General features: G+C 57.9%; 50 protein-coding genes (2 of these 50 cut by a window edge). 33 read left to right on the forward strand and 17 right to left on the reverse strand.

The genetic code is table 11. The features are described 5' to 3' along the window. Positions 1 to 1315: the 5' portion of an MATE family efflux transporter gene (locus B3Z17_RS17505; RefSeq protein WP_286831018.1), read on the reverse strand. The gene continues 107 nt to the left of window position 1, outside the view; the window shows 1315 of its 1422 coding nt (coding positions 1–1315); its start codon is at positions 1313 to 1315; the stop codon falls past the left edge of the window. A gap of 229 nt (positions 1316 to 1544) precedes the next feature. On the opposite strand from B3Z17_RS17505, the gene B3Z17_RS17510 reads away from it, so the two are divergent. The 15 genes from B3Z17_RS17510 to B3Z17_RS17580 all read left to right on the forward strand — a co-directional run bounded on the left by B3Z17_RS17510 (position 1545) and on the right by B3Z17_RS17580 (position 19581). After that, positions 1545 to 2714, forward strand: a complete 1170-nt coding sequence (locus B3Z17_RS17510; protein ID WP_286831020.1) for an acyl-CoA dehydrogenase family protein — start codon at positions 1545 to 1547, stop codon at positions 2712 to 2714. 14 nt (positions 2715 to 2728) lie between these two features. Beyond that, on the forward strand, positions 2729 to 3847 hold the full coding sequence (locus B3Z17_RS17515; RefSeq protein ID WP_286831022.1) for an acyl-CoA dehydrogenase family protein: 1119 nt from the start codon (positions 2729 to 2731) through the stop codon (positions 3845 to 3847). Positions 3848 to 3864: 17 nt separating this feature from the next. After that, positions 3865 to 5589 (forward strand): class I adenylate-forming enzyme family protein, encoded by a 1725-nt coding sequence (locus tag B3Z17_RS17520; RefSeq protein WP_286831024.1) that lies wholly within the window; start codon positions 3865 to 3867, stop codon positions 5587 to 5589. Positions 5590 to 5619: 30 nt separating this feature from the next. Then, positions 5620 to 6858 (forward strand): acyl-CoA dehydrogenase family protein, encoded by a 1239-nt coding sequence (locus B3Z17_RS17525; RefSeq protein WP_286831025.1) that lies wholly within the window; start codon positions 5620 to 5622, stop codon positions 6856 to 6858. A 21-nt stretch (positions 6859 to 6879) separates the two neighbouring features. Further along, positions 6880 to 7668 carry an SDR family oxidoreductase gene (locus tag B3Z17_RS17530; protein ID WP_068306777.1) on the forward strand — a complete coding sequence of 263 codons (789 nt, stop codon included), beginning with the start codon at positions 6880 to 6882 and terminating at the stop codon, positions 7666 to 7668. A gap of 141 nt (positions 7669 to 7809) precedes the next feature. Further along, positions 7810 to 8274, forward strand: coding sequence for a MaoC family dehydratase (locus B3Z17_RS17535; protein WP_068306775.1), 465 nt, complete (start codon positions 7810 to 7812; stop codon positions 8272 to 8274). Between the two features lie 21 nt (positions 8275 to 8295). After that, the gene (locus B3Z17_RS17540) at positions 8296 to 9213 is read left to right on the forward strand and encodes an SDR family NAD(P)-dependent oxidoreductase (RefSeq protein WP_068306774.1); all 918 of its coding nucleotides are present in this window, start codon (positions 8296 to 8298) and stop codon (positions 9211 to 9213) included. Between the two features lie 36 nt (positions 9214 to 9249). Further along, positions 9250 to 10431 (forward strand): acetyl-CoA C-acyltransferase, encoded by a 1182-nt coding sequence (locus tag B3Z17_RS17545; RefSeq protein WP_068306772.1) that lies wholly within the window; start codon positions 9250 to 9252, stop codon positions 10429 to 10431. A 68-nt stretch (positions 10432 to 10499) separates the two neighbouring features. Beyond that, entirely contained in the window at positions 10500 to 11474 is a 975-nt protein-coding gene (locus B3Z17_RS17550; RefSeq protein WP_286831028.1) for an NADPH:quinone oxidoreductase family protein, read from the forward strand. Positions 11475 to 11590: 116 nt separating this feature from the next. Then, positions 11591 to 12667 (forward strand): glycosyltransferase family 2 protein, encoded by a 1077-nt coding sequence (locus B3Z17_RS17555; RefSeq protein ID WP_286831030.1) that lies wholly within the window; start codon positions 11591 to 11593, stop codon positions 12665 to 12667. Further along, positions 12664 to 13977 (forward strand): NDP-hexose 2,3-dehydratase family protein, encoded by a 1314-nt coding sequence (locus B3Z17_RS17560; RefSeq protein WP_286831032.1) that lies wholly within the window; start codon positions 12664 to 12666, stop codon positions 13975 to 13977. Before B3Z17_RS17555 ends, B3Z17_RS17560 begins: the two co-directional genes overlap by 4 nt. Positions 13978 to 14097: 120 nt before the next feature. Further along, on the forward strand, positions 14098 to 15165 hold the full coding sequence (locus B3Z17_RS17565; protein ID WP_286831033.1) for a hypothetical protein: 1068 nt from the start codon (positions 14098 to 14100) through the stop codon (positions 15163 to 15165). A 29-nt stretch (positions 15166 to 15194) separates the two neighbouring features. Beyond that, positions 15195 to 16889 (forward strand): AMP-binding protein, encoded by a 1695-nt coding sequence (locus B3Z17_RS17570; protein WP_286831035.1) that lies wholly within the window; start codon positions 15195 to 15197, stop codon positions 16887 to 16889. 25 nt (positions 16890 to 16914) lie between these two features. Then, on the forward strand, positions 16915 to 17673 hold the full coding sequence (locus B3Z17_RS17575; protein WP_068306760.1) for an SDR family NAD(P)-dependent oxidoreductase: 759 nt from the start codon (positions 16915 to 16917) through the stop codon (positions 17671 to 17673). Between the two features lie 96 nt (positions 17674 to 17769). Next, positions 17770 to 19581: an ATP-binding protein gene (locus B3Z17_RS17580; RefSeq protein WP_286831037.1), complete on the forward strand. Its 1812-nt coding sequence runs from the start codon at positions 17770 to 17772 to the stop codon at positions 19579 to 19581. 3 nt (positions 19582 to 19584) lie between these two features. On the opposite strand, the gene B3Z17_RS17585 is transcribed toward B3Z17_RS17580, so the two are convergent. After that, positions 19585 to 20640 (reverse strand): isoaspartyl peptidase/L-asparaginase family protein, encoded by a 1056-nt coding sequence (locus B3Z17_RS17585; protein ID WP_286831038.1) that lies wholly within the window; start codon positions 20638 to 20640, stop codon positions 19585 to 19587. A gap of 119 nt (positions 20641 to 20759) precedes the next feature. Here B3Z17_RS17585 and B3Z17_RS17590 point away from each other — a divergent pair, with 119 nt between their 5' ends. The 4 genes from B3Z17_RS17590 to B3Z17_RS17605 all read left to right on the forward strand — a co-directional run bounded on the left by B3Z17_RS17590 (position 20760) and on the right by B3Z17_RS17605 (position 24675). Continuing rightward, entirely contained in the window at positions 20760 to 22541 is a 1782-nt protein-coding gene (locus tag B3Z17_RS17590) for a DUF885 domain-containing protein (RefSeq protein WP_286831040.1), read from the forward strand. Then, the gene (locus B3Z17_RS17595; protein ID WP_286831041.1) at positions 22538 to 23059 is read left to right on the forward strand and encodes a hypothetical protein; all 522 of its coding nucleotides are present in this window, start codon (positions 22538 to 22540) and stop codon (positions 23057 to 23059) included. Before B3Z17_RS17590 ends, B3Z17_RS17595 begins: the two co-directional genes overlap by 4 nt. Positions 23060 to 23152: 93 nt before the next feature. Next, positions 23153 to 24151, forward strand: coding sequence for a cysteine synthase A (locus B3Z17_RS17600; protein ID WP_286831043.1), 999 nt, complete (start codon positions 23153 to 23155; stop codon positions 24149 to 24151). A 110-nt stretch (positions 24152 to 24261) separates the two neighbouring features. Beyond that, entirely contained in the window at positions 24262 to 24675 is a 414-nt protein-coding gene (locus B3Z17_RS17605; protein WP_286831045.1) for a disulfide bond formation protein B, read from the forward strand. 5 nt (positions 24676 to 24680) lie between these two features. Here the strand turns inward: B3Z17_RS17605 and B3Z17_RS17610 are convergent, their stop codons facing one another. Beyond that, positions 24681 to 25154 (reverse strand): Lrp/AsnC family transcriptional regulator, encoded by a 474-nt coding sequence (locus B3Z17_RS17610; RefSeq protein ID WP_068306753.1) that lies wholly within the window; start codon positions 25152 to 25154, stop codon positions 24681 to 24683. A 200-nt stretch (positions 25155 to 25354) separates the two neighbouring features. Here B3Z17_RS17610 and ald point away from each other — a divergent pair, with 200 nt between their 5' ends. Genes ald through B3Z17_RS17625 form a run of 3 tightly spaced genes read left to right on the forward strand, consistent with a single transcriptional unit; the run spans position 25355 to position 28563 of the window. After that, entirely contained in the window at positions 25355 to 26473 is a 1119-nt protein-coding gene (ald, locus tag B3Z17_RS17615; protein ID WP_068306751.1) for an alanine dehydrogenase, read from the forward strand. Positions 26474 to 26497: 24 nt separating this feature from the next. After that, on the forward strand, positions 26498 to 27469 hold the full coding sequence (locus tag B3Z17_RS17620) for an asparaginase (RefSeq protein WP_286831046.1): 972 nt from the start codon (positions 26498 to 26500) through the stop codon (positions 27467 to 27469). A gap of 50 nt (positions 27470 to 27519) precedes the next feature. Continuing rightward, positions 27520 to 28563, forward strand: coding sequence for an EAL domain-containing protein (locus B3Z17_RS17625; protein ID WP_139167639.1), 1044 nt, complete (start codon positions 27520 to 27522; stop codon positions 28561 to 28563). Here the strand turns inward: B3Z17_RS17625 and B3Z17_RS17630 are convergent. After that, entirely contained in the window at positions 28560 to 29012 is a 453-nt protein-coding gene (locus B3Z17_RS17630) for a MarR family winged helix-turn-helix transcriptional regulator (protein ID WP_286831048.1), read from the reverse strand. The genes B3Z17_RS17625 and B3Z17_RS17630 overlap by 4 nt on opposite strands. A gap of 153 nt (positions 29013 to 29165) precedes the next feature. Here B3Z17_RS17630 and hppD point away from each other — a divergent pair, with 153 nt between their 5' ends. From hppD to phhA, 5 genes are all read left to right on the forward strand, one after another. Then, entirely contained in the window at positions 29166 to 30254 is a 1089-nt protein-coding gene (gene hppD / locus B3Z17_RS17635) for a 4-hydroxyphenylpyruvate dioxygenase (protein WP_068306741.1), read from the forward strand. 70 nt (positions 30255 to 30324) lie between these two features. After that, entirely contained in the window at positions 30325 to 30873 is a 549-nt protein-coding gene (locus tag B3Z17_RS17640; protein WP_286831049.1) for a VOC family protein, read from the forward strand. A gap of 71 nt (positions 30874 to 30944) precedes the next feature. Next, positions 30945 to 31952: a fumarylacetoacetate hydrolase family protein gene (locus tag B3Z17_RS17645; protein ID WP_068306736.1), complete on the forward strand. Its 1008-nt coding sequence runs from the start codon at positions 30945 to 30947 to the stop codon at positions 31950 to 31952. A 13-nt stretch (positions 31953 to 31965) separates the two neighbouring features. Next, complete coding sequence (gene maiA / locus B3Z17_RS17650) at positions 31966 to 32619, forward strand: maleylacetoacetate isomerase (RefSeq protein ID WP_082714639.1); 654 nt, start codon at positions 31966 to 31968, stop codon at positions 32617 to 32619. Positions 32620 to 32641: 22 nt separating this feature from the next. Beyond that, the gene (gene phhA / locus B3Z17_RS17655) at positions 32642 to 33523 is read left to right on the forward strand and encodes a phenylalanine 4-monooxygenase (RefSeq protein WP_286831052.1); all 882 of its coding nucleotides are present in this window, start codon (positions 32642 to 32644) and stop codon (positions 33521 to 33523) included. A gap of 188 nt (positions 33524 to 33711) precedes the next feature. Here phhA and B3Z17_RS17660 read toward each other — a convergent pair whose 3' ends face one another. Next, positions 33712 to 34836, reverse strand: a complete 1125-nt coding sequence (locus tag B3Z17_RS17660) for a Leu/Phe/Val dehydrogenase (protein WP_068306730.1) — start codon at positions 34834 to 34836, stop codon at positions 33712 to 33714. A 366-nt stretch (positions 34837 to 35202) separates the two neighbouring features. Between B3Z17_RS17660 and B3Z17_RS17665 the strand changes: the two genes are divergently transcribed. Continuing rightward, on the forward strand, positions 35203 to 36273 hold the full coding sequence (locus B3Z17_RS17665; protein WP_286831053.1) for a hypothetical protein: 1071 nt from the start codon (positions 35203 to 35205) through the stop codon (positions 36271 to 36273). A gap of 57 nt (positions 36274 to 36330) precedes the next feature. Here the strand turns inward: B3Z17_RS17665 and lpdA are convergent, their stop codons facing one another. The 4 genes from lpdA to B3Z17_RS17685 are packed head-to-tail and all read right to left on the reverse strand — an operon-like array spanning position 36331 to position 41294. Continuing rightward, positions 36331 to 37725, reverse strand: a complete 1395-nt coding sequence (lpdA, locus tag B3Z17_RS17670) for a dihydrolipoyl dehydrogenase (RefSeq protein ID WP_286831054.1) — start codon at positions 37723 to 37725, stop codon at positions 36331 to 36333. After that, on the reverse strand, positions 37726 to 39048 hold the full coding sequence (locus tag B3Z17_RS17675; protein ID WP_286831055.1) for a dihydrolipoamide acetyltransferase family protein: 1323 nt from the start codon (positions 39046 to 39048) through the stop codon (positions 37726 to 37728). It lies immediately after the preceding gene. After that, complete coding sequence (locus B3Z17_RS17680; RefSeq protein ID WP_068306724.1) at positions 39048 to 40064, reverse strand: alpha-ketoacid dehydrogenase subunit beta; 1017 nt, start codon at positions 40062 to 40064, stop codon at positions 39048 to 39050. Before B3Z17_RS17680 ends, B3Z17_RS17675 begins: the two co-directional genes overlap by 1 nt. A 3-nt stretch (positions 40065 to 40067) precedes the next feature. Then, positions 40068 to 41294, reverse strand: a complete 1227-nt coding sequence (locus B3Z17_RS17685; RefSeq protein ID WP_286831056.1) for a 3-methyl-2-oxobutanoate dehydrogenase (2-methylpropanoyl-transferring) subunit alpha — start codon at positions 41292 to 41294, stop codon at positions 40068 to 40070. 245 nt (positions 41295 to 41539) lie between these two features. On the opposite strand from B3Z17_RS17685, the gene B3Z17_RS17690 reads away from it, so the two are divergent. Next, positions 41540 to 42568 (forward strand): FAD:protein FMN transferase, encoded by a 1029-nt coding sequence (locus B3Z17_RS17690; RefSeq protein WP_286831058.1) that lies wholly within the window; start codon positions 41540 to 41542, stop codon positions 42566 to 42568. A 4-nt stretch (positions 42569 to 42572) separates the two neighbouring features. Here the strand turns inward: B3Z17_RS17690 and B3Z17_RS17695 are convergent, their stop codons facing one another. From B3Z17_RS17695 to B3Z17_RS17730, 8 genes are all read right to left on the reverse strand, one after another. Then, the gene (locus tag B3Z17_RS17695) at positions 42573 to 43400 is read right to left on the reverse strand and encodes a PepSY-associated TM helix domain-containing protein (RefSeq protein WP_286831059.1); all 828 of its coding nucleotides are present in this window, start codon (positions 43398 to 43400) and stop codon (positions 42573 to 42575) included. Further along, a complete protein-coding gene (locus B3Z17_RS17700; RefSeq protein WP_286831060.1) occupies positions 43397 to 43897 on the reverse strand; it encodes an FMN-binding protein in 501 nt (166 codons plus the stop codon). Before B3Z17_RS17700 ends, B3Z17_RS17695 begins: the two co-directional genes overlap by 4 nt. Positions 43898 to 44030: 133 nt before the next feature. Further along, positions 44031 to 45380, reverse strand: coding sequence for an autotransporter outer membrane beta-barrel domain-containing protein (locus B3Z17_RS17705; protein ID WP_286831062.1), 1350 nt, complete (start codon positions 45378 to 45380; stop codon positions 44031 to 44033). Between the two features lie 296 nt (positions 45381 to 45676). Continuing rightward, on the reverse strand, positions 45677 to 46111 hold the full coding sequence (locus tag B3Z17_RS17710) for an acyl-CoA thioesterase (protein WP_286831064.1): 435 nt from the start codon (positions 46109 to 46111) through the stop codon (positions 45677 to 45679). A 2-nt stretch (positions 46112 to 46113) separates the two neighbouring features. Further along, entirely contained in the window at positions 46114 to 47280 is a 1167-nt protein-coding gene (locus B3Z17_RS17715) for an isovaleryl-CoA dehydrogenase (RefSeq protein ID WP_286831065.1), read from the reverse strand. 24 nt (positions 47281 to 47304) lie between these two features. After that, positions 47305 to 49311, reverse strand: coding sequence for an acetyl/propionyl/methylcrotonyl-CoA carboxylase subunit alpha (locus B3Z17_RS17720; protein ID WP_286831066.1), 2007 nt, complete (start codon positions 49309 to 49311; stop codon positions 47305 to 47307). Beyond that, positions 49308 to 50108: an enoyl-CoA hydratase/isomerase family protein gene (locus B3Z17_RS17725; protein WP_068306708.1), complete on the reverse strand. Its 801-nt coding sequence runs from the start codon at positions 50106 to 50108 to the stop codon at positions 49308 to 49310. Before B3Z17_RS17725 ends, B3Z17_RS17720 begins: the two co-directional genes overlap by 4 nt. 12 nt (positions 50109 to 50120) lie before the next feature. Next, positions 50121 to 51728 carry a carboxyl transferase domain-containing protein gene (locus tag B3Z17_RS17730; RefSeq protein ID WP_286831067.1) on the reverse strand — a complete coding sequence of 536 codons (1608 nt, stop codon included), beginning with the start codon at positions 51726 to 51728 and terminating at the stop codon, positions 50121 to 50123. Positions 51729 to 51854: 126 nt separating this feature from the next. Between B3Z17_RS17730 and B3Z17_RS17735 the strand changes: the two genes are divergently transcribed. From B3Z17_RS17735 to B3Z17_RS17750, 4 genes are all read left to right on the forward strand, one after another. Beyond that, complete coding sequence (locus tag B3Z17_RS17735; RefSeq protein ID WP_286831068.1) at positions 51855 to 52724, forward strand: LysR family transcriptional regulator; 870 nt, start codon at positions 51855 to 51857, stop codon at positions 52722 to 52724. 218 nt (positions 52725 to 52942) lie between these two features. Further along, positions 52943 to 54016 (forward strand): efflux RND transporter periplasmic adaptor subunit, encoded by a 1074-nt coding sequence (locus B3Z17_RS17740; protein ID WP_286831070.1) that lies wholly within the window; start codon positions 52943 to 52945, stop codon positions 54014 to 54016. After that, positions 54013 to 57114 (forward strand): efflux RND transporter permease subunit, encoded by a 3102-nt coding sequence (locus B3Z17_RS17745; RefSeq protein ID WP_286831071.1) that lies wholly within the window; start codon positions 54013 to 54015, stop codon positions 57112 to 57114. The genes B3Z17_RS17740 and B3Z17_RS17745 overlap by 4 nt, the downstream gene beginning before the upstream one ends. 11 nt (positions 57115 to 57125) lie before the next feature. Further along, positions 57126 to 57671, forward strand: the 5' portion of a protein-coding gene (locus tag B3Z17_RS17750; protein WP_286831554.1) for an alpha/beta hydrolase. 234 nt of this gene lie beyond the right edge of the window; 546 of the gene's 780 nt are visible here — the first part of the coding sequence; it begins with the start codon at positions 57126 to 57128; its stop codon lies beyond the right edge, outside the window.

Consider the following 57671-nt stretch of genomic DNA (forward strand, 5'->3'; position numbering starts at 1 on the left):
CCATCTCCGTCCAGTCGACCCTGCGGTACCGGCGCACCAAAAGGGCTGCCTTGATGGCATAGTCACCCACGATCACGCTATACATGGCCTCAACCGGGCCGCCCAGGGCCAGCACAGCGAACCCGACCGAAAGGCGCCCGACAATCATGCCGCAGAATGTCACAAACAGCGGGTAGCGCGTATCGCCCGCGCCCCTTAGTGCACCACCAATGGCAAATTCGATTGCCATCAGCGGCTGGATCAGCGCCAGGATCAGGATGAAGAATTCCGTGTCTGCCCGCACGACAGGGTCTGCGGACAAGATATTGGCCAGGGGTGTTTTGAAGGCGTAGGTGACGACCGCGAGCGCGCACATGCCCACCATGGCAAGGCGCATGGCGGCCCAGCCACTGGCGACGGCTGCGTCGTGCTTTTCAGCGCCGATCAACTGGCCCGAAAGTGTCGCGCTGGCGGTGCCGAAGCCCAGGCCCACCACGATGGTGATGCTGAGGATGGTGATGCCGATGCCGTAGGCGGCAAAGGCCGCGGTGCCGTAGCTGCTGATCAACATCATGAACAGAAGGAAGCTCATCTGGATCAACACCTGCTCGATCGCGGCAGGCGCCCCGATCTTGACCAGTTGCCCGATCCGGCGTTTTCTGAGCGCCCCTTGAAGGTGAGGGCGGAATACATATCGCCCGCGCAGCCAGTTGACGAGGAACCAAAGGACAATCAGGGATTGCCCAGCAGCGGTTCCCCAGGGAATGCCGGCAATGCCGACAGCAGGCGCCCCAAAAGCGCCGCGCACCAACGCATAGGATAGGATTATCGCTGCGGCCGCCCCGACCGCCATATAACGCAGCGGCCTGATCACATCGCCAATGGCCCGGAAGGCTGTGGCGATTGTCAGCATCAGGGCGAAGACGATATTGAGGAGCGCCGCCGGCTGGATATAGGCCACCGCAAGCGCGGCGGTCCTGCCGTCCAGGCTGAACATTTTCACGAGAATAGGCGCTGCAAAATAGGTGGTGATACCCAGCACGATTGAAATCATGATCGCGAGCGCGAGCGAACTGGCGGTGGAGGCCGACGTCTCATGCGTGTCATCCGCGCCCCAGGCACGGGCCACTACAGCAGTTGTGGCAACCGATAGCGCCATGGCGGCGGCCATCAATAGAAAATGCACCCGCCCTCCGGCGACAACGGCGGCGCTCATTTCCGGCCCCAGAGGCGCCACGATCCAGAGATGCGCGAAGGAGATGGAGACCATCAGGATATTGCTGACAATATTCGGCCCAGCGAGCCGCCATACAGTTTGATAGGAAAATCCAGCCATAAGCCTCATTCTTGCGCGCGCTGCCGGTCTCTAACGACAGGATAGACGGACAGTTAGATAGGATTGTTTTCAGCTTAGGCCAGCCGATCAGAAGTTTTTTTGACGTTACGGCCAGTTCGGCCAGAAACTTTCGCTCCACGCCTTGCCGTGGGGCAAAACCGCCTTACTCCTTACCCCTGAGACTTGTATTGCCGCCCGGGAAGGGGCGACGTCTGGGGAGACTGGTATAATGAGTGATCTTGAGGCATTCCGCGCCGAGACGCGGGCCTGGCTGGAAGAAAATTGCCCTGCATCGATGCGCACGCCTGCGCAAGGCGAAAAGGACATCTGCTGGGGCGGTCGTAATTTTGTGTTCCAAAGCGAAGACCAGAAGCTGTGGCTTGAGCGCATGGGCGCGCGCGGCTGGACGGTCCCGACCTGGCCAAAGGAATATGGCGGTGGCGGCCTTAGTAAAGACGAAGCCAAAATCCTGGCGGAAGAGATGAAGCGCATCAAGGCTCGCTCGCCGCTGACCAGCTTCGGTATCTGGATGCTTGGCCCGGCGCTTTTGAAGTTTGGCACACACGAGCAGAAGCTTGAGCACCTGCCGTCCATCGCGCGCGGTGAGATCCGCTGGTGTCAGGGCTATTCCGAACCCAACGCGGGGTCTGACCTTGCCGCTCTCGCCACCAAGGCTGAAGACAAGGGTGACCACTATATTATCAACGGCCAGAAAATCTGGACGTCCTATGCTGACAAGTCGGATTGGATTTTCTGCCTGATCCGCACGGATGCAACAGACAAGCATAACGGCATCAGCTTCATCCTGTTCGATATGGCGTCCGAGGGCGTGTCGACGAAGCCGATCCAGCTGATTTCCGGTTATTCGCCCTTCTGCGAAACCTTCTTTGACGATGTGAAGGCATTTAAGAAGAACCTTGTGGGCGAAGTGAACAAGGGCTGGACGGTTGCGAAATACCTGCTGACGCACGAACGCACGGGCATTTCCGAAATGGGCCTGCCGGTGCCGCTCAACCGCCTCGCGGTCGACAAGCTGGGTACCAATGACGCCGGTGAGCTGCCGGAAACCATGCTCCGCCACCAGATTGCCGAGCATGAGATTGACGCTATGGCTTTCATGTTCACCATGGAGCGCGCCAAGGACGAGGCCAAGGCCGGCAACGAGATGGGCGCTTATTCGTCCTTCCTCAAGGCTTACGGCACGGAACTCAACAAGGATCGCCACGAACTGATCGTCAAGATCAACGGCTCTGACGCGTTTGAGTGGGAAGGCCAGTTCTCGAACAACGGCGAAATCCCGCGCACCTGGCTCCGGACCAAAGCCAACTCCATTGAGGGTGGCACCACCGAAATTCAACACAACATCATTGCCAAGCGTGTGCTTGGCCTGCCGAGTTAAGGGGGAGTTTCACCATGGCAATGGTATTGAATGAAGAACAGCAGCTTCTGAAAGAATCCGCAGAGGGCTTCTTCGCAGAAAAAGCACCGATCACCCAGCTCAGGAAGCTGCGTGATGACAAGGATGAGACCGGTTATTCCGCTGACCTGTGGCAGGAAATGTCCGAGATGGGATTTGCCGGCCTGATGGTGGATGAAGACCACGGCGGCACCGGCTTCGGCTGTGTCGGCGCGGGTATTGTGGCGGAAGCCATGGGCAAAACGCTGTCGGCCTCGCCTTTTCTGGCTTCGAGCGTGGTGGGCGCATCGGTTATTGCGGCTGCTGCAAGCGAGGAACAGAAGGCAGCGCTGCTGCCTGCCATCGCATCCGGCGAGCTGATCGTGACGCTGGCGATTGACGAGACCAGCAAGCATGACCCTGAAGGAACGGCACTCAAGGCCGCTGGCGGCAAGCTGAACGGCCTCAAGACTTTCGTGCCGGACGGGCATGTGGCTGACAAGGTCATCGTGCTGGCCCGCACCTCGGGCGAGCCGGGTGACCGGGACGGCCTGAGCCTCTATCTGGTGGACAAGGGCGCATCCGGCCTGATCGTCGACCGTGTGATCTCCATGGATAGCCGTAATTGGGCCAAGCTGACCTTCGAAGGTGTCGAAGCCGCTGAGCCTCTAGGTGCTGAAGGCAAGGCCATGGATGTGCTTGAGCCCGCGCTGGACCGGTGCCGGATCATCGTGGCGGCGGAACTGCTGGGCATCGCGCAGCAGACGTTCGAGGTCACCATGGAATATATCAAGGAACGCAAGCAATTCGGCGTGCCGATTGGCTCCTTCCAGGCGCTTCAACACCGGGCCGCTGAATGGTTTGGCGAGATTGAAGTGACACGGTCAGCCGTCTTGAAGGCGCTGCAGATGGCGGACGCGGGCGGCGATATCCGCTGGTTCGCAAGTCTTGCCAAGGCGAAAGCCAGCAAAACGGCGGAGCTTGCGACCAAGGAAGCGATCCAGATGCATGGCGGCATGGGCGTGACCGATGAGTTCGACCTCGGGTTCTTCATCAAGCGCGCGCGGGTGCTTCAGCATCTGTTCGGCGATTATAATTATCACGCAGACAGGTTTGCAGCCTGCTCAGGCTATTGAGCCGGAGGGGGTAGAGAATGAGTGCATTTGATAATCTGAACCTGCCAAGCGTCGACCCATCGACGCCGTCCGATCAGGTGATTGGCATGCTGACCCGCGAGGGCATGCCGTTCGAGACGACGGAACAGGAAATTAATGGCGTAACACACACAGTGTTCGCCAACCAGCCGCCCAGCCTGCGGGAAGCCTTCATGATGTTCCTGGGGCACGGCGACAAGGAATTCTTGGTCTATGACGATGAGCGCCTGACCTTCAAGGATACCGTTGCCCGTGCTTCCATGTTTGCACAGGCGTTGGTTGACGATTTCGGCGTCAAGAAGGGCGACCGGGTCGCACTTTCCATGCGCAACTATCCGGAATGGCCGATCGCCTATATGGGAATCATCGCAGCCGGCGGTATTGCTGTGGTGATGAACGCATGGTGGACAGAAGAAGAGATCACCTGGGGCATCAAGGACAGCGGCGCCAAAGTTGCCGTGACCGACGGTGAGCGGGCGCTCAGGTTCATGACACAGGCCGATATGCAGATCATTGTCGCGCGCGATGCCGCGCCGGAAGCTGCCAATGTGACGGCCATGGCTACCACGCTTGAAGGCAAGAAGCCGTTTGTGTGGCCAACGGTGGACCTAGGGCCAGAAGATCTGGCCATGATCATGTACACCAGTGGGTCATCCGGCTTCCCGAAAGGGGCACTTTCCACACACCGGGCGGTGGTCAGCCTTTTGATGAACTGGGTGTGTATTGCCCTGTCGCTCAAGATGTTGGGGCGCCTGAACCCGGACCCGGATTTCCAGCCTGTGATGCTGGTGGCCGTGCCGTTTTTCCATATCACAGGGCTTTTGCCGGTCCTGTTTGTGTCAGCCACCATTGGGCGCAAGCTTGTGATGATGTACAAGTGGGACGTGGAAGAAGCCTTTCGCCTGATCGAGAAGGAGGGGGTGACCACCTTCACCGGTGTACCCACCATGTCTTACGAGATGGCGGCCTCGGACCTTCGCGGCAAATATGACCTCTCAACGCTCACAGACATCGGTGGTGGTGGCGCCGCGCGCCCGCCCGAGCATGTCAAACTGATCAAAAAGTCTTTCCCGAACGCCAACCCTGGTATCGGCTATGGCCTGACAGAAACCAACAGTCTGACCGCCGTGCTGTCGGCGGACGAATATGTCGACCGGCCCACCAGCACGGGTAAACCGACGCCGCCGCTGATCCATGTGCGGATCACCGACCCGGCGACCGGCAAGGAACTGCCGGCGGGTGAGCCCGGCGAAGTGTGTATCAAGAGCGTGGTCAACATCCGTGAATATTGGAATAACCCTGAAGCTACGGCGCGGGCTTTCAAGAACGGTTGGTTCCATTCCGGCGATGTCGGGTATCTGGACGACGAGGGGTATCTCTATATCGTTGACCGCCTGAAGGACATCATCATCCGCGGCGGCGAAAACATCAGTTCGCTTGAGGTTGAGGGCGTGCTGCACGCGCATGATGCAGTCGATGACGTGATGGTCTTCAGCCTGCCGGATGAACGCCTTGGCGAACTTGTAGGCGCTGTTGTGTCCGTCAACCGGGATATCAGCGAGGCTGACCTGAAGGCCGAGGTGGCCAAACACCTGGCCGCCTTCAAGGTGCCTGAGAAAATCTGGATCACGCATGAGCCACTGCCGATCATTGCCTCGGGCAAGATCGACCGCAAGGGCATCAAGGAACAATACCGCGGCCTTTGGGCGGCAGCGGCAGCATAACAATAGAGTTAAGAGAAGAAGGAATTAGTCATGTCTATGGATTTGGGGCTTAGCAAACGCGGCCAGGAACTGAGAGAAAGAGTTCGCACCTTCATCGATGAGCACGTTGTGCCAGTTGAAGATGAATATCATCACGAAGTGGGTGGTACGGGCGACCGGTTCGAATTCACGCCGCGCATGACGGAAATCCTTGAGGACCTCAAGGCCAAGGCGAAAGAGGCTGGTCTGTGGAATTTCTGGCTGACAGGCAGCAAGGAAGGCTATGGCCTGACCACTGTCGAGTATGCCTATCTGGCGGAAGAAATGGGCCGGTCTCACCTGGCAGCGGAAAGCTTCAACTGTTCCGCGCCCGACACCGGCAACATGGAAGTGATCGAGCGCTACGGCACGGATGAGCACAAGGAAAAATGGCTTAAGCCGCTCCTGGAAGGTAAAATCCGCTCGGCTTACCTGATGACGGAACCAGACGTAGCCTCGTCTGACGCCACCAACATTGCCATGACGGCCGAACTGGACGGCGACGAATATGTCCTGAACGGCGAGAAATACTGGGCGTCTGGCGCCGGTGACCCGCGCTGCGCGGTCTATGTGACCATGGTGAAAACCGCAGGCGACGAAGCGCCGCGCAAAAGCCAGCACAGCATGATCCTGGTGGAAGCCGGCATCCCTGGCATAGAAATCCTGCGCCCGATGATGGTGTTCGGCCATGATGATGCGCCGCACGGCCACATGCATATTCGCTTTACCAACGTGCGCGTGCCGAAGGAAAACCTGGTTCTCGGCGAAGGCCGTGGCTTTGAGGTTTCCCAAGGCCGCTTGGGCCCAGGCCGTATCCACCACTGCATGCGCTCCATCGGCGCGGCGGAACGCGCACTTGAATTGCTGATCAAACGCTCGTTGTCGAAGGAAGCCTTCGGCAAGACGCTTGTGAAGCTAGGTGCCAACTATGACATCATCGCCGAATGCCGGATTGAGATCGAGATGGCGCGTCTTCTCTGCCTCAAGGCTGCACACATGATGGACACCATCGGTACGCAGGCCGCACAGCCTTATATCAGCCAGATCAAGGTGGTGGCACCGCGCATGGCGCTGAAGGTGATCGACGAAAGCATGCAGATGCATGGCGGGCAGGGCATCAGCCAGGACTTCCCGCTGGCGGCTATGTGGCACGGTCAGCGGACGCTTCGTTTCGCCGACGGCCCGGATGCGGTGCACCGCATGGTGATCGCCCGGACTGAGTTGAAGAAATACCGCTCAAACAGCGTTTAAGCGGGCTTGAAGGATAAAGGCATGGAGATTTCCAACCTTTTCAGCATCGAAGGCAAAGTGGCGCTGGTGACGGGCGGAGGCTCGGGCATCGGCACCATGGCCACAGAGGCGCTCGTGCGCGCCGGATGCAAAGTCTATATTGCATCCCGGCGGCTGGAGAGCTGCGAGGCCGTTGCTGCTGAGCTGAATGCCGTCGGCCCGGGTAAGGTGATTGCGCTGCAGGCCGACCTGAAGACAGAAGAGGGCACGGCCCATCTGGCGAAGGCCATGGCGGCGCATGAGGACAAGCTGGATATTCTGGTGAACAATTCCGGGATGACATGGGGTGCCCCGTTCGAGGAGTTTCCCCGGTCCAAATGGGATGAGGTCTTTACCCTGAATGTCACGGCGGTTGCCGACCTGACGCGTCGCCTTTTGCCGATGCTCAGGAAGTCAGCAACAGCGTCAGACCCGGCCCGGATTGTTAATCTGGGCTCCGTTGTGGGTACGCGGCCTGTGTCGAACACGGCCTACAGCTATGGTGCCTCCAAGGCGGCGGTGCATCACCTGACGCGCATGCTGTCGAACGAGCTTGGCAGCGACAACATTACCGTGAACGCCATTGCACCGGGGCCTTTCCCCAGCCGCATGATGGCCCATATAACGAGTGACGAAGCGCGCCGCAAGGCGATGGAAGAAGGTGTACCTCTACGCCGCTGTGGCACGCCAGAAGACATCGCGGGCGTGCTTCTGATGCTGACGTCAAAGGCAGGCAGTTACATTACAGGTGGCATTATCCCACTGGATGGGGGTCTGTCGGCGCTGCCGTGACGAAGGACAAAACGACGCAGAAACGAATCGGATGAAGTAGACTGATTCGAATCGTAAAAAATGAGTCGGAACAGATACTTGTTCTGCATTGTTGAATCAAAGCTCCAAAGTGGAGTTTTCAAGGATTGAGAGGGGGCCGAAATGGCAGAAATGGTCGCAAAGGAAGACCTTCAGAATTACATCGGCAAGGAGACAGGTGTCTCTGACTGGATGAAAATTGATCAGGACCGCATCAATAAGTTCGCGGACGTGACAGACGATCACCAGTTCATTCATATCGACCCAGAGGCCGCCGCCAAGACACCGTTCGGCACCACCATCGCGCATGGCTTCCTGACGCTGTCGCTGCTGACGCCGCTTTCATCCGGCGCATCGCTCCGGGTGAAGGATACGGTGATGGGCATCAACTATGGCTGCGACAAGGTTCGCTTCATGAGCCCCGTGAAGGTGAACAGCGAAATCCGTGCGCGGGTCAAGCTGGCCAGTGTGGACGAAAAGCCCGGCAACCGGCTGCTGCTGAAAAACGAGATTACCATCGAGATCAAAGGCGAAGACCGCCCGGCGCTGATCGCCGAGTGGCTGACCATGATCGTGGTGGGCGAATAGATTTAGGTTAGGAGACATTTCATGAGTATCAGTTTCGAAGGCCAGGTGGCGATTGTAACCGGCGCGGGTGGCGGCCTTGGCCGGACCCACGCACTTGAGTTGGCGCGCAGGGGTGCCAAGGTGGTTGTGAATGACCTGGGCGGCGATGTGCACGGTCAGGGCGGCTCATCTGCGGCGGCTGAAGCCGTTGTGAAGGAAATCACCGATGCGGGGGGTGAAGCCATCGCCCACGGCGCCAACGTGTGTGACGCCGAGCAGGTCGCCGACATGGTGAGTAAAACCATGGACAAATGGGGCCGCATCGATGTGCTGATCAACAACGCCGGCGTGCTGCGCGACAAGACGTTCGCCAAGATGACCCTTGAGGATTTCGAATTCGTCATGAAGGTTCACGTGATGGGCTCGGTTACCTGCACCAAGGCAGTGTGGGAGATCATGCGCGAACAGGCCTATGGTCGTATCGTCATGACCACGTCGTCTTCGGGCCTCTACGGCAACTTCGGGCAATCCAACTATGGCGCGGCCAAAATGGCGCTGGTGGGCTTCATGAACACGCTGTGCCTTGAAGGCGGCAAGTATGACATCCGTGTCAACTGTCTGGCGCCGATGGCCGCCACGCGCATGACAGAAGGCCTGCTGCCGCAAGCGGCGCTAGACCTTTCGACACCTGAGTCCGTGACGGCCGGCCTGATCACCCTGTGTGACCGGGACGCACCAAACCGCACCATTCTGGCGGCGGGTGCAGGTGGTTACGCCAAGGCTGTGGTGTATGAAACCGACGGCATCTACCTGAAGCCTGAAGACCAGACGCCGGAGAATGTCCGTGCCCAGTTCGACGACTTGTCCAACCCGGAAGGCCAGCAGGAGCTGGTGCAGGGCGGACAGCAATCCATGAAGTTTATCGGAAAAGCCGCGAAAACACTCGGCGTGAAAATGTAACGCGCCTGGCGCTTAGACCAAACAAGGAGAACTCCCATGCGGGAAGCAGTAATCGTATCAACCGCCCGGACGCCGATCGGCAAAGCCTATCGCGGGGCCCTGAATGCCACTCTCGGACCAACCCTCGGCGCGCACTCAATTGCTCACGCGGTGAAGCGTGCTGGCCTTGAAGGCGGCGAAATCGAAGACGTGGTATGGGGCAGCGCCCTGACCCAAGGCTCCCAAGGGGCCAACATTGGCCGTTTGGCAGCGCTGCGCGCGGGCCTGCCGGTTACCGTATCGGGCATGACCATGGACCGTCAGTGCTCATCTGGCATGATGGCGATCGCGACGGCGGCCAAGCAGATCATTTCTGACGGCATGGACATCGCCATTGGTGGTGGCCAGGACAGCATCTCAGTGGTGCAGAACGAGCATATGAACCGCTGGCAGGCCGTGGACAAGTCGCTCGTGGAAATGCACCCACACACCTATATGCCGATGCTGCAGACGGCGGAAATTGTGGCGGAACGCTATGGTATTGGCCGTGACGCCATGGACGAATATGGCCTGCAGAGCCAGCAGCGCACGGCTGCGGCGCAACAGGCTGGCAAGTTCGACGACGAAATCGTGCCGATTTCTACCAAGATGGTGCAGGTGAACAAAGAAACCAAGGAAATGACCTTCCACGATGTGACGCTCGACAAGGACGAAGGCAACCGGCCTGAGACCACGCTTGATGGCCTGAATGGCCTCAAGACCGTGATTGAAGGCGGTACCATCACGGCAGGTAACGCCAGCCAGCTGTCTGACGGCTCGTCTGCATCCGTTCTGATGGAAGCCAAGGAAGCCGAAAAGCGCGGCCTGAACCCGCTTGGCATCTATCGCGGCATTGCGGTTGCTGGCCTTGAGCCGGATGAGATGGGCATTGGCCCTGTGTATGCCATTCCAAAGCTTCTTGAGAAGAACGGCCTGAAGATGGATGACATCGGCCTGTGGGAGCTGAATGAAGCCTTCGCTGTGCAGGTGCTTTATTGCCGTGACAAGCTGGGCATCCCGAATGAGCTTCTGAATGTCAACGGTGGTGCCATTTCCATCGGCCACCCATATGGCATGTCAGGTGCGCGCATGGTTGGTCACGCGCTGATCGAAGGCAAGCGCCGCGGTGCCAAATATGTTGTCTGCACCATGTGTGTGGGCGGCGGTATGGGCGCAGCCGGCCTCTTTGAGGTGGCATAAGCCAATATCTGATGTAATACAGGGCGGGCCTCAAGGGGCCTGCCTTTTGTTTCCGGGAGAGAGAGATTATGAAAGCGGTTCGCTGCCACGCGCTGGGCCACGCCAGCAATCTGAAAGTTGAAGAGATCGAAGATCCAACCCCAGGCAAGGGCGAGGTGCTGATCGACGTTAAAGCAGGGGGGCTGAATTTCCCTGACGTTTTGATGGTGGCGGGCAAATACCAGTTCCAGCCAGACCTGCCGTTCACGCCGGGCGGCGAGGGCGCGGGCGTCGTTGCCGAACTGGGCGAGGGTGTCACCAATGTGAAGGTCGGTGACCGGGTGATTTTCTTCAACCAGCAGGGCGCGTTTGCCGAAAAAGCCGTGGCGCCTGCCATGACTTTGGTGCCAATGCCCGACAGCATGCCCTTTGAAGTGGCTGCCGGTTTCACCATCACCTATGCCACCAGCTATCACGCGCTGAAGCAGCGCGCGGATATCCAACCGGGCGAAACGCTGCTGGTTCTGGGGGCCGCGGGCGGTGTGGGCCTCGCAACCGTTGAACTGGGCAAGGCCATGGGCGCGACCGTGATCGCGGCGGCCAGCACAGACGAAAAGCTTGAATTCTGCAAGAACGCGGGCGCTGATCACCTGATCAACTATTCCAAGGAAGAGCTGAAGGACCGGGTCAAGGAAATCACCGGCGGTAAGGGCGTGGATGTGATCTACGATCCCGTGGGCGGCGATTATACCGAAGCCGCGCTCAGGACCATGGCGCCAGGTGGGCGTCATCTGGTGATCGGTTTTGCCGCAGGTGATATCCCGCGTCCGCCGCTCAATCTATGCCTGCTTAAACAGTGCTCCATCGTTGGCGTCTTCTGGGGCAATTTCGCCCGCGCTAACCCGAAGGTGCAGATGCAGAATATGATCGATATGTTCGGCATGTTCGAAAAAGGCACCATCAAGCCGCTGGTGAACGATGTGTTTGCCCTGGACGATGTGGTGGATGCCTTCGCATGCCTTTCCGAACGTCGGGCAAAGGGCAAAGTGATCCTGAAGCCATAAGCTTATTGCATGCCTGAATGTGGAGGCCGCGGCAGTCATGTCGCGGCCTTTGTTTTTGACAATTGTTTTTTCTGGAGCGTCATGGCAAAAGGCACGCGACTGATGTGAGGGGAACCATGGCGCGTGTAACCGTCGTTATTGCAACACATAACCGACCGGCGCTGCTGCGCAGGACGATCCAGTCTGTCCTGAACCAAACGGTCAAGGACTGGGTTTTGCTGGTGGTTGGTGATTGCTGTGGTCCTGAAACCGGCGAGGTTATTAGTGCCTTCGACGATGAACGCATCTTCTATGTCAATCTGGAAGAACGCTGCGGAGAACAAGGCGGCCCGAACACAGCTGGCATGTATGCGGCCCAAACAGAATATGTTGCCCTGGCCAACCATGATGACATCTGGTTGCCTGATCATCTCGAAATTGCGCTGAAGCGGCTGGAAAAAGAGGGCGCTGACTTTCTTTGCAGTGCCGCAGCGATTTCTGTGGAAGCGCTTGATGCGTCTACCGGTAAAATGAGGTTTGGATTCCGGGGACGAAGCCCGGAAGGGCGCAGTTTCAAAGAAGGCTTTGCAATGGGGCCGGTTTATTTTGAGCCGGTTTCCTGCTGGGTTTTCCGGTCTGACCTGTTGCATCGGGTAGGAGCCTGGCGGCCTGCTACAAATATTTATCGCACGCCGCTTGAAGACTGGATACTGCGCGCCTGGCGCGCAGATGCCGCTATAGTTTTTGAAGACACAGTGACGGCAATATACTGTTTTGCTGAAAAGACCTTCAAGCAGGGCAAGCTCGATAAGACGGATACCTATCTACAGGAAAGCACCGAGCAGGAATATTGGCTTGATCTGTTAGCGAATGAAGACCTCGCTGTTTTTCGGCGACGTGTTGACCGCGATGTATCGATTTTGCGGCAAAGTGCCGATCTTTTTTCCCACACTTTCGAAAAGCAGGATGACTTCTGGATTTTCGAAGCGCTTCAAAATGATCAGACAACCCGCTTATACAAGGAAAAGGGTTGGGACGGATTTGCTGCGGCCTGCAACATCATTGGGCTTAAGCCCGGGTTTCGGATCAAGAGACTGTTGCAACATAGGACTGGCGAAACACTTCCGGTTAGGAAAGATTGGAAATCGGTTGCTCATTTTGTGAAAGATGCGTTGGCGACCGATGCCCGTTGGAACAAGGGCCTGAGCGAATGATCCCCTGGTTGCGTTTCCTGCGCGAGAATAGCCGTCATAGCCATACGCGAATCGCCTTTGCCGACAGCAAGGAATGGCAGATGAATGAGGGGCGACTTGTTCATAAAACCGGTGGGTTCTTCTCGGTTGAGGGGATGCGCACTACAGCTGCGCTTGATGCGCTGAACGGATGCACCCAGCCGATCATCAACCAACCTGAAATAGGCATTCTTGGTTTTGTGGTTCATATTGAGGAGGGCGAGGCCCTATGGTTGCTGCAGGCGAAAGGAGAGCCGGGAAACACAAACAGCATCCAGCTTGCGCCCACTGTTCAAGCCACTTTCAGCAATTATATGCGCCGACATGGCGGGGCGCCAACCCTGTATCTGGATCACTTTGTCGGCGAGGGCGACTATCTGAGCGATAGCCTTCAGTCAGAACAGGGCACGCGGTTTCTTCGCAAGTTCAACCGCAACATCATGGTGCAGGCGTCCGACCGACTGCCGATCGAAAGTGATGCGTTCGGATGGTGTTCAAGTCAGGACCTCAGCGAAGTGCTGCTGGCTGACTATGCCATCAATACTGATGCACGGTCAGTGATCACCACGGGCCCCTGGTCTGTCGTGGGGGCTGGGCGGGATATGTTCAGAAGCAATAAGGCCCGGTCCCTTTTTGGTGAAGCGCTTGCCGTGTCATACGACCAGAAATGCCGGGACGGGTTAGCCACTGACCTGCAGGTCCTAGTCGAGAGCATTCGGCATGAGGTGTCCTTGGTTGTTCACGCATGTCCGCTGGATGCGCTTGAAGGCTGGATCATGACAGAAAAACACATCTCATGTGCGCATCAGCATCGCGAGTTGGTGGTGGAGCATTTTGAGGTCTTTGCGCCTGGCCGCGAGCGCAGCCAGTGGGACCAGCCCTTGTTCCGGTCAACGGGCGTGGATGAGGTCATCCTTTTCTGTCAGAAGCGTGATGGCCTGCTAAAGTTTCTGTTGCGCCCCACTCTTGAGCCCGGACTGACCGGCGGCGTGGAAATCGGGCCCAGCTTTAAACGGGAAAGCGCAAAGCATTTGCCCACCTGGTTGCAAGACCTGGCCGCAAACCCTTCGGGTGGTGCTTCTATCGAAGTGGCGCAATCGGATGAAGGCGGACGCTTCATGGAAAGTCGATGCCGATATCGGGTTGAAGAGCTGGCCACCGGCAAAGCCGTTCCTGAAGATCCCTGGAACGTGTGGGTCAGCCTTTCGGAGTTGGAACTATTATGTCGGACGCCGAAATTGCTGACCAACGAAGCGCGCTCCGTGGTATCCATCCTTCTTGGTCTGGCTTAGTAGCTTTTCCTTCGGCAGTTTTTTAAATTTCTGGACTGGTTAGTCTTGAAAAAGATCGCGAGGGCTGTATCTTCCTTTCCGTGAACGTAAACCACGGGCACAAACAGGAATGGGGAGTGTATGCAGGCCTTACGTCTGATCGCAGGAAAAGAAGCGCGCCGCCGCATAGAGGAAAAGGGGCTGACCCCGGACCTGGTGCGGCTTGTTGTTGGCGCCTCGGGCGGCCCCAAGTGGCTGATCCTGCGCGGGCTGGACCAATTTGTGTTTGGTGACTGGCTGAAGGATGCCAAAGGCCCGATCGACATGGTGGGCTCCTCCATCGGCGCCTGGCGCATGACGCTGGCGTCCCACCCGGATGCTGGGGCCATGTTCAACGCCTTTGAGGATGCCTATTTCAGCTACCGCAAGGAAGACGGCGCCACACCCGAAGCCGTGACCAAGGCATCCTACCGCATTCTGAACCAGATTATGGGCGCGGATGTGCGGGACGCCATCATCGCCAACAAAGCGCGGAACCTGAATATCGTTGCAGTACGCTGTTTGGGCGCAACCGGCAGCCAATCGCGTTTCCTTGAGGGCGCTGGGCTTCTGGGCGCTTTCGCCGCCAACAGCATCAGCCGGCCGCTTCTGGGGAACTTCTTCCAGCGCGCCGTGTTCCATTCGGGCGACCGTGTGGCTTGCTCAGGCGCCTGGGCAGATTTCGGCCGGATCGATGTGAAGCTGCAGGCTGACGCGATCCACGATGCGCTGATGGCCTCAGGCTCCATTCCTTTCGTGGTGGAGGCTGTGCGTGATATCATGGGGGCGCCCAAGGGCGTATACCGGGATGGCGGGGTGATTGACTATCACTTCGAAATCCCGTGGCAGTATGACGACGGCATTGTGCTTTATCCGCATTTCTACGGCCATCTGGTGCCGGGCTGGTTCGACAAGGCGCGCGAGAGGCGGCGGGTGACAGGCGACATGCTGGACCAGCAGCTGATCCTGGCGCCAACAGACGAGTTTGTTGCCAGCCTGCCAAACGGCCGAATACCGGACCGCAAGAATTTTACCGATATGGAAGACAGTGAGCGCCTGCCTTATTGGCGCCAGGTGGTGGATATGAGCTACCGCATGGCAGACGAGTTTGGGGAACTTTGCCAAAATCAGGACGCGCTGATGAATAGACTTGAAGCCGCCCCCGACTAGTGGGCTATTATTAGGGAAGTGGGAGTAACATGGAGGGAACGTTGATGGACGAGGTGCCGTTTACTGAAAAGGACCTGCTTGCGGGGCACCTTGGCGAGATGGTGGACAACTGTGTGCGCGCCCACGGGGGCAAGTCTGCTTTCAGTTGTGTGCTGCCCACAGGCCACTCCCACACCATGACCTACACGGAACTTGGGGAATATTCCGACGCTGTCGCCGCCTACCTGCGCGAAGACCTGGGGCTGAAGCCAGGCGACGTGGTAGCGATCCAGTCTCCCAATACGCTGGCCTATCCGGTGTTAGCTTTCGGCATCATGAAGGCGGGGCTGATTATCACCAATGTGAATCCGCTCTATACGCCGGACGAGACCAACCACCAGCTGAAAGACAGCGGCGCCAAGGTCTGGTTTGTGATTGATGTTTTCGGTGACCGGGTGCAGGAGTCCATCAAGGACACGGACGTCAGCCGCATTTACCCCATTTCGCTGGTTGATTTCTTCCCCGGTATGAAACGCCACCTGCTTGGGTTTGCGCTGAAGTATATCAAAAAGGCCGTGCCTGATTTTGGCGCGGAAAAGGCCGGTTCGATCCACGGTATCATCCGTAAGGGGCGCAAGCATCTGGCGACCGGCGTCAACATTCAGGCTTACCGCGAAGGCGCGACCCTCGATGATGTGGCGATCTTCCAATATACCGGTGGCACAACAGGCCGCAGCAAGGGCGCGGAGCTGACCCACCGCAATGTCGTGGGCAATATTTCGCAGGCCAATCACCGGGAGGGAGCCTTTTCGGCGCAGCCTGATGACGCGCTGATGCTGATCTTGCCGCTTTATCACGTTTATGCACTGGCTGTTGGCGCCATCAACAGCATGCATCTGGGCATCCATGTGGTGCTGGTGCCGGTTCCCAGGCCGCTTTCAAATCTGAAGCCGGTGTTCGAGAATTTCGATATCACCATCATGCCGGGCGTGAACACGCTGTATCTGGGCCTGATGCAGGAAAAATGGTTTACATCCAATCCACCAACATCGCTCAGGCTTTGCATGTCTGGTGCGGCGCCCCTGCAGCCTGCAACAGCTGACGCCTGGGAGGACATCACTGGTGCGCCTATTTATGAAGGTTACGGCCTGACGGAAGGGACCTGCATTGTCGCGTCCATGCCGCTGGATCAGCCGCCCAGGCGGGGGACTTGCGGTCGCCCGATCCCGGGCACTGAAGTGCGGATCGTGGGCGAGGACGGCAAGGATCGTCCGCGCGGCGAACCGGGTGAGCTTTGGTTGAGGGGCCCACAAATCATGAAGGGCTACCTGAATAATGCCGAGGCCACCGATGAAGCCATCAATGATGGCTGGCTCAGGACCGGCGACGTGGCGATCTTTGACGAAGAAGGCTACCTTTCCATCGTGGACCGTATGAAGGACATGGTGATCGTATCGGGCTTCAACGTATTCCCAACTGACATTGAAGACGTGCTGACACGGTTCGACCGGGTCGCGGAAGCCGCAGTTGTCGGGGCACCGGACGGTGAGACCGGTGAAAAAGTCGTGGCCTATATTGTCAAGGCAGATCAAGACCTTACAGATGACGAAGTGATCCGTCACTGCAGAGAACACTTGACCGGATACAAGGTTCCGAAGACTGTATGCTTTGTGAACGAGCTTCCCAAGTCACCTGTTGGCAAGGTGCTGCGCCGCGAACTGCGGGATTTGGCAGCATCGCTTTAGGGGAAGCCTCAACAAGGGGCTGATTATGGATCTGGGTCTTAAAGGCAAACGCGTCATCATCACAGGTGCCACGCGCGGTATCGGTCTGGCCATTGCCCAGACCTTCCTGGCGGAGGGCGCCAAGGTGGCTTTCTGTGCCCGAAATAAAGATGAAGTGGCTGCCCGGCTGAAAGACTGGACCGACGCCGGTCATGACGTCTGGGGTAGCGCCGTGGACGTCCGGCAGCCTGAGGCCTATCTGGCGTGGCTTGAAGAAGCCGCGAAAGCGATGGGCGGTGTTGATATTTTCGTGCCCAATGTATCTGGAGGCGCCGGGCAGGGGGAAGAAGGCTGGCGTACGGCTTTTGAGGTGGACATGTTGGCCACTGTCCGGGGCTGCGAAAGCCTGTTGCCGCAACTGGTACAGGGCAGTGACGGGGCAATTGTCATTATTGCCAGTATCGCAGGCGTTGAAGCCATGGGCGCCCCTGCGCCCTACAACACCGCCAAGGCCGCCCTTATATCCTATTCTAGCCAGCTCGGTGACCTGGCGGCCCAGCACGGGGTCAGGGTGAATGCTGTGTCTCCCGGCCCGGTTCATGTTGACGATGGTTTCTGGGGGCAGGTGAAGGCCGCCCAGCAGGAAGCCTATGACGGTGTCGTGGCCAGGCACCCTTTTGGGCGGCTTGGCACAACACAGGAAGTCGCAAACTGTGTGGCGTTTCTGGCCAGCCCGGCGGCTTCCTGGGTAACCCGGACAAACCTGGTGGTTGACGGTGGATTTACCCGTCGAATCCAGTTCTAAATACCCGATCTGGTTACATATATTGCGATTTTGGCTTCGACGCATTAGTCTGGCAAAAACAACCACCGCTTTTATGGCTCAACGCATATGACCCGAATGGTCAAAGTCATCCCCTGGATAGCAGCGATATCCGCAGTTGTGGCTGCGGGGCCTATTTACCTGTTCGCCACCGAAGCGGTTCCGCCGGTTTGGCCGCTGGTGGCGACCGCCGTGATTGGCGGCATCGCCGGGTTTGCGCTACGCCAATATATCGAGGCCAATATGATTGAGCCCGAGGGAGACTTCCTCAAGCACCTGCATAGCTGGGTGGCGGGCGATAAAATACAGTATGCCGAGGCATCGGAAGAGCTGATCAACCGGCCGGATCTGCAGCAAGCCCTGGATACGGTACGCACGACGGCGGAAAAAGCCCGGGCCCGATTGATCGAGTTTTCCGAGGTGGAATATAACCTGCAGCAAGTGGTGCAGGATAAGCGCCGCAACGAGGCGGTGCTGAAGGAACAGCGCGAGGCCTTCGCCAAGCTCGCGAATGAACTTTCGAAAGCGCGTGATGCCGCCGAGGCGGCCAACGTTGCCAAATCCGAGTTCCTGGCCACTATGAGCCATGAAATCCGGACGCCGCTTAACGGTGTTATTGGCATGATCGATCTGTTGATGGACACGCAGCTGGATGAAAGCCAGATCTATTTCGCCCAGACGCTGCAGCAATCCGCCCAGACACTGCTGACTGTCATCAACGATATTCTGGATATTTCGAAACTCGAAGCCGGGAAAGTGGAACTGGATTTTCACGCTGCCAAAATCGAGAAAGTGATTTCCGACACCATCCATTTCCTGGAGCCCAAGGCCAAGGAAAAGGGCCTGGACGTTACCTGGGAATGCGGGGAAGACGTGCCAGAAGTGGTTATCACGGACCCCACGCGCCTGAGGCAGATCCTGTTCAACCTGGTGGGTAATGCCCTCAAGTTTACGGAAGTCGGTGGTGTGACCATCCATGCGTCACGCGATTATGGCTCTGGCGGTGACCTGGGAATCAAGATTGTGGTCACCGATACAGGCATTGGTATCAGCAAGGAAGCACAGCGGCGCTTGTTCCAGAAGTTCACCCAGGCCGATGCGTCCACGACGCGGCGTTTTGGTGGTACCGGGCTTGGGCTTGCCATCTGTCGGCAATTGACGGTGCTTCTGGGCGGCGAGATTGGTGTCGAAAGCGAAGAGGGCGAGGGCAGCAGCTTCTGGTTCACCTTTCAGTGCCGTGAGGGCAGTGAAGAGGATCTGGTTGATGACTTTGGCTATGACTCGTCCGATATGGCGGTGCTCGAAGCCTCTGCCAGCCGCAAGCTGCGTATCCTGGTGGCCGATGACAATCTGATCAACCAGCGCATCATCGACAATATGCTGGGCAAGCTTGGCCATGAGCTGGTGGCAGTGGAAAACGGCGCGCAGGCCTGTGGGCTGGCGGAAGAACAGGATTTCGATCTGATCCTTATGGATATTCAGATGCCGGTTCTTGGCGGCATTGATGCCACAAAATGGATTCGCGCCATGGACGGTGACAAGGCCAGGGTGCCGATTGTGGGGTGCACGGCGGACGCGTTCCCTGAACAGATCGAACGGTTTCGGCAGGCCGGCATGGAGGATGTGGTGACCAAACCCATCAACCGCAAACGGCTTTTGATGGTGATCAACCAGGTGCTGGGCGAAGAAATCCACGCCATCGTCAAGGAAGGCGTTGCCACAGACATTCCTGCAGCCTTGCCTGAAGCGCCGCCCAAGGCGACGAAAAACGGCGCGCCTGAAGGCAAAAAGGCACCAGTCCGCAAGGGCAGCATCAATGAGCCTGCCAGCGCGCCAGACAAAAGTGGCGTAGACGCCCTTGATGGTCTTCTGGATGAACTCGGGGGTTAGCCCCTAATCCTTATAAATTGCGACGCCGGCTTCCGTTTTGCTGCTGACGGTGCCGCGGAACATGCCCAATGTGTTGAAGGTCATGGACATATTCCCGTCCTTGTCCACTGCAATAATGCCGCCGTCACCGCCCATTTTCACAAGCTGGTCCATCACCACACGGTCGGCGGCCTGCTGCAGGCTGAGATCTGCATATTCCATGAGCGCGCAGATGTTGCGGGCAACAGTCGCGCGGATGAAGAATTCGCCGTGGCCGGTCGCTGATACAGCACAGCTTTCGTTGTTTGCGTATGTGCCTGCACCGATGATCGGGCTGTCGCCCACCCGGCCGTGCATCTTGTAGGTCATGCCGCCTGTTGACGTACCGGCCGCCAGGTTGCCGTCTCTGTCCAGTGCGACAGCCCCTACGGTGCCGAACTTATAGTCGCCATTCAGGCCATCGTCTGCGCTGCTTGTCGCATCGGCTCCTTCAGCAGGCTTGCCGTCATGATCCAGCATGGGGCCGGCCTTTTTGGCTTTGGCGTCTTCATATTGGCTCCAGCGGTGATCAGTGTGGAAATAGGTGTCGTCCGCTGTTTCTATGCCTTGCGTCGCGGCAAAGGCTTCGGCGCCGTGCGCCTGCATCATCACATGGGGCGATTTTTCCATCACTGCCCGCGCCAGCAGGATGGGGTTCCTGATGTTCCGGACACCAGATACCGCACCGGCATCCAGCGTGCGGCCGTCCATGATCGAACTGTCCATCTCGTTCTTGCCTTCGGCGGTAAACACGGCCCCCCGACCAGCGTTGAAATGGGGTGAATTCTCCATGACCTGGATGGCGGCTGTTACGGCGTCTAACGCTTCACCACCATCCTTGAGAACGGCTTCCCCGGCTGCCAGGGCTGCCATCAGGTCAGCACGGATTTCGGCCTCCAGCTCCGGCGTCAGCTTGTCTGGCGTGATCGTCCCGGCACCGCCATGGATCACAAGTGCATACTCAGGCTTTTCCGGTGTTTCACTCATGCATGCCCCCAGTGTCACAATCGCCACTGCTGCGGCGACTTTTTTATACCACATGTTTCGCTCCCATTTGACAGACGCTGGATTGTTTCGCATGAAGGAAACAACATCAAGTCTTTGCTGCTGAACGAAAGTTATAAGGCGGCAATCGGCGCAAATCGGGAAGGGGACGATCCATGGGAGTATGGTTTAAAACTGGGGTGCTGGCATCAGCGATAATGCTGACAAGTGTGACGGCTTCGGGCATGGAGCGACGCGAAAGCGCCGAAGAAAAGTTTCAGCTGCTGATGCAGGATGAGCGCGCCTTCTATTACCAGGAAAACCCAGGGACTGGCCCGCGCGGCAAGCCGCGTCCTGTTGCAGACCGATTTCGCTCCCTTGCGCTTGAGGATCAAATGCGCCGGGCAGAAAAGAACCGGGAGTTCCTTGCGCGCCTGGACGACATAAAACGCAAGCGGCTGGATGAAGAAGGCCAGCTGAACTATGACATGTTCCGCTACATGATCGACAGCCGCCTCTTGAATTCCAAACACCGTACATGGCGCCAGCCGCTCTTTAGCGACAGCGGCTTCCACACTTATCCAACGCGTGCCTGGCAATCCATCAACTTCCGGACAGTGGCGGACTATCAGGCCTATATCCGCTGGATGAGGGACCTGCCGCGTTACCTGGCAGAAAACACGGCTCACATGCGCACGGGCCTGCAGGAAGGCTTCACCATGCCCAAGGTGGTGCTCAAGGGCCTGATGCCAAGCTTTGACGTGCTGGCCAAAGGCGCACCGGAGGACAGTTCCTTCTATGGGGCCTTTGTCAATATGGCAGCAAGCCTGACGGATGAGCAGAAAGAAGCGTTGCGGGCAGAGGCGCGGGCGGTCATCAAGGACGATGTCCTGCCAGCCTATGCCACACTCGCCAGCTTTATGCATGACGTTTATTACCCTGCTGCACGGGAAAGCCTGGGCATCAGCGAAGTCCCGGGTGGGGCGGCCTACTATGAGGATATGGTGCGCTACTATACCACCATTGATATTTTCCCCGATGAAGTGCACCAGATTGGCCTGAGCGAGGTTGCGCGTATCCGGGCAGCCATGGAAGCCATTATCGAAGAAGTTGGCTTTGAAGGCAGTTTTGCGGAATTCCTGACCTTCCTGCGCACCGACCCGCAGTTTTATGCCAAGACAGAAAAAGAACTGCTGATGGTCGCCAGCTATCTGGCCAAAAAGGCTGACGGCAAGCTACCAGCGCTGTTTGGCAAGCTGCCGCGCCAGCCGTACGGGGTGGAACCAGTGCCCGCCGTTCTGGCACCAAATTACACCACCGGCCGCTATTCGGGTGCGCCCTTGGATGCGCCGCGGGGTGGGGAATATTGGGTGAATACCTATGCGCTCGACAAACGGCCGCTTTATACGCTACCAGCGCTGACGCTCCATGAAGCAGTGCCGGGGCACCACCTGCAGATCGCGCTGTCGCAGGAGCTTGAAAACGTCCCTGAATTCCGCCTGGGCCAATATCCGCATGCATTCGGCGAGGGCTGGGGCCTCTATTCCGAACGGCTCGGCGAAGAAATGGGCCTGTATGAGACGCCCTATGAGCGCTTTGGCCGCCTGACCTACGAGATGTGGCGCGCCTGCCGCCTGGTGATCGACACCGGCATCCATTCAAAAGGCTGGACGCGGGAAGCGGCCATCCAGCTGCTTACGGAAAATTCAGCTTTGTCCGAGCATAATATTCGCACGGAAGTAGACCGCTATATTGCCTGGCCGGGCCAGGCGCTGGCCTACAAGATGGGAGAGTTGAAGATCGTGGAACTGCGCGAGAAGGCAACCAAGGCCCTGGGTGACAAGTTCGATGTGCGGGCATTCCATGATAAGGTCCTGTCTGCGGGGGGTATCCCGCTTTATATTCTGGAAAGCCGGATCGATGAATGGATTGAGGCACAACTGAACGAGGAAGAATGACCCAAGAGCCAGCGCCCGATAGCCTGGAAACCCTGATCGGCCTGTCCGTTCCGGCAAAGGTATATATCGGTCGTGATCTTGCTGGAAACAGCTGGCCCTTGGCGGACCGGTTCCTGGCGATGTGGCAGGACCTTCGAGGTAACAAGGTGGCCCCGCCGCGGACCACCTTGTCGCCTATGAATATCAGTGAATATCTGCCGTTTCTGACAATCTTTGATGTCAGCTATGATCCGTTCAGAATGAAGTGTCGCCTGATGGGGTCCGCCTTTGTGGGTGCCATCGGGTATGATGCGACCGGTCACTATGTCGACGATTACCCGAATACCGAACTGCTGATCCGCCGCGCCCGCTGGATGGTCTCCAAGGTGCAGCCCATGTTGATTATCGGCCTGCCACTGGCCTGGTCGCCTGAGAAGGACTATAAAACCTATGACACGCTGTGCCTGCCGTTTCTTGACGATGGGGATACGGTGGACACGATCCTCTATCTGAACCAATTTCACGTGTCAGAGAAATAAATTCCAGCCATCACGAATTATTGGGTTGATTTTTTTCTTGAAATTGTCAAAACGCTAGCCAATTAAGAAAGAGTTTCTTTTGGAGAGTTCATCATGACGGCCCAGACTGGCGCGCTTGCCGCAATTGGCAACACCCCGCTTATCAAACTGAAATATGCGTCAGAACTGACAGGCTGCACCATTTTGGGCAAGGCGGAATATGCCAATCCCGGTGGGTCGTTGAAGGACCGCCCGGCGCTGAATATCATTGAAGATGCCGAAAAGAAGGGCCTTCTTGAGCCTGGCGGGCTGATTGTGGAAGGCACTGCCGGCAACACGGGTATCGGCCTGACGGTGGTGGCGAACGCCAAGGGTTACCGTACCCTGATCGTGATGCCCAACACCCAAAGCCAGGAAAAGATTGATACGCTGCGCATTATGGGCGCGGGGCTCGAACTTGTGCCTGCCGCCCCATATTCCAACCCGGGAAACTTTAACCATGTGGCCAAGCGCCGGGCTGAAGAGCTTGCCGCAACGGAACAGCATGGTGTGATTTGGGCCAACCAGTTTGACAATGTGGCGAACCGCGAGGCGCACATCAAAACCACTGCGCGCGAGATCTGGGACCAGACGAACGGCAAGGTTGACGCCTTTATCACCGCAGTTGGTTCCGGTGGCTCGCTGGTGGGTACGGGCATGGGACTCAAGGAATTCAACAAGGACATCGTTCTTGGCCTGGCTGACCCGATGGGCGCCGCCATCTATAACTATGTCAAGCATGGCGAGTTGAAGGCCGAAGGCAGCTCCATCGCCGAAGGTATCGGGCAGGGCCGGATTACGGCGAACCTTGAAGGCGCGCCAATTGATGAGGCTTTCCAGATTCCGGACGAGGAAGCACTGCCGATCGCGTTCGACCTGATGAAACGCGAAGGGCTGTGTGTGGGCTCCTCCACCGGGATCAATGTGGCAGGGGCCATTCGCCTGGCGAAACAGATGGGGCCCGGGCACACGATTGTGACGTTGCTGTGTGACAGTGGGCTTCGTTATCAGTCCAAGCTGTTCAACCCTGAATTTCTGAAGTCAAAGAACCTGCCGGTGCCGGATTGGCTCTAGCATTCGCATTATCGCATTTTGGGCGCCATTCGTCGCAGAACGGGTGGCGCTTTTTTAATGTCTGATAATGAGTCCAAAAATATCGCGTTTAGCATGATATGGAGGACATAATGCTGTTGATGATTTTAAAAATAGAAAAATACACCAATAATATAAGATTAATTGGTTTAATGGCGCTTTTGGTTGGGGTTGCGGCTTGGGTGCTTGACCTGACAGGCCTTGTTTATGAGTGTCCCTATTGCCGGACGCAGCGTACGGTCATTGCCTTGCTTGGCATCATACTGATGCTGCCTAATCCGCGCCATTGGCTATTGCGCTACATTGCTACCTCTGTGGCGTTTCTTGGCGCCCATGTCGCCGCTGCACAGCATTTTGCCGGATGGCGGAAGATTTCCGGTGGCACATTTTCTTTCAGCGATCAGATCTATATAGACCCATTCCTGCTGTCTGGTTGCGCCCTTTTCATGATCGTGGGGCTCGCGTCGCTGCTGTTTGTGTCACAGCCTTCAGATGATACCCAGTAGCAGTGTCAGCCTTCCTGGGCGGGCAGGGGCAGCCTTGTCCGTCTCAGCACATTCCTGAGCGCGAAACTTGAATGCACGCGCGCCACGCCGGGCAGGCGGGTGAGAATATTGTGGATGCGCTCATAATCCGGCGCATCCTTCACCGCCACGCGGATCATATAGTCCACGTCGCCGCTCATCAGATAACATTCCATCACCTCCATCACGCCGCGCACGGCTTCCTCGAACCGGCGGAGCTTTTCCTCCTGCTGGTCTTCAAGCGAGATGCGCACAAACACCGTGCCGGGCAGCCCGACGGCGCTGGCGTTCAGGTGGGCGGCGTAATGCATGATCACGCCCTTGTCGTCCAGGTTCTTGACGCGCCTGAGGCATGCGGATTCCGATAGGCCAACCTTGTCAGCCAGCTCAACATTCGACAGGCGGCCATCCTTCTGCAGGGCATCCAGGATGGCACGATCAATCTTATCAAGTTTAATCATTCGCAGATTCCTGCGTATATATTTTAAATAGCACAATAATCATGCAAAATGATCAATCAAAACGCATGTCTTTGCAAGGACATTCTAACGGCTTTGGAGTAAATTCCCTGCCAGAGAAGTGAGGGGACTGGAACGACCGATCATAAGGCCGTCAGGCGATCCCTTGCCGCACAAGCAAAACCAGTTTTTAGGAGGGCAGAATGCTTGTAGGTGTTCCTAAGGAAATTAAGAACCGTGAGTATCGTGTTGGTCTGACGCCTGCGTCTGTACGTGAGCTGATTGCACACGGCCACGAGGTTATCGTTCAGAATAATGCCGGTTTCGAGATCGGCTTCACCAACGACATGTATGAAGCTGTTGGCGCCAAAATCATCGATACGGCTGCTGAAGTGTTTGCGAAAGCCGACATGATCGTGAAAGTGAAAGAGCCCCAGGCAGTTGAATGCGAAATGCTGCGTGAAGGCCAGATCCTCTATACTTACCTCCACCTGGCTCCGGACCCCCAGCAGACCCAAGGTCTGATCAAATCCGGTGCGATTGCGATCGCATACGAAACAGTAACCGACGACTTTGGCGGCCTCCCCCTTCTTGCGCCAATGTCTGAGGTTGCAGGCCGTATGTCGATCCAGGCCGGTGCTCATGCTCTTGAGATGAGCCAAGGTGGTCGTGGTATGCTGCTGGGCGGCGTGCCGGGCGTTGCGCCTGCCAAAGTTACCGTGATCGGTGGCGGTGTTGTGGGCACAAACGCAGCGCGTATGGCTGTTGGCATGGGCGCGGACGTGACGATCCTTGACCGTTCGATCCGCCGCCTGCAGCAGCTGGACGACATCTTCAAAGGCACGGTGAAGACTGTGTTCTCCACGCAGGATGCCGTTGAAGAGCATTGCCTGGCGTCTGACCTGGTGGTTGGCGCGGTTCTGATCCCGGGTGCGGCGGCACCGAAGCTGGTGACCCGCGAGATGATCGGCAAGATGATGCGCGGTAGCGTGCTTGTTGATGTGGCCATCGACCAGGGTGGTTGCTTCGAGACGTCCAAGGCGACGACTCACGAGAACCCAACCTACATTGTTGACGAAGTGGTGCATTACTGCGTTGCCAACATGCCGGGTGGTGTTGCCCGCACCTCCACGCTGGCGCTCAACAACGCGACGCTCCGTCATGCTGTTGCCATCGCCAACAAGGGCTGGAAACAAGCGCTGGCGGACGACAAGCACCTGCTGGCGGGCCTGAATGTGTGCGAAGGCAAGATCACGTATGAAGCCGTTGCACGCGACCAGAACCTTGATTACACGCCAGCGCTGGAAGCTATTGGCGCGTAACGTCAACTGGTATATATGGCGGGTATGAACAAGAAACCCGTCATCCAGGTTTTCGCCCTCGGCGGAACCATTGCGATGACCCCCGGCGCAAGCGCGGGGGTCATTCCGTCTCTGACCGCGCGCGACCTTATCTCGGCCGTGCCGGGCCTTGAGGATTTGGCCGACCTGCACGCTGAAACGCTGGTGCAGAAGGGCAGCGCCAATCTCACCATGCCGCTGATCGCCGATATCATGGACCGTGCCAGCGCCTGTGACGCAGATGCTGTCGTTGTTACCCAGGGCACTGATTCGATGGAGGAAACGGCGTTTCTGGCCAGCCTCATGAACCAAAGTGATAAGCCGGTTGTCTTTACCGGCGCCATGCGCACGCCCAATCAGCCGGGGGCCGATGGACCGGCGAACCTTTATGATTCCGTACTGGCGGCAACCGACAGCCGGTTGCGCGGCGTTGCGCTTATGATGAACGGCGAGCTTCACGATCCCTGGCGTGTCGCCAAGGAGCACACGTCGAGCCTGCAGGCTTTCCAGTCAGAGCAAGGACCGATGGCTACGGTTGCAGAAGGGCAGTTGCATTGGCGCAAGGATTGCCCAGTGCGCGACGTAAGTCTTTCTGGGGTCAAAGAATTTGCGCCTGTGGCCCTTGTGAGTGCCGTGATAGATGACGACGGCCGAATGCTCGATATGGTGGCCGAGGCTGGCTATCAAGGTCTGGTGATAGAAGCCTTTGGGGCGGGGCATCTGTCTGAGGTCTGGGCCGACAAAGCTGAAGCGCTCGCAAAGGTCATGCCCGTTGTTTTATCAACTCGCGCGCGTGGCGGTAAGATATTCGAAAGGTCTTATGGCTATCGTGGGGCCGAAATTGATCTGCTGTCCAGGGGACTTGTCCCTGCTGGATGGCTGCGGGCAAGAAAGGCTCGCTTGCTTCTTTCTGGCCTCTTGGGGCAGGGGGTAACAAATTGGAAACAAGCCTTTACCCGGGTGGTGAAAAGTGATTGAGTGTGAGGCCATAGTGATAGTTAATATCAGACAGCTTGAGGGGTCGAGTGTTGCCTGATCAGTCTTTGTTTCCAATTGTCTCAGGTTTGGGGCATGCCTTTTTCTGGTGCTATGACGAGCATCTGAGTGACCGTCTGCGCGCCATTCTCATCAAGGCTGGGTTTATTGAAGTGCCAACGGGCGAGCCGCTTGTTGTCTGCTTCCTTGCGGACGATATGGAATCGGTTTTACCGGTTCTTGAGCAGGCCTTCGCCTCCAAGGAGCGCCGCCTGATCCGGGCGCTGCTGTCAGGAAACGCCAAGCCGACACTGCAGGAATTTGGCAGTATTCATACCGTTGAGGAACTCGGTCTGCGCCTGTCTGCCCAGTGGCTGGGTGATTTGCTGGTCGACCGCCGCTACAAATCCTTGCTGCAGCCGATTGTGTGTGTTGAGGACCATAAGAATATCATGGGTTATGAGTTCCTGATCCGCGGCCTGCACACGGACGGCATGGAAATCCCGGCGCCGGTTTTGTTTGAAACCGCCGAATCCGCCGGAATGCTTTATGCCCTTGATATGGCCGCCGGTGAGTGCGCGACCCGGACCGCAAAGGGTTTCGGCCTCAAGGAAAGCGTGTTTGTGAACGTTCTGCCCTTCACCATCGACACCGAAGACGGTATGGAAGCCTGGCTGTCGAACGTGCTGGGTGAAAGCGGGCTGGCCGAAGACCAGCTTGTGTTCGAGATTGTCGAAAGTCAGCAGCTGTCTGACCTGGAAACCGTGCGCAGCCTGGTGCGCCGCCTGAAGGACCGGGGCATTCGCATTGCCCTTGATGACTTTGGCACCGGCTTCAATAACCTTTCGGGTATCACGGAAATCCAGCCTGATTTCATCAAGCTTGATAAGTCGCTGACCCACGACCTGAATGATGATGGCCGCAAGTGGACGCTGGTGGCCAATATTGTTGATTCCGCCAAGCAATCAGACATCAAAGTGATCGCAGAAGGCGTTGAAGACAATAAAACCGCCCGCATGCTTGAAAGTGCGGGCGTGGACTATCTGCAGGGCTATCTGTTCGGGATGCCGGATGCAGAGCCCGTAAAGGCCGATTAAGCCTGCAGCTGGATCGTCTCCAGTTTATCAAGAAGGCTCGTGAGGGCCTCTTTTTCCACAGCACTCAGTTTCGCGAGAATTTTGCCCTCATAGCCCAGCGCAATGGGAATCACTTCGTTATAGATGGTGCGGCCATCGGTCGAGAGAGCGAGAACGGACCGGCGCTTGTCCTCCGGCGAGAAGTGGCGCTCCAGCCGGCCGCTGTCCAGAAGTTTGTTCACGGCGCGGGATACAGCCACTTTATCCATGGCCGTGCGCTCGGCCACCTGGGCTGCCGAGAGGTCGCTTTCTTCCCCCAAAACCGCCATAACCCGCCATTCAGGCAGGCTCAGCTGGAATTTTTCTTCATAGCCGTCGGCAATCGCGCGGCTGATCCGGTTCGATAGTACCGACAACCGGTAGGGCAGGAAATCCGCAAGGCAGATCGCGTCCTCTGAATTTTTTTTCATCGTTCCCTCACACATGCTCTTGCAATTAGTTTCGTATGAAACTAATATAGGTTCAAGAGAAATTAACACGGCGTCCAAAATTCCGGAAATTCCGGGAGCAGATTTTTGTACGCCTTTCCATTTTGTATATAGGACATATAGGAGAGTTGGAAGATGGCCGATCTCTTTGAGAACCCAATGGGCCTTTGCGGCTTTGAATTTGTTGAGTTTACGGCACCTGAAAAAGGCATTCTGGAGCCGGTATTCGAAAGCATGGGCTTTACCCACGTGGCCAATCACCGCTCCAAGGACGTGACACTGTGGCGTCAGGGCGACATCAATTTCATTGCGAACTATCAGCCGAACTGCCCGGCGGCCTATTATGCTGAAGAGCATGGCCCCAGCGCCTGCGGCATGGCTTTCCGTGTGAAAGACGCCCACTTTGCCTATGAAGAGTGCCTCAAGAAGGGCGCGCAGCCCATTGAAATGCCAACGGGGCCGATGGAACTGCGCCTGCCTGCCATCAAAGGCATCGGCGGTGCCGCGCTCTATCTGATCGACCGCTTCGGCGACGGCAACAGCATCTATGACATTGATTTCGAGTGGATCGAAGGCGTGGACCGTCACCCTGAAGGCTGTGGTTTCCACACGCTTGATCACCTGACACACAATGTCTATCGCGGCCGCATGGCATATTGGGCTGATTTCTACGAGAAGTTCTTTAACTTCAAGGAAATCCGCTATTTCGACATCAAAGGCGAATATACCGGCCTGACGTCGAAAGCCATGACCGCACCTGACGGCAAGATCCGTATTCCGCTCAATGAAGAAGCGGCTGGCGGCAATGGCCAGATTGAAGAATTCCTGATGGCCTATAACGGCGAAGGCATCCAGCATATCGCTTTCTCATGCGACAACCTGCTGGAGTGCTGGGACCGCCTGAAGGCTAAAGGCGTGCCGTTCATGACCGCGCCTCCGGAAACCTACTATGAAATGCTGGAAGAGCGTCTGCCAGGCCACGGCGAGCCCGTGGACGAGCTGAAATCCCGCGGTATCCTGCTGGACGGCACGACCGAAGGCGGCGAACCTCGCCTGCTGCTTCAGATTTTCTCTGAAACGCGCCTGGGCCCTGTGTTCTTCGAATTCATCCAGCGTAAGGAAGATGACGGCTTCGGTGAAGGCAACTTCAAGGCGCTGTTTGAATCCATGGAACGCGACCAGATTCGCCGTGGTGCGCTGAAGGTCGACGAAAACGCAGCCTAACCAAATCACAGTCGGGCAGGGGCCTTGTGCCCCTGCGCAACAGGTATCAAGTATTCGAAGGGTGAGACCAATGAAGCTTCAAGGCGTTCATCACGTGGCGTACCGATGTCGGGATGCCAAGGAAACTGTGGAATTTTACCAGAAGAACCTGGATATGGATTTCCAGCTGGCGATTGCGGAAAACGAAGTGCCGTCAACGGGCGAGCCTGATCCCTACATGCATATCTTCCTGGATGCCGGGAACGGCAATGTGCTGGCTTTCTTCGAGCTGCCGAACCAGCCAGAGATGGGCCGCGACACCAACACGCCTGAGTGGGTGCAGCATATCGCCTTCAAACTGGGCAGCATGGACGAGCTTCTGGAAGCGAAGGACCGTCTTGAGGCTGCGGGCGTTGAAGTGCTGGGGCCGACAAACCACACGATCTTCAAGTCGATCTATTTCTTTGACCCCAACGGCCACCGGATTGAGCTGGCCGCCAACACGGACGAGCCCGGCATGCTTCAGGAGCTGAAGCGCGTGGGCCCGGAAATGCTGGAAGAATGGTCGAAAACCAAGAAAGCACCAAAGACGGCAGCCTGGCTGCACGGCGAAGGTGAATTCCCCGGGTATCACGGGTAAGATCTGGCAAACGCCCACGGGTGCGGGACCCATGGGCGATCTGGAACAAAAAAGTTTAAGGAACAGAGTTTATGAAACTTGCGTCTCTCAAGCACGGCCGCGACGGCAAACTTGTTGTTGTGTCCAAAGACCTGAAGCGTATGACATCGGCAGCAGATATTGCGCCGACCCTTCAGGCTGCCATTGATGATTGGGCCACAGCGCTGCCGAAATTGCGCGCGCTTTATGAATCGCTGAATTCCGGCGCGGTTGAAGGCGAGGCCTTCAATGAAGCGGATTGTGCTTCACCGCTGCCACGTGCCTACCAGTGGGCTGACGGTTCGGCTTACGTCAACCACGTTGAACTGGTGCGTAAGGCACGGAACGCGGAAATGCCGGAAACCTTCTGGACTGACCCACTTATGTACCAGGGCGGCTCCGACACGTTCCTGGGCCCACGCGACAAGATTGTGATGCCACAGGATGAGGGCTTCGGTATCGATTTCGAGGCTGAAATTGCTGTGATCACTGACGACGTGCCGATGGGCGTGTCGGAAGCCGATGCGGCGGGCCACATCAAGCTGCTGATGCTGGTCAACGACGTATCGCTGCGGGGCCTGATCCCGGGTGAGCTGGCGAAAGGCTTCGGCTTTTTCCAAAGCAAGCCTTCGAGCGCTTTCAGCCCCGTGTGCGTAACCCCTGATGAGCTGGACGGCGTATGGGAAGATACCAAGCTGCACCTGCCGCTGGTGTCCCACTATAACGGCACGATCTTCGGCAAGCCCGAAGCCGGCATCGACATGACCTTCAATTTCGCCAAGCTGGTGTCGCACGCCGCGAAAACCCGTCCGCTGGGCGCTGGCGCCATCATCGGCTCCGGTACTGTGTCGAACAAGATGGACGGCGGCCCGGGCAAGCCGGTTTCAGAGGGCGGCGTGGGCTACAGCTGCATTGCCGAAATCCGCATGATCGAGACGATCGAGGACGGCAAGCCGTCGACCAGCTTCATGAAGTTTGGCGACTCGATTCGAATCGAAATGTTTGACCGTGACGGTGCGTCGATCTTCGGTGCCATCGATCAGGTCGTGACCCAAGGATAAAGCGGGGAATATGATGCGCATCCTATATGGTTATTTCCGGTCTTCGGCAGCCTTCCGGGTGCGCATTGCCCTTGGGCTGAAGGGGCTTGACTATGAGCACCGCGCCATCAACCTGAAGCCGGGTGTGAGCGAGCAGAAATCCGAGGATTATCTGAAGCTGAACCCGCAAGGGCGGGTGCCGTACTTCATTGATGGCGATGTGGCGCTGAGCCAGTCGCCTGCCATCCTCGAATATCTGGATGAAGCCTACCCACGGCCATCGTTGTTGCCGGAAGGCATGGCCGACCGTGCCTATGTGCGCCAGCTGGCGAGCCTGATTGGTTGCGATATCCACCCCTTGAATAACCTATCGGTGCTGATGCGCATCAAGGGCCAGCTGGGTGCGGATGAAGATGCTACCAATTCGTGGTATCATCACTGGGTTACAGAGGGGTTCACGGCGCTTGAAGCCATGCTGGCGTCAAGTGAGCACCGAGGCCGCTTCTGCTTTGGCGACACGCCGAGCATGGCTGACATCTATCTGGTGCCGCAGGTTTGGAACGCGCGGCGTTTCGGCACGCCACTTGATGCGTTCCCAACCATTCTGTCCATCGATGCCGCGTGCCAGCAAGAGCAGGCCTTTATCGCAGCCGCGCCGGAGAACCAGCCGGACGCGCCGCAAGCGTAACGTTTTTTGTTAGGAGGGACCCATGAAAATCAAGACACGTCTTGGCCGGGAAGTTGAAGTAAACGAAGACTATACGGTTGACCAGAATTGGGAGCATTTCACCGACGAGGAGCATGACCGGTGGGACCGGCTGTATGCCCGTCAGGAACAGATGCTGGAAGGCCGCGCGTGTGATGAGTTCATGGAAGGGCTGCATTCGCTGAAGCTGTCTGATGGCGGCATCCCGCGTTTTGATGAGCTGTCCTGCCGTTTGAAAGAAATCACGGGCTGGACGGTTGTTGCGGTGCCGGACCTGGTGCCGGATGATGTGTTCTTTGACCATCTGGCGAACCGCCGCTTCCCGGCGGGCAACTTCATTCGCCCGGAAGCGCAGCTGGATTATCTGCAGGAACCGGATGTGTTCCACGATGTGTTCGGCCATGTGCCCTTGCTCGCGAACCCGACATTTGCTGACTATATGGAAGCGTATGGCAAGGGCGGCCAGCGCGCGGCTGGCCGTGGCGTGTTGCAGAACCTGGCGCGGCTTTACTGGTACACCGTGGAGTTCGGCCTGATCAATACCCCGAAGGGCATGCGCATCTATGGTGCCGGGATCGTCAGCTCTAAATCCGAGAGCATCTTCTGCCTTGAGGACGCGAGCCCGAACCGCATCCACTTTGACCTGATGCGCCTGATGAAAACCGACTACCGCATTGATGACTTCCAGCAGACCTACTGGGTGATCGACAGCTTCCAGGAGCTGCTGGACGCCACATATCAGGATTTCGGCCCGATCTATGACGAGCTGGAAGCTAACGAGACTGTCTATACACCAGACACAGTGCTCGACACAGACAAGGTACACAATAACGGTACGCAGGCCTATGCGAACGCGGGCGGACGCCTGGCGAAGGCTGCGAGCTAGAGAGACGTCACAACAATAATAATTTGGGCTGGCCTGAGGGCCTAATTGAGGCTGCCACACCTGTGGCGGCCTTTCTTTTTGCTGTAGTGCGAAGGGGCGGGCAGGGGGCTCATATGCCATAGAAAAAAGGCCCCCGCGATTGCGGGAGCCTTCAGGAACTTTCTGGAGGAAAGTTTCAGTTCTTGTTGTTATTCAGCTGCCGCAGCCAGCTTGGCTTCGTTGGCACGGCGAATGATGTCTTCAGCCATTTCGTTGGCGATCACACCCGTTGGGCGGCCTTCCTTGTCACTGGCATTGAAGATCTTGGTCAGCGTGTCACCGATACGCAGAACCTTGGCTTCACGCTCTGCAGCGTTTGGCTTTTCCTTGTACACTTCGGATTCAACCGAAATGATGCCGCCAGCGTTGATCACATAGTCAGGCGCATACAGAATACCGCGTTTACGCAGTTCTTCGTCTTCCCGGCCTTCAGTTTCCAGCTGGTTGTTGGAGGCACCCGCAACGATGGTGGCTTTGATGTCACCCAGCGATTTCGGGTTCAACACGCCGCCAAGGGCACAAGGCGCGAACACGTCACAGTCCACAGCGTGGATGGCGTCAGGCGCAACCACTTCGGCGTCACCTTTTGCCAGAACCGCTTGGATGTTGGCGTCAACAATGTCAGTCACGACGATTTTCGCACCGTCACCGCGCAGGTGGTCAACCAGATACTGGCCAACGTGGCCAAGGCCCTGAACCGCAACGGTCACACCATTGAGGCTGTCTTTGCCCAGGCGGTGTTTCACAGCAGCTTTGATGCCGGTGTAGACGCCCAGTGCCGTGTGCGGGGATGGGTCGCCCGTGCCGAAGTCGCCGCCCTCGAGGCCACACACAAAATTTGTGGTCTCTGCGGCTGCAGCCAGCATGTCAGGGCTGGTGCCAACGTCTTCCGCGGCATAGTAGCTGCCGCCCAGACGGTTGATCATGCGGCCGAAGGCGCGCATCAGCTCTGGCGTGCCCAGCTCTTTCGGGTTGCCGATGATGACGGACTTGCCGCCACCAAGGCGGAGGCCAGCCATCGCGTTCTTGAAGGACATGCCGCGCGACAGGCGCAGGACGTCATAAACGGCATCCTGCTCGCCGCGGGTTTCGGCCACATCGATTGGCGCGGAACGACGGTGGTTTGCAGCATAGTCCCAGAAGCGCGTGCCGCCTGTGGCAGGGCCGAGGGCAGTGGAATGCACAGCGATGATGGCTTTCAGGCCAGAAGCTTCGTCAGAACAGAATACGACCTGTTCGTGGTTCTTGAAGCTGCGTGAATCGAAAACGGGCATAGTCGAAATCCTTCCCAATTAATCCCGTGCCGGGTTTCCCCGGTTACTCGTCATACCCTGTCGTTACCTTGGGGGCTTTAGGGGCGTTCCCACGGGGGCCGGCATGCTTATTGTTTTGGCTGGGCCGGGCCGTCTGGTAACCACATCTTCCGCTTCCCGGTGGCATATTCGCCGAGAAGCCAGATCTCTAATCTGGACGAATTATCGCACTAAACTTGGGAAATGAGCTTTCGAAGATTTCTGAATTTCGCAATCTTAAGATAGCTTTTGGGGGCTTTTTTGTAATTTGTGATCAAGCACAAGTAATTTTTGCCAAGTGCCTAGATTTCCTATGCATTCCGTAAGGGGAACCCACGACTCAGATGCATGGCATTGACGACAGATGAAGCTACGGGTAGCATAAGTTCGTGTCTGGTAGCCCACATGACCTGTCGCCGAGTCAAACGTTACCCTTATCCTATTCTTCATCCATGTTTTTCAGGATGGCAGTGTAATCGGCGGACTGACATCGATTTGAAGGAACATGAGATGACAATTCTCATAACACTTAAGCATGCCCAGCTGATCAAGAAGGAACTGGGCCTTAACCTGCCGCATATCAAATCCTCACACCGGGCGGAAGCCATGGCCCGCGGCCTTGGCTGGAAATCAAACGCGGCCTTGCGCGCGGCCCTGATGTGCGGTGATGCTGAGTGCGAAGTGAATGATGATGCTTTCATAGGATACTTGACAGATAAGGGCTTCGAAGGCGTGACTGGTTGCCGGCTGTCGGCCGTTGTTGAAACGGCGATTGGGGAGGGAACCCTGACAGAGGATGAGACACCTGCCGATTGCCCGGTAATCAAGACAGTTCGTCCTTCGGCACAGGCGGCCATCAGCAGCAGATGGAGCACTCTGGCTTTTGGCCTGTTTGCTGTTGTCTGTTATCTGCTTCTGACAGTTCAAACAGCGGACGAGTATCTAGAACAGGCCGTGGCAAGAAGCCTTGATGTGGCAGAAACCGCGGGTACGCGATCAGTGTTGATCCTGGATGCGGATCTTAGCCAGGAGGTTGTTTCTGGTCTAATGGAATATCCCTATATCTCCAGCGCGGAGATATTGGATGACCACGGGAGCCAATTGGCCGCTGGACAAAGGACAATCCAGCCTGAGACGTTTTCTGAGCGCTTGCAGGCTCTGGTTGCCCTGGACCAAGAGATAGAATACAGCCGGATTCTGCAGATGCCGCCAACCATGAATGAAAAGGGCGGACTACTTAGGGTTACTGTCAATAAGCCAAAGGCTTTGTCGCTGATACCCGGGCCGACTTGGGGCGGAATGATCTTCTCCTTGCTGCTTGGGGTCGGGCTGCTTGCATTATTGATTGCAGGGCAATCCGCGTTCAGGGGCTGGATGCGGCTTTATTTGGACCAGCACTACAGGCTGGCGCATAACTGACAAAAGAAAAGCCGGGGTGGTTGCCCCGGCTTTCTCAATTCTGTGTGGTATCGCAGCTTAGATATGCAGCGCGTGGCCGAGGGCCTTGAGGGCGGCTTCCTGGAAGCCTTCCGACTGCGTCGGGTGCGCATGGATCGTGCCAGCGATATCTTCAAGGCGCGCGCCCATCTCAAGGGCGAGCGAGAAGGCTGCTGAAAGCTCAGACACACCTTTACCCACAGCCTGGATGCCCAGAACCACGTGATTATCTTTACGGGCCACCACACGCACGAAACCGGTTTCGGCTTCCATGGTCATGGCGCGGCCGTTGGCCTGGAACGGGAACAGACCGATCTGCGTCTCATAGCCGGCGTCCTTCGCCTCATCCGGCGACAGGCCGGCGGTGACGATCTCTGGGTCCGTGAAGCACACAGCCGGGATCGCAACTTTGTCGAAGGTGCGGTTTTCGCCAGCGATGATCTCTGCGACCATTTCACCTTGCGCCATGGCACGGTGCGCCAGCATCGGCTCGCCCGTCAGGTCGCCGATGGCGTAGACGCCGCTCATGGATGTCTGGCACTTGTCATCAATGGCGACCACGCGCCCGTTCATCTTGAGGTCCAGGCCTTCAAGGCCCCAGCCATCGGTTTTGGCGCGGCGGCCCACAGTGACAAGGATTTTGTCCGCGGGCAGGGTCTCTTCTTGGCCAGTCGCTGTTTCAACCACCAGGCCGTCCTGCTTTTTGGTCGCTTCCTTGGCTTTGGTGTTCAAGAGAACCTCAACACCCAGCTTCTTTAGGCTTTCGGCAACCGGCTTGGTGAGCTCTGCGTCATACTGGGGCAGGATGCTGCCCATGGCTTCCACCACGGTTACTTTTGCACCCATCTTGGCGTAGGCGATGCCAAGCTCGAGCCCAATATAGCCGCCGCCGATGACAACAAGCCTTGAGGGCACCTTGTCGAGCGACAGCGCTTCGGTTGAGGAAATAATATTGCCGCCATAGGGCAGGCTTGGGATTTCCACAGGCACGGAACCGGTGGCCAGAATGACATTCTTGGCCTTGATGGTCACCTTGCCGTCAGCGGTTTCGACCTCACAGGTCTTGCCGTCCAACATGGTGCCCCAGCCTTCAACAGACTTGACCTTGGCTTTCTTCAGAAGGCCCGCAACGCCACTGTTCAGGCGCTTCACGATGCCGTCTTTCCAGCCAACGGTTTTCTTGAGGTCAATCTCAGGCTTTTGAACAGTGATGCCAAGGTTGTTCTCATAGGTATAGTGAACAGCCTTTTCATACTCTTCCGCTGCGTGGATCAGCGCCTTGGAGGGGATACAGCCCACATTGAGGCAGGTGCCGCCGGGCTTATTGCCTTCAACGATGATCGTGTCGATGCCAAGCTGGCCTGCGCGGATTGCGGCCACATAGCCGCCGGGGCCTGCGCCTAGCACAAGCGTGTTGCAGTTCATGGTCGTCATTTAGTCCTCCATGAACAGGGTGGCTGGGTTTTCCATCAGCTCCCTGATTTTCTGGATGAATTCAGCAGCGTCCCAGCCGTCGATGATGCGGTGGTCGAAGGAGGACGACAGGTTCATGATCTTGCGCGGAACAAAACCACCGTCTTTCCACACGGGACGAACAGCAACCTTGTTGACACCAACAATGGCGACTTCCGGGCTGTTGATCACCGGCGTCGAGACGATACCGCCCATCCGGCCGAGGCTGGAGAGCGTGATCGTGGAGCCGGTGAGCTCTTCCCGCGTGATCGAGCCGTCGCGCGCAGCTTCCGCTAGGCGGCGGGTCTCATTGGCGATGCCCCAGATGTCCATGGCTTCAGCGTGCTTGAGCACAGGCACCATCAGGCCGCCCGGCGTTTGCGCGGCCATGCCGATGTGCGCGGCGCCAAACTGGTGCACCACGCCGTCGGCATCATAATAATGCGCGCTGCATTTTGGGTAGACCTTCAGCGACTTGACCATGGCCAGCATGATGAAGGGCAGGATGGTCAGCTTTGGCTGATCCGCCTTCCTGGTTGCGTTCATGTGCTCGCGCAGGCTTTCAAGCTCGGTCACATCCACTTCTTCCACATAGGTAATGTGGGGGATGCGGCTTTTGGCGTCCTGCATGCGCTCGCCGATCTTGCGGCGAAGGCCAATAACCTTGATTTCCTCAACGCTGGTGTCTGCGCGGCGGCTGGAGCCACCGGCAGGCGCGCTGGCGCCGGAGATATAATCTTCCAGATCTTCGTGCGTGATGCGGCCCGCCGGGCCCGTACCGTGCACATATTGAAGCTTCACGCCGGCATCCATGGCGCGCTTCCTGACAGCAGGCGACGCCAGCGGCTTCTCGCCTTCGGCGCGCGGTGCACCGCTTGGGCCAGCCTTGGCTGGAGCCTTGGCCTTGGCCTTGGGCGCGGACGCAGCAAGCTTGGGCGCGGAGGCGCCGGAAGAGGCTGCTGCAGCTGCCTTGGGTGCTTCATCCGATGGTTCTTTCGGGGCTTCAGCTTCCGGGGCGGGCTCAGGCTCTGCCACAGGCGCATCCGGGATGTTGTTGCCTTCGCCTTCGACCTCAAGCGCGATGATCACGCTGCCCACCGGCGTCATGGACCCGATCTCACCGAGGATTTCGGTGACGGTACCATCAACAGGGGAGGGGATCTCAACGGTTGCCTTGTCGGTCATCACGGCGGCAATCACGTCGTCTTCCTTCACGACATCGCCAACCTTGACGTTCCACTCAACGATTTCGGCTTCGGTAATCCCTTCGCCTACGTCTGGCATCTGGATCTTGTGAATGCCCATTATACGGCCTCCATCATTGCTTTAAGCTCGCGGCCAACGCGGGCCGGGCCAGGGAAATAGTCCCATTCCTGGGCGTGCGGGTAGGGCGTATCGAAGCCGCAGACGCGCACAACAGGTGCCTCAAGGTGGTAGAAGCAGCGCTCCTGCACCTGGGCCGACAGTTCAGCGCCAAAGCCGGAGGTTTGCGTTGCTTCATGCAGCACCATGCAGCGGCCGGTTTTCTTCACCGATTCCACGATCGTATCCACATCGAGCGGCATCAGGGTGCGCAGGTCGATGATCTCGGCGTCGATGCCGGTTTCCTTCTTGGCGGCTTCTGCCACGAACACCATGGTGCCGTATGTCAGGATTGTAACGTCCTTGCCTTCACTGAACACAGACGCCTTCCCGATCGGCACCGTATAGTGGCCTTCCGGCACGTCCCCCAGCGGGTGCTTGGACCAGTTCGATGCCGGGCGGTCATGGTGGCCGTCGAACGGGCCGTTATAGAGACGCTTGGGCTCAAAGAAGATCACCGGGTCATTGTCTTCAATGGAGGCGATCAGCAAGCCTTTGGCGTCATACGGGTTTGACGGGATCACCGTTTTCACGCCAGAGACGTGGGTGAACAGGCTTTCCGGGCTCTGGCTGTGGGTCTGGCCACCGAAAATGCCGCCGCCGCATGGCGTGCGGATGGTGATCGGTGCAGTGAAATCCTTATTCGACCGGTAGCGCAGGCGCGCGGCCTCAGACACAATCTGGTCGTAGGCCGGATAGATATAGTCGGCGAACTGGATCTCGATGCAGGGGCGAATGCCATAGGCACCCATGCCGATGGCGGTGCCCACGATGCCGCTCTCGTTGATCGGGCTATCGAACACCCGGTGAGAGCCATATTTCTTCTGCAGGCCGTGCGTACAGCGGAATACACCGCCGAAATAACCCACATCTTCGCCGTAAACGACGACATCGTCGTCCTGGCCCATTTTCACGTCCATCGCATCCCGGATGGCTTCAATCATAGACATCTGCGGCATGGATTATACTCCCAACTTCTGGCGTTGTTCACGAAGGTGCGGGGGCATCTCTTCGTACACATCGTCGAACATGTCTTTCGGGCTCGCGCCGGACCCCATCACGCCGTAGCTTTCGGCTTCCTTGGTGGCGGCACGAATTTCATCATTATACTCGGCTTCGGTTTGCGTCTGGCGCTCCTCTGACCACAGATCGCGGCTGATCAGGTGATTCTTGAGCCTGAGGATAGGGTCACCCAGCGGCCAGGCGGATGATTCTTCTTTCGGCCGGTACTGGCTTGGGTCATCCGACGTGGAGTGCGGCGCTACGCGGTAAGTTACCCACTCGATCAGCGTTGGGCCGAAGCCGAGGCGCGCGCGCTCAACGGCCCACTTGGAGGCCGCGTAAACCGCGAGGAAGTCGTTGCCGTCGACCCGCAGGGCAGGGAAGTCATACCCTAGCGCCCGCTCGCCGAAGGTGGCGTGGTCACCGCCCGCGATACCGCGGAAGCTGGAGATTGCCCACTGGTTGTTCACGATGTTCAGGACAACCGGTGGCTTGTAGACGGACGCGTTCACGAGCGCGGCGTGGAAATCGGTTTCCGCGGTTGAACCGTCACCGATCCAGCCCGCAGCGATCTTGGTGTCGCCCTTGATGGCGCTTGCCATGGCCCAGCCAACGGCCTGGATGAACTGGGTCCCGAGGTTGCCGGAGATCGAGAAGAAGCCGTGTTCTTTCGAGCTGTACATAATCGGCAGTTGGCGGCCCTTCAGCGGATCGCGCGAGTTCGACAGAATCTGGCAGATCATGTCGACAAGCGGATAATCGGTCGAGAGCAACAGGCCTTGCTGGCGGTAGGTCGGGAAATTCATGTCGCCTTTTTCCATGGCGGCACGGAACCCGACGGCGATTGCCTCTTCGCCAGTACACTTCATATAAAAGCTGGTCTTGCCCTGACGCTGCAGGGTCATCATCCGCTCATCATAGGCGCGAACACGGATCATGTTCTTCAGGCCCTGGATGAGGATGTCGTCATCAAGGCCCTCAGCCCACGGACCAACAGCTTCCCCATCCTTGTTGAGGACGCGAACCATGGTGGATGCCAGTTCCTTCATGTCGGCGGCGCTGGAATCAACCGGAGGACGGCGCACACTGCCTGCCTCGGGAATCACTACACCAGAAAAGTCAGGCTCGTCGCCCGGGCGGCGCGGGGGCTCCGGCACGTGGAATTTCAAGGGCTTGTACTCAGACATGGATCTAGAACCTCAATCTATGGGGTGTCAAAATAACGTCAGCAATACTGACGTATTTTTGCCAAAAATCAATATATTTCTCTGATACTGTTTGGCGCGGGCGAAAGGTACAGGGCAACCGCGAGGGCACTATAGCGGATTCCGGCCAAAGAATCACATGCTGGGCTGACCCACAGGGATAGATTTGATCAATTGAACCGGTTGTTTCCAACCGCTAGACTGGAAGACCATGATAGGGGATGTGCATGCTCAAAGACGCCGGATTGCCACGTAGACGTTTTCTGCAGATTGTTGCGGGCGGTACCGCAGCCTTGGCCCTTGGCTCCTGCGGAGAAAATGCGGACAAGCGCAAAAAGCTGACACCCTATGTGTGGGAAGGCAGCCTCCTTGGGGCGGAAACCAACCTGACGCTCTATCATGAGCATGACGCTGCCTCGATTGCGGCGATAAAGGAAATCACGGCGGAGGTGAAGCGCCTGGCTGGCATTTTCACTATCTATGTATTCGGGTCTGAGCTGTCGCGCCTGAACAAATCTGGCATGCTTGCGCCCGCAGCCCCCGAAATGCTGGAAATCCTTGATGTCAGCCGCCGCCTGTGGCGGGAAAGCGACGGCCTGTTCGACCCAACCATCCAGCCGCTGTGGGAGCTGTATGCCGACTATTATGCCACACCGCGTGCACCGGATGATCCGGGGCCATCGCCAGAAGCGATCGCGACCGCGCGCGCCAAGGTCGGGCTTGATAAGGTTCTGGTTGATGACGGCAGTATCCGTTTGGCGGTCGAGGGCATGGCACTCAGTTTCAATGGTATTGTGCAGGGTTACCTCACGGACCGCGCCCATGAAATTCTGCGCAAACGGGGCTTTGACCACGCCCTGATCAATATGGGCGAATACCGTGCCCTTGGCGGCAAGCCCCAGCAGGACGGCAGCGTAAAGCCCTGGCAGATAGGCATTGCCGACGCGGAGGCGCCATGGCGCGTGTTTGAAACGCTGGAGGTGACAGACCGCGCGGTATCGACATCATCGCCCAGCGGAGCTGTTTTCAACACGGGAGGTGACGTGCATCATATCTTCAACCCCAAGACCGGGTTGAGCGCAAACCGCTATCACAGCGTGACGGTGACGGCGCCAACGGCCACGATCGCGGACGGCCTATCGACGGTGCTGACAGTCGTACCGCCCGAGAAAGCGCCTGAGATACTGTCGAAATTTGAAGGCGCCGCTGCGTTTCTGCGGCCTCTGGAAGGCGATCCGATCCGTATCGGGCTTTAGGCCATTATTCCGCTGGCGGCATCAAGCGCTTGTTCTGGATGCGGGCCCTGCGCTGGCGCCACCACATATAGAAGCCCGAGAGCGACAGGAAGATCAGCAATATGGCGGCGGCATCCATGATGAAAGGCCCCCAGGGGCCAAAACTGCGACCGCTATGGAGGTCTGACACAAAGCGGTGCGTGGTCACTTCCGCCACACCGTGTACTTCCAAAGCCGTTTGCCGAACTGAAGCGGGCAGGGCCTGTGTGGGCGCGGACCAGCCGATAAAGTCGGCGGTCTCAAACTCTGTCGCCTGCCAGTCAAGGAAGTCGCCAGTGGTCTGGTAATACCCGCCAGCGCTTTCGATCACGACCAAATCATCCGAGATTTTGGCGATACGGTCTACAGGGCCGGGGAGTGCCGCGCTGTTTAGTGTTTCGACAAAATCACCGTCGCGGGTGAACAGCAGAATTTCATTTTGTCCCGCAATGGCAACCAGCATATCGGTTTCCACAACGCCGTGCAGCGTGCTGAGCTGTCGCGGAAGCGCCATTCCGTTCAGATACAGGGACCGGTCCAGCCAGACGAGCCAGCCCTGGCTCGTTTCCACGCCAGATGGTGGGGTGGCCGGTGCTGCGTCATAAAAGGTCTCAGCAAGGACGGGAGAAATGTTGGTTTCATGCAGGCGGAAGCTTTCCGCGTGTGACAGGATGATGCCGGTCACCGACAAAAGCAGCACCAATAAGGCCGCCGCGACCCCAAGGCGCCGGTGCCAGCGTACCAGCGATGCGCGTAGCTTGGCGGCCCGGCGGCGTTTTTCTGATGTTTTCGGGTCCAGGAACGGGGCGTTCATGACTTGGCCCCTTTGGCTACCACATGCCCATGGAGGAACAAGGCGAGCCGTGCCATCTTGCGCATGGCATTCACGGAAAGGGTGGCGCCGGAAATGCCGTCGATGTTGGTGTCCAGTTCGCGCGCATCATCCAGCATGGCGCCTGCGAACTGGTTCCTGAAGGCAGGATATTTCACTTCCCAACCCCGGCTTTCGCGGTAGACCAGCACGTTGGTTTCAACCAGCTTGTCGGCCTCCACAACAAAGCCTGCGGTGATGGGCTGTTCCTTGCCCACTTTTTCCAGAATCCAGGCGGTGCGGTCACCCTCGCGCCAATAGCGCAGCCGCAGGGCGCTGAGCGGCTGGTCCATGATGTCCGCGATCTGGTCCTGAAGGTCAGGCTTTAGCCAGAGCGTCTTAGGCCGCGGTGTTTTGCCGCCAAACGCGTTGGCGACAAAGGCTGCGGGTGGCTGATAAGTCTCTGCCTTTACGGTTTCGGCATTCAGCGGCAAGGGCATAAAGCCCCAGGCAAGCATGCTTATAAACAGGCAAAGCCGCCCCCTCGTGACGAGAGGGCGGAGCCATAGTGTGAGTTTGTCTTGTTTGGTCTCTTGTACCATTCAAACCCAATTTCTTTTAAGCCTCAATAGCTTAGAACTGGTAACCAACGCCGAGGTTGATGCGGTCGTCACCGTCCGCGCCGAAGCCCAGTTTTTGCGACTGATAGTCAAACTTAAACACAACATTGTTGTGTGGCCAATAGTTAAAGCCGAACGTTGTGGTTTTGTTGTTGCTGTCCAGGCCCAGGCCAGCTTCGGTATCCCACTGCTCGTGACGGGCAAAGATGCCGAAGTCACCGAAGTCTGGGGACACGGAGAAGCGGTAGCTTGGCTCAATGTACCAGCCAACCTGCTCATCACGGCCGATCGCTTCGGCGTCAGCGCTGTCGATATCCCAGCGGGCATAAAGGGCACGGAATCCAAAGCCGGATTTCTGGATATTGGCGTGTGCTTCAAACAGGTTCGCGTCAGCATCAGCAACGCCTTGCGTGATGTCATTCTGGTGCTGGAAGGTTGCGGCCAGTTCAACGCCAGGGATCGCGGTCCACTTCAGGCGCGCGGTGATCGCTGCGTTTTCTGCTGGTGCCTCAGCCACTTTCTTGCGGCCGCTGCGAATGTTGTAGGCTTTGCTGCCTTCGGTCGCCACAGCAAGGCCGGACGTGTAATAGATGTCATACGACAGGCCTTGGGTCAGTTGACCGTTCAGGCCGAAGCCGCCTTCCCACCATGTGGTCGGGATGATGTTCTTTTCAACGTTGTTGCGCTCAACGCCGAAGAAGGTGTTTGGCTCGTGCACTTCGTTGAGGATACCAACAGGCATCAGGAACAGACCGGCGCGGAAGTTGTGGCGGTCATGCTCGCCGAATTTCAGGCCCAGGCCGGTTGTCAGGTCCATGTCAATGAAGGCTTGCTCAAGCTCAACTTCACCTGGTTTGCCGTCGCCGGCCAGCGAGTGCTCAAGCTCAAGCTCGGACTGCAGCTGGATCCAGTCGTTGAACCGGTGGTTGGCGAACAGAACGAAACGGTGGAAATCGATCTCGTCCGCGTCGCCGCCATTATAGTGCAGCTCGCCGTAACCGCCGATGGTGGTGCGGCGGGCCCAGTCAGCGCCGCGGAAGTTGCGGAGCGCATTGTCTGGGGTGCTGCTGTCACCGTTAAGGGCGGTTTCAACAAGGCCGGTTGTAGCTTCAACAGCTTCTGTGTTGGTCGCTACCTGGGTGCGAAGCTCTTCAATTTCCTTGCGATCAGCGGCCGAGACCTGAACACCTTCCATGCTCAGCGCTTCCACTTTGGACTTGAGCTCAGCAATCTGTTTTTGCTGAGCCATCAGCATTTTCCACATTTCTTCCTTCGAAGGCATGTCGTCCTGTGCGCTGGCGGTCGTTGCAAGCGCAGCAGCCATAGCCATGGCGGAAACGGAGGTCTTGATGAGGTGTTTCATGTCATTCCCTGTTTCAAATCGGCCACCTTCATTTCGGGGAGGGAGGGTGGCTCTTAATTCTGCAATTAAAACTGATAACCATTATTAGTTAGCGTGATGCGCAGGATTTAGCCGGGCCCCGTGACATTGTCAAATAATTTTAATAATCATTCTTATTAAGATTAACGACAGTGCGGCGATGTCTTCGCCGGTGGGTTGGAAATGCTAGAAAAATCAGCGCCTTATGCTGGGTTTCTAGAAAAGATCGACTGGCTGCTTTCGGGGATGCGGCGAAATGTCGCCGTATGATTTTAGCTTCAGGTGGCTGCCTTGTGCTGGGTGATCAGGTTGGTGATGCTCTCGCGGATTCTTTGCTCGAACGCGCAGGACCGACGGGCCGCGGTATCCATATGGATGGCCGTCAGCTCGGATATGGCGGCGACAGTGCCGTCGGTATCGCGCATCAGTTCATGGCTGAACTTGATGATCTTGTCCTTGAGAATCTCGGTCACGCGGGTACGCACGCTGACAACATCACCAGCGACAAGCTCGGCCAGGTAGCGCGTGTTGATCTCGAGCGCGGCCATGCCGCGCCCGGACGATTTCAGGTAGGCGGGTGTCAGCCCCAAGCTGCTGAATAGTTGCCATGAGGCTTCGTCCATCTTTCCCGTGTACCACATGACATTCATGTGCCCCATATGGTCGCAGTGCCAGGGGTAAACGGTGCCTTTATAGGTAATGGGCTGGGCCATGATCAGGCTGTCTCTTTGAACAGCTCGCGACCAATCAGCATGCGGCGAATCTCTGATGTGCCGGCGCCGATTTCATAGAGCTTGGCGTCGCGCCATAGGCGGCCTGTTGGATATTCGTTGATATAACCATTACCGCCAAGTGCCTGGATCGCTTCGCCCGCCATCCATGTGGCTTTCTCTGATGCATAGAGGATGCATCCAGCGGCGTCCTTGCGCGTGGTTTCGCCACGGTCACAGGCTTCTGCGACTGCATAAACATAGGCCCGGCAGGCGCCCCAGGTAGAGTACATGTCCGCCAGTTTGCCCTGCATCAGCTGGAATTCACCGATGGCCTTGCCGAACTGGGTGCGTTCGTGAACATAGGGGATGACGGTATCGAGGCAGGCGCGCATGATGCCGAGCGAGCCGCCAGACAGGACAACGCGCTCATAATCAAGCCCGGACATCAGCACCTTCACGCCGTCACCTTCTTCGCGTACCACATTTTCAAACGGCACGAGGCAGTCTTCGAACACCAGTTCACAGGTGTTCGAGCCGCGCATGCCCAGCTTGTCCAGCTTCTGGGCGGTCGAGAAGCCCTTCATGCCTTTCTCAACCAGGAAAGCGGTGATGCCGCGCGGGCCTGCGTCGATGTCGGTTTTGGCGTAAACCATCAGGACATCGGCATCGGGGCCGTTGGTGATCCACATCTTGTTGCCGTTCAGCATGTAACCGTCGTTGCGCTTTTCGGCTTTCAGGCGCATGGAGACCACGTCTGACCCCGCACCGGGTTCTGACATCGCCAGCGCGCCGACATGCTCGCCCGTGATCAGCTTGGGCAGATACTTGGCTTTCTGCTCGGCATTACAGTTTTTGGTGATCTGGTTAACACACAGGTTTGAGTGCGCTCCGTAGCTCAGGCCCACGCTTGCGGACGCCCGGCTGATCTCTTCCATCGCGATCACGTGCGCCAGATAGCCCATATCGGCACCGCCGAACTCCTCGGGCGCCGTCATGCCCAGGATGCCCAGATCGCCCATCTTCTGCCACAGGACAGACGGGAAGGTGTTGGTTGCGTCAATCTCTTCGGCGCGCGGGGCGATCTCGTCGCGGGCGAAGCGGGCCACCGTTTCGCGCAGCATTTCCATATCTTCGCCGTGGCCGAATTTCAAATGGGGAAACTCAAACATTTTTCTTGTCCCTTATTGGCTTACTTATTCGTCACTGATCGTCAGCAGGGTGGCACCGTCTGCGACCTGGTCGCCTGCCTTCAGGCTCAGGCCGGTCACAACACCATCCCGTGGGGCGCTGATCGTTTGTTCCATTTTCATGGCTTCCATCACCAGAAGCGGCTGGCCGCGTTCGACCGAAGCGCCGTCCTCAACCTTCACTTCAAGGATTTTGCCCGGCATGGGCGCCGTGATGGTGCCGGGGCCGTCAGTTTCGTCGTCCGCGCCGCCGTCGCGCGCGTGGCGCTTGACCATCAGCGTGCGGTCATCGGTGACAATTGACACATGCGCGGCGTCAACCTCAACGAATAGCCGCTTCCTGAGGCCGTCCTGGCTGAAGGTCAGGATGCCGTCCACCAGATGCGGGCACTTATAGGCGAAGGTGTCTTCGCCCACGGTCACAGATACATTCTGGCGATCTTCCACTACATGGGCGGTGATGAACTCACCGTCGCCGCTGTCGAACCACAGCTTTTCGCTTGCGGGCAGGTTCAGGCGGAAATTGTCGCTCAGGGACCATGGGTCCGCGTCATGCGCCCGGGCGTGCCGCGCGGCAATGATAGCAACGGCTGCCGTAGCATAGTCGGCTGCTTTGGTAACTGGTTTGGCCAGCAGGGTGTCTTCAAAGGCTTCGATAAAGCCGGTGTGCACGTCGCCCGCACGGAAGTCTTCGTGCTTCAGGGCGCGCAACAGGAAATCGCGGTTGGTGGTCAGGCCCGTCACCGGTGTCTCAGCCACCAGGTTGATCAGCGCGTCAATTGCTTGCTCGCGGTCCTCGCCCCAGGCGATCAGTTTGCCGATCATTGGGTCATAATGGATCGAAACCTCGTCGCCCGCCTGCACGCCCGCATCAATGCGGCCTGTGGGGCCTGTGTCGGCAAATGGATCGAACATGCCAATGCGGCCTACGGCTGGTGCGAAATTATTGAACGGGTCTTCGGCATAAAGGCGCACTTCAACGGCGTGTCCGTCAGCCAGCACTTCAATCTCGTCCTGGCTCAGCGGCAATGGCTTGCCCTCGGCGATACGGATTTGCCATTCCACCAGGTCCTGACCGGTGATCATTTCCGTCACCGGATGCTCCACCTGCAGGCGTGTGTTCATTTCCATGAAATAGAAAGGCGCGTCCTCGAGCCCGTTTGCGACATCCACGATGAATTCAACGGTGCCAGCGCCCTGATAGCCAATGGCTTCGGCAGCCTTAACGCCAGCTTCACCCATGGCGCGGCGCATCTCAAGGCTCATGCCGGGGGCAGGGGCCTCTTCAACCACTTTCTGGTGGCGGCGCTGCAAGCTACAGTCACGCTCCAGCAAATGCACGGCATGGCCGTCGCTGTCGCCAAACACCTGCACTTCAATGTGGCGCGGCTTCTGGATGTATTTCTCGATCAGGAGTTCCGGGTTGCCGAAGCTGTTCTTGCCTTCGCGTGCAGCGGCTTCAATGGCGGCAGGCAGGTCCTTGGCGTCAAACACCTTGCGCATGCCCTTGCCGCCACCACCAGCCACAGCCTTGATCAGTACCGGATAACCTATTTTCTCGGCTTCCGCCGTCAGCGTCGCGACCGACTGGTCTTCGCCGTGATAGCCCGGCACTACGGGCACGCCCGCTTCTTCCATCAGCTGCTTGGCTGCACCCTTGAGCGCCATGGCGCGCATGGACGCCGCCGATGGGCCAACAAAGATGATACCGTTTTTGGCGCAGGCTTCCGCAAATTCCGGGTTTTCCGATAGGAAACCGTATCCGGGGTGCACTGCGTCCGCGCCTGTGCGCTTGCAGGCGTCGATGATCTTGTCACCCACCAGATAGCTCTCGCTTGCCGCTGCAGGCCCAATGAATACGGCTTCGTCCGCCATTTTCACATGCAGGGCGTGGGCGTCAGCAGCAGAATAAACGGCAACCGTCTTGATGCCCATCTGGCGGCAAGTGGCCATCACGCGGCAGGCAATCTCGCCCCGGTTGGCAATCAGAAGCTTCTTGATGCGGCTGCTCATGCGTCGATGCTCCATTCCGGTTTGCGTTTCTCTAAGAACGCCGACAGGCCTTCCTTGCCCTCGACACTGGCACGGCGCTTGGCGATGCGCTCGGCTGTATTGGTCCGCAGCTCTTCGGTGATCGGCTTGTTCTTGACCACAGATACCAGCGCTTTGGCGTCGCGCTGGGCGCCCGGCGCGCCGGCCAGGATGTTCTTGAGGAAGATGTGGGCCTTACTGAAGGCCTCCTGCAGCGACGGTGCGGTTTCATGCACCAGTCCGATCCGCAGGGCTTCCGCCGCGTCAAAACGCTCAGCTGTCAGGAAATAGCGTCGTGCCTGGCGCTCACCAATCGCGGCCACCACATAAGGCGAGATGGTCGCGGGCGTCAGCCCCAGCCGCACTTCGGATAGTGAAAATTTGGCGTCGTCCACAGCAATGGCGATGTCGCAGCAGGACACAAGCCCCACGCCGCCGCCAAAGGTGGCGCCGTTCACGATCGCGATGGTGGGCTTGGGGCAGCCATTGATTGTCGACAGCATTTCCGAAAGCGCGATAGCGTCCCGTTTGTTCTGCTCGTCTGTATATTCGGCTGCGGCCTTCATCCAGTTGAGGTCGGCGCCCGCGGAAAAGCTCTTGCCTGCGCCGGTCAGCACGATAGCGCGGACGTCGGTGTTTTCGCCCAGTGTCTTGAAGGCGTTCTTCAGTTCCCAGATCAGGTCATCGTTGAAGGCATTGTGCACATCCGCGCGGTTCAGCGTCACAGTCGCCACGCCGCGGTCATCAATGCTGCAAAGAAGGGGTTTTACATCACACATGGTTCGTCTTCCTTACATCCGGAACACGCCGAAGCGTGTTTCCTCGGCTGGGGCGTTCATGGAGGCAGAAAGGGCAAGGCCAAGCACCCGGCGGGTATCAGCGGGGTCGATCACGCCGTCGTCCCACAGGCGCGCGCTGGCGTAATAGGGGTGGCCCTGTTCCTCATACATGTCGCGGATGGGCGCCTTGAAGGCTTCCTCGTCTTCCGTGGACCAGTCCTCGCCGCGGGCTTCCATGCCGTCGCGTTTGACGGTGGCCAGTACGCCAGCGGCCTGTTCGCCGCCCATCACAGAGATGCGGGCGTTCGGCCACATCCACAGGAAGCGCGGTTGGTAGGCGCGGCCACACATGCCGTAGTTGCCGGCGCCGAAGCTGCCGCCGATCAGGATAGTAAACTTGGGCACATTGGCGCAGGCCACAGCTGTCACCATCTTGGCGCCGTCACGGGCGATACCGCCGTTTTCATATTTCTGGCCGACCATGAAGCCGGTGATGTTCTGGAGAAATACCAGCGGGATGCCGCGCTGGGCGCAAAGTTCCACGAAATGCGCGCCCTTGAGCGCGCTTTCAGAGAACAGCACGCCGTTGTTGGCCACAATACCAACCGGGAAGCCATAGATATGGGCAAAGCCGCATACCAATGTTTCACCGTACAGCTTCTTGAATTCATCAAATTCGCTGCCGTCGACAATGCGGGCGATAATCTCGCGCACGTCATAAGGGTGGCGACTATCCTTGGGGATCACGCCATAAATTTCGCGGGTGTCATAAAGCGGCGCACGAGTTTCGCGCACTTTCACAGGAATGCGCTTCTCGCGGTTCAGGTTGGCGACAATACGGCGCGCAAGCCCAAGGGCGTGATAATCATCCTTCGCCAGGTGGTCCACAACGCCGGAGGTGCGGGCATGAACGTCACCGCCGCCCAGGTCTTCCGCCGACACCACTTCGCCTGTGGCAGCTTTCACGAGTGGTGGGCCGCCCAGGAAGATGGTGCCCTGGTTCTGGACGATGATGCTTTCGTCCGCCATGGCAGGCACATAGGCGCCTCCTGCCGTGCAGCTGCCCATCACCACGGCGATCTGCGGAATGCCTTCAGCTGACATGGTGGCCTGGTTATAGAAGATGCGGCCGAAATGGTCGCGGTCGGGGAAGACTTCATCCTGGTTCGGCAGGTTGGCGCCGCCGCTGTCCACCAGATAGATGCAGGGCAGCTTGTTCTCGCGCGCAATTTCCTGGGCCCGCAGGTGCTTCTTCACGGTGACAGGATAATAGGTGCCGCCTTTGACAGTGGCGTCATTGCATACGATCATGCACTCAGTGCCCTCAACGCGGCCAATGCCGGTGATCACGCCGCCGGCTGAGATGTCCGCGTCATACATGCCGTAGGCCGCCAGTTGCGACAGCTCAAGGAACGCTGTGCCGGGGTCGATAAGTGTGTTCACCCGGTCCCGGGGCAGCAGTTTACCGCGTGACAGGTGTTTCTCTCGTGCGCGCTCGGGGCCGCCCAAGGATACCTTGGCGATCTTGTTTTTAAGGTCATCTACCTGGGCCTGCATATGGGCCGCATTGGCTTCAAAATCAGCGCTCCCGGCCTGAATGCCAGAATGGATGATTGACATGTATGAGGTCTCCCGTCCGCACCCTTGTGAAATCCGGGTGTGCTTTGGTTACGCTTGGCAGTTTACGGCAGATCGTGCTATCGGTACAATCGAATGGAAAAATAGAAACCATAGATGGCGTCTATCATGGATTTATACCTTCTGAAGTATTTTCTGGCAGTCGTGGAAACGGGCAGCTTCACCCGGGCGGCTGACCGGGTTTTCGTAACCCAGCCAACGCTTTCCGCCGGGATCAAGAAGCTTGAGACCCAGCTTGGGCATACGCTGTTCGAGCGCTCCAACAGGCGGGTTTTTCTGACGGATGCCGGCACGCGTTTTCTGCCGCGCGCCAAGGCCATCCTCCATGAATGCAATATGGCGGTGCAGGTGCTGGAGGCCGATGTGGCGGCACCGGTGCTGAAGCTTGGTATCCTGACAACGCTTTCAAACCGGGCGATGGGGGAAATGCTGGCAGCGTTCAAGCGCGCCGAGCCGCGGGCAACCATCGAGATTTTTGATGGCACGGAACAGGAGCTTTCGAACCGCCTGGATGACCGCAGCCTGGATTACGCGCTGTCGATCCATCGCGGGCAGGGGGCTGAGGCCGCACTGCCACTTTATGAGGAAGGCTACAGCTTCATCCTGGCGCCGGACCATGCACTTTCTGGGCGCACACGTGTGACTGCGGCGGACCTGGGCGAGGAATATATGATTGTGCGCAGCCGGTGCGAGGTTCTGTCTGAGACCAGCCGCTATTTCACCGACCAGAATATTCGCCCACGACTGGTGTACCGCACGCCAAATGACAGCCGCGCTATCGCCATGGTGGCCGCGGGATTGGGTGGCACCGTGGTTCCCACCAGTCTGGTGGATGACCGGGTGGCTGCCGTCCAGCTGCAGGGGTTCGATTATCGGCGCAAAATTGCACTTTTCCGGCCGGGGTACCAGCTGCCTGCGGGAGTGGCTGAAGTGGGCGAACGGTTCGAGGTGCATGTTCAGGATTATCTGCAGGCTTAAGCGGCGGAGCGCACGCAACTTCCGTTTATCGCAGCGACTGAACAGCCTGACGCAATTTTGAATGAAACCGATTAATTTAGAGTCACAAAGTCTCGCAAAATTGATGCTATAGTATCGCTATCTGTTTGAAGAACTTTACAAAAGCGTTGATTGTATAAACTGTTTTATGGGTTCGTTCGTATGGAATTCCGAACGGCTGCAGCAAGTGTGAGGCATTTATGAATTCGGGTCGATTGGTATTGGGTGCGATCTTTTTGGCGCTGGCAGGAACGGCCGCCTGGCTGTTGATGGCCGATGGCGCCGCAACAGAGCGGGGCCGGGGCCCACGCGCCGTCAGCGTTGTCACGACCCCAGCGACCCAGCGCACTTTCACCGATATTGTAGAAGCTCTGGGCACAGCGAATGCCCGTGAATCTGTCACGCTGACCTCGCGGGTGTCAGACACCGTGCGCGAAGTGCATTTTAGTGACGGCGATATCGTCAAGGCCGGCCAGGTACTCGTGGTTCTTGAGGATATCGAAGAAAAAGCCCAGTTGCAGGAAGCGGAAGCAAACCTGCGGGAAGCCGAGCGATCTTTCCGGCGCATCGAGAATCTGGTCAAGCAAGGCAATGCCTCGTCCGCTGCGCTGGATACTGAGCGCCGCCGTCTGGACGAAGCCCGCTTCCGCGTTGATGCCTCCGCCGCCCGTTTGGCCGACCAGCGCATCAAGGCGCCGTTTGACGGCCTTCTGGGCCTGCGGCAGATCAGCGAGGGTACGCTGATCACTCCCAACACCCCGATCACCACCATTGACGCAATCGATACCATCAAGCTGGATTTCTCCGTGCCTGAGCGTTTCATCGCCACGCTGAAACCCGGGCAGGATGTTGAGGCCAAGGTTTCCGCATACCCGGACCGCCTGTTCAAGGGCGTGGTGACAACCATCGATAGCCGGGTTGATCCTGTGACTCGGTCGGTCATTGTTCGCGCTGAAATTCCCAATGAAGACCATGCGTTACGCCCCGGTCTTCTGATGCGGGTTGAAGTGATCAACCGGTCCTGGCAGGCCATTGGTGTGCCAGAAGAGTCTGTCGTCCCCACTGGCGGCAAAACCTTTGTGTTCGTGGTCAAGGACGGGGAAGCCGAGCGCCGCGAGGTTACGCTTGGCTTGCGCCGCCCCGGCTATGTCGAGGTTACAAGCGGCCTTGAAGCAGGTGAGCGCGTCGTGACAGAAGGCACCATGCGCCTTGGCCGCATGGGCATGAAAGTGATCGATATGGCAGCTGACAAGGCCGCTGGAGACGCGTCATGATCCTGACAGATGTTTCGGTCAAACGACCGGTTTTTGCCACCGTTATCAGCCTGCTGCTGATCGCGTTTGGCGTGATCAGCTTCCAGCAGCTATCGGTTCGTGAACTGCCGGACGTAGACCCGCCGGTGGTGGGCATTCGCACCAACTATCCGGGGGCGAACGCAGCTGTTGTGGAAACCCGCGTTACCCAGATTATCGAAAGCGCCATTGCAGGCGTGCCGGGCATCAAGACGATTGAAAGCACGTCGAGCGACGGCCGGTCGAGCATTACCATTGAGTTCATGCTGAACCGGGAAATCGACGCCGCCGCCAACGATGTGCGCGACCGGGTCAGCCGGGTGCTGAATAACCTGCCCGAAGAAGTAGAGCCGCCTGAGGTTTCGAAGGCCGACAGCGATACGCGCCCTATCATGTGGTTCAGCCTCACGAGCCCAGTGATGGATATCCTGCAACTGACGGACTATGCCGAACGGAATATCGTTGACCGTCTTTCGGTGGTGGACGGCGTGGCGGGTGTGCGCATTGGCGGGCAGAAGCGCTATGCCATCCGCATTCACCTGGACAGACAGGCCATGGCCGCGCGCGGCATTACCGTGCAGGATATTGAAGGCGTCATGCGGTCTGAAAATGTCGAGCTTCCAGCCGGTAAGATCCAATCCATCAACCGTGACACCATCGTGCGCCTGAACCGCGAATATGCGCGCCCCGAAGATTTCAAGACCATGGTGATCAAGGAAGGCACAGACGGCGGCTTCGTGCGCCTCGGCGATATTGCGCGTGTTGAGCTGGGCTCGGAACGCGATGAGCGGACTTTCCGGGGGAACGGCATCCCAATCATTGGCCTGGGTGTGGTGAAGCAGTCCAAGGGCAATACGCTTGCCGTGGCGCAAGCCGCGAAAGCGGAAATGGAGCGCATCCGCGAAACCCTGCCGGAAAGCATGGAGCTTCTGGCGTCCTACGACAGTTCTGTCTTTATCGAAAAAGCCATTGATGAGGTCTATTTCACGCTGGCGGTCGCCATGGGGCTTGTGGTGCTGGTGCTGTATCTGTTCCTTGGGAACATCAAGACCGTACTGGTGCCTGCTGTCACCGTGCCTGTGTGTATCATCGCCAGCTTCTGGGTGCTCAATATCGCCGGCGTGTCGATCAACCTGATCACGCTTCTGGGGCTTGTGATGGCCATCGGCCTGGTGGTGGATGACGCCATCGTGGTGCTTGAGAATATCTACCGCCGGGTGGAGGAGGGCGAACCGGGCCTTCTGGCCGCTTACCGCGGCGCGCGGCAGGTGTCCTTCGCCGTGATCGCGACCACCATGGTGCTCATTGGCGTGTTCGTGCCCATCATGTTCCTGACAGGGAACGTGGGCCGCCTGTTCGGCGAGCTGGCCATCACCATGACGGCGGCTGTGGCCTTCTCAAGCCTTGTGGCGCTGACCCTGTCGCCCATGCTGTGCTCCAAGCTGGTGCGCCGGCGCAACAAGAAGCCGGCCTTTGCCAAGATGCTGGACCGCGCGTTCAAGCGCCTGCAGGAAGGCTATGGCAATATCCTCAAAATCTGTCTGGCCAATAAAGGCATTGTCACCCTGTGTTTCCTGACCTGCTTCGGTCTGATCGCGGGCCTGCAGCAGCGCATCCCGGCTGAACTGGCGCCGATTGAAGACCGCGGCGGCCTGTTCATGGTGATCCGTGGGCCTGAGGGCGCAAGCCACGAATTCATGGAAGAGCAGGTCTACAAGATCGAGGAGCAGGTTCAGCCGCTTCTGGACAGTGGCGAGCTGGTGCGTATCCTGCTGCGCGTTGACGGCGGCGGAGGCTGGGGCTTCCTGATCCTGAGCCCGTGGGATGAGCGTGAGCGCAGCTCTACTGAAATCCTCAACGAAATCCGCCCGAAACTGATCATGAATGTACCCGGCGCCATGGCGATCCCCATCGAAACATCGGGCCTGACCCGCCGGGGTGGGGGTGAAGCCTTCGAATTCGTTATCGGCGGTGATACCTATGACGACCTCGGGCGCTTCAAGCAGATCATGCTGGAAGAGCTGCAGAATTACCCCGGCATTGTGGGCCTGGACGCCGACTACCGCGAGACCCAGCCGCAGTTCAAAGTGCGGATCGACCGGGCGCGGGCAGCTGACATGGGCGTCTCCATCCAGGCCATTGGCCGGACGCTGGAGACCATGATGGGCGGCCGCCGCGTGACCACGTTCGTGCAGGACGGCGAAGAATATGACGTGATCCTGCAGGCCGAGGAGGCAGACCGCCGCCAGCCGCTGGATATGGAGAACATCCATGTGGCGTCAGGCCGCACTGGCGAGCTGATACCGCTGTCGAACCTGGTGAATGTGGAGGAAGTCTCCGGCGCAGGAAGCCTGCGCCGCTTCAACCGCGTGCGGGCGCTGACGCTGTCGGGCAGCCTGGGCGAGGGCTTCACGCTGGGTGAGGTGCTGGAGCATGTGGAAGGCGTGGTGCGCGAGCAGATCCCGGACGTGACCAAGATCGACTATAAAGGCGCCACCCGCGAGTATAAGGAAGCGGGCAGCGATATCTATTTCATCTTCGTGCTGGCGCTGGTCGTGGTGTTCCTGATCCTGGCGGCCCAGTTTGAAAGCTTCATCCACCCGTTCGTGATCATGCTCACTGTGCCGCTTGCGGTGCTTGGGGGGCTGTTGGGGCTCTATCTGGCGGGCAGTACGCTCAATATCTATAGCCAGCTTGGTTTGATCATGCTGATCGGCCTTGCGGCCAAGAACGGCATTCTGATCGTTGAGTTCGCCAACCAGCTTCGGGACGAGGGCGAAAGTGTGCGCGAGGCCATCCTGGACGCATCCAAAACCCGCTTGCGGCCGATCATGATGACGGGCCTCTCTACCGCCATGGGCGCCGTGCCCCTGATGATGGCGGCGGGCGCGGGCGCCAACAGCCGCATCACCATTGGTGTGACGGTCTTTGGCGGCGTGATTGTGGCCACCTTCTTCACGCTCTTCATCATCCCGGTCTTCTACGACTTCTTCGCGCGCTTCACCAAGTCACCCGGCCATGTGGCAGCGCAACTCGAGGACTATGAAGACAAGGAAGCCAAGGGCATCCCGGCGGAGTAGCTGTGAGCCGTATGATTTTAAAATGGCTAGCAAGGACGGTTGCCTTCTCGGTGGCTGTCCTTGTTGCATATTTGGGCCTGTTTTACCGCGGGGGACATCATGCTCAGATACAGTCCGGCCTCCTTGGTGAGGAAAGGGGTTTCCAAGTATATTTACCGGCGAGTTACGATGAAAGGGCAGGCAGTCACTACCCCGTGATCTATTCATTGGACGGTGAGAAAACCAGGCACGGCCAGCTGATGGCAGCAAATGCTCGCATGCTCTCTGCTCTTGTCGGCACGCCAGAGGTTATTCTGGTCGCCATCTATACCCATGGCCACCGTACGCGTGATTTTGCGCCAAACAGAGGCGCTGAAGCCTTTACTGCGTTTCTTGAGAGTGAACTCATGCCTCACATTGATGGCCGGTTTCGGACCTCAGGGCAGAATGTTATTTCCGGACATTCGTGTGGTGGGCTATATGCCCTCTATGCTTTTGCGGAGCATCCAGGGCTCTTTGATGCACATTTCGCCTATGTTCCCTCAGTCTTCCATTATGAACCAATTCTGGACCACGTG

Source organism: Kordiimonas sp. UBA4487 (assembly GCF_002389025.1).
Lineage (GTDB): Bacteria > Pseudomonadota > Alphaproteobacteria > Sphingomonadales > Kordiimonadaceae > Kordiimonas > Kordiimonas lacus.

Bases quoted from the DNA above. Each gene is read 5' to 3' on its own strand.
- B3Z17_RS17510 (WP_286831020.1), top strand. From the start codon at position 1,545: ATGAGTGATCTTGAGGCATTCCGCGCCGAGACGCGGGCCTGGCTGGAA.
- B3Z17_RS17515 (WP_286831022.1), top strand. From the start codon at position 2,729: ATGGCAATGGTATTGAATGAAGAACAGCAGCTTCTGAAAGAATCCGCA.
- B3Z17_RS17520 (WP_286831024.1), top strand. From the start codon at position 3,865: ATGAGTGCATTTGATAATCTGAACCTGCCAAGCGTCGACCCATCGACG.
- B3Z17_RS17525 (WP_286831025.1), top strand. From the start codon at position 5,620: ATGTCTATGGATTTGGGGCTTAGCAAACGCGGCCAGGAACTGAGAGAA.
- B3Z17_RS17530 (WP_068306777.1), top strand. From the start codon at position 6,880: ATGGAGATTTCCAACCTTTTCAGCATCGAAGGCAAAGTGGCGCTGGTG.
- B3Z17_RS17535 (WP_068306775.1), top strand. From the start codon at position 7,810: ATGGCAGAAATGGTCGCAAAGGAAGACCTTCAGAATTACATCGGCAAG.
- B3Z17_RS17540 (WP_068306774.1), top strand. From the start codon at position 8,296: ATGAGTATCAGTTTCGAAGGCCAGGTGGCGATTGTAACCGGCGCGGGT.
- B3Z17_RS17545 (WP_068306772.1), top strand. From the start codon at position 9,250: ATGCGGGAAGCAGTAATCGTATCAACCGCCCGGACGCCGATCGGCAAA.
- B3Z17_RS17550 (WP_286831028.1), top strand. From the start codon at position 10,500: ATGAAAGCGGTTCGCTGCCACGCGCTGGGCCACGCCAGCAATCTGAAA.
- B3Z17_RS17555 (WP_286831030.1), top strand. From the start codon at position 11,591: ATGGCGCGTGTAACCGTCGTTATTGCAACACATAACCGACCGGCGCTG.
- B3Z17_RS17560 (WP_286831032.1), top strand. From the start codon at position 12,664: ATGATCCCCTGGTTGCGTTTCCTGCGCGAGAATAGCCGTCATAGCCAT.
- B3Z17_RS17565 (WP_286831033.1), top strand. From the start codon at position 14,098: ATGCAGGCCTTACGTCTGATCGCAGGAAAAGAAGCGCGCCGCCGCATA.
- B3Z17_RS17570 (WP_286831035.1), top strand. From the start codon at position 15,195: ATGGAGGGAACGTTGATGGACGAGGTGCCGTTTACTGAAAAGGACCTG.
- B3Z17_RS17575 (WP_068306760.1), top strand. From the start codon at position 16,915: ATGGATCTGGGTCTTAAAGGCAAACGCGTCATCATCACAGGTGCCACG.
- B3Z17_RS17580 (WP_286831037.1), top strand. From the start codon at position 17,770: ATGGTCAAAGTCATCCCCTGGATAGCAGCGATATCCGCAGTTGTGGCT.
- B3Z17_RS17585 (WP_286831038.1), bottom strand. From the start codon at position 20,640: ATGTGGTATAAAAAAGTCGCCGCAGCAGTGGCGATTGTGACACTGGGG.
- B3Z17_RS17590 (WP_286831040.1), top strand. From the start codon at position 20,760: ATGGGAGTATGGTTTAAAACTGGGGTGCTGGCATCAGCGATAATGCTG.
- B3Z17_RS17595 (WP_286831041.1), top strand. From the start codon at position 22,538: ATGACCCAAGAGCCAGCGCCCGATAGCCTGGAAACCCTGATCGGCCTG.
- B3Z17_RS17600 (WP_286831043.1), top strand. From the start codon at position 23,153: ATGACGGCCCAGACTGGCGCGCTTGCCGCAATTGGCAACACCCCGCTT.
- B3Z17_RS17605 (WP_286831045.1), top strand. From the start codon at position 24,262: ATGCTGTTGATGATTTTAAAAATAGAAAAATACACCAATAATATAAGA.
- B3Z17_RS17610 (WP_068306753.1), bottom strand. From the start codon at position 25,154: ATGATTAAACTTGATAAGATTGATCGTGCCATCCTGGATGCCCTGCAG.
- ald (WP_068306751.1), top strand. From the start codon at position 25,355: ATGCTTGTAGGTGTTCCTAAGGAAATTAAGAACCGTGAGTATCGTGTT.
- B3Z17_RS17620 (WP_286831046.1), top strand. From the start codon at position 26,498: ATGAACAAGAAACCCGTCATCCAGGTTTTCGCCCTCGGCGGAACCATT.
- B3Z17_RS17630 (WP_286831048.1), bottom strand. From the start codon at position 29,012: ATGAAAAAAAATTCAGAGGACGCGATCTGCCTTGCGGATTTCCTGCCC.
- hppD (WP_068306741.1), top strand. From the start codon at position 29,166: ATGGCCGATCTCTTTGAGAACCCAATGGGCCTTTGCGGCTTTGAATTT.
- B3Z17_RS17640 (WP_286831049.1), top strand. From the start codon at position 30,325: ATGAAGCTTCAAGGCGTTCATCACGTGGCGTACCGATGTCGGGATGCC.
- B3Z17_RS17645 (WP_068306736.1), top strand. From the start codon at position 30,945: ATGAAACTTGCGTCTCTCAAGCACGGCCGCGACGGCAAACTTGTTGTT.
- maiA (WP_082714639.1), top strand. From the start codon at position 31,966: ATGCGCATCCTATATGGTTATTTCCGGTCTTCGGCAGCCTTCCGGGTG.
- phhA (WP_286831052.1), top strand. From the start codon at position 32,642: ATGAAAATCAAGACACGTCTTGGCCGGGAAGTTGAAGTAAACGAAGAC.
- B3Z17_RS17660 (WP_068306730.1), bottom strand. From the start codon at position 34,836: ATGCCCGTTTTCGATTCACGCAGCTTCAAGAACCACGAACAGGTCGTA.
- B3Z17_RS17665 (WP_286831053.1), top strand. From the start codon at position 35,203: ATGGCATTGACGACAGATGAAGCTACGGGTAGCATAAGTTCGTGTCTG.
- lpdA (WP_286831054.1), bottom strand. From the start codon at position 37,725: ATGACGACCATGAACTGCAACACGCTTGTGCTAGGCGCAGGCCCCGGC.
- B3Z17_RS17675 (WP_286831055.1), bottom strand. From the start codon at position 39,048: ATGGGCATTCACAAGATCCAGATGCCAGACGTAGGCGAAGGGATTACC.
- B3Z17_RS17680 (WP_068306724.1), bottom strand. From the start codon at position 40,064: ATGCCGCAGATGTCTATGATTGAAGCCATCCGGGATGCGATGGACGTG.
- B3Z17_RS17685 (WP_286831056.1), bottom strand. From the start codon at position 41,294: ATGTCTGAGTACAAGCCCTTGAAATTCCACGTGCCGGAGCCCCCGCGC.
- B3Z17_RS17690 (WP_286831058.1), top strand. From the start codon at position 41,540: ATGCTCAAAGACGCCGGATTGCCACGTAGACGTTTTCTGCAGATTGTT.
- B3Z17_RS17695 (WP_286831059.1), bottom strand. From the start codon at position 43,400: ATGAACGCCCCGTTCCTGGACCCGAAAACATCAGAAAAACGCCGCCGG.
- B3Z17_RS17700 (WP_286831060.1), bottom strand. From the start codon at position 43,897: ATGCCCTTGCCGCTGAATGCCGAAACCGTAAAGGCAGAGACTTATCAG.
- B3Z17_RS17705 (WP_286831062.1), bottom strand. From the start codon at position 45,380: ATGAAACACCTCATCAAGACCTCCGTTTCCGCCATGGCTATGGCTGCT.
- B3Z17_RS17710 (WP_286831064.1), bottom strand. From the start codon at position 46,111: ATGGCCCAGCCCATTACCTATAAAGGCACCGTTTACCCCTGGCACTGC.
- B3Z17_RS17715 (WP_286831065.1), bottom strand. From the start codon at position 47,280: ATGTTTGAGTTTCCCCATTTGAAATTCGGCCACGGCGAAGATATGGAA.
- B3Z17_RS17720 (WP_286831066.1), bottom strand. From the start codon at position 49,311: ATGAGCAGCCGCATCAAGAAGCTTCTGATTGCCAACCGGGGCGAGATT.
- B3Z17_RS17725 (WP_068306708.1), bottom strand. From the start codon at position 50,108: ATGTGTGATGTAAAACCCCTTCTTTGCAGCATTGATGACCGCGGCGTG.
- B3Z17_RS17730 (WP_286831067.1), bottom strand. From the start codon at position 51,728: ATGTCAATCATCCATTCTGGCATTCAGGCCGGGAGCGCTGATTTTGAA.
- B3Z17_RS17735 (WP_286831068.1), top strand. From the start codon at position 51,855: ATGGATTTATACCTTCTGAAGTATTTTCTGGCAGTCGTGGAAACGGGC.
- B3Z17_RS17740 (WP_286831070.1), top strand. From the start codon at position 52,943: ATGAATTCGGGTCGATTGGTATTGGGTGCGATCTTTTTGGCGCTGGCA.
- B3Z17_RS17745 (WP_286831071.1), top strand. From the start codon at position 54,013: ATGATCCTGACAGATGTTTCGGTCAAACGACCGGTTTTTGCCACCGTT.